This window comes from Pseudomonas sp. IC_126, from assembly GCF_004331835.1.
Lineage (GTDB): Bacteria > Pseudomonadota > Gammaproteobacteria > Pseudomonadales > Pseudomonadaceae > Stutzerimonas.
This window is the reverse complement of record NZ_SJSS01000001.1, coordinates 230,687-288,004: the sequence shown is the minus strand read 5'-3', so window position 1 is coordinate 288,004 and position 57,318 is coordinate 230,687. Positions and strand designations below refer to the sequence as shown.

Annotated in this window: 51 protein-coding genes and 4 pseudogenes (1 of these 55 running past the window's edge); 32 read left to right on the top strand and 23 right to left on the bottom strand. The window is 60.1% G+C overall.

Going from position 1 to position 57,318, the window contains the following annotated elements:
* From urtC to pdeM, 5 genes are all read left to right on the top strand, one after another.
* Positions 1-947, top strand: partial view of an urea ABC transporter permease subunit UrtC gene (urtC, locus tag E0D86_RS01295; protein ID WP_131648172.1) — the 3' portion only. It extends 133 nt beyond the left edge of the window; the window shows 947 of its 1,080 coding nt (coding positions 134-1,080); its start codon lies beyond the left edge, outside the window; its stop codon occupies positions 945-947.
* Positions 944-1,789: an urea ABC transporter ATP-binding protein UrtD gene (gene urtD / locus E0D86_RS01290; protein WP_131648171.1), complete on the top strand. Its 846-nt coding sequence runs from the start codon at positions 944-946 to the stop codon at positions 1,787-1,789. The genes urtC and urtD overlap by 4 nt, the downstream gene beginning before the upstream one ends.
* A 63-nt stretch (positions 1,790-1,852) precedes the next feature.
* Positions 1,853-2,551, top strand: a complete 699-nt coding sequence (gene urtE / locus E0D86_RS01285) for an urea ABC transporter ATP-binding subunit UrtE (protein WP_131648170.1) — start codon at positions 1,853-1,855, stop codon at positions 2,549-2,551.
* 265 nt (positions 2,552-2,816) lie between these two features.
* Complete coding sequence (locus E0D86_RS01280) at positions 2,817-5,441, top strand: ligase-associated DNA damage response DEXH box helicase (RefSeq protein WP_131648169.1); 2,625 nt, start codon at positions 2,817-2,819, stop codon at positions 5,439-5,441.
* 208 nt (positions 5,442-5,649) lie between these two features.
* On the top strand, positions 5,650-6,306 hold the full coding sequence (pdeM, locus tag E0D86_RS01275; protein ID WP_131648168.1) for a ligase-associated DNA damage response endonuclease PdeM: 657 nt from the start codon (positions 5,650-5,652) through the stop codon (positions 6,304-6,306).
* Between the two features lie 9 nt (positions 6,307-6,315).
* Here the strand turns inward: pdeM and E0D86_RS01270 are convergent, their stop codons facing one another.
* On the bottom strand, positions 6,316-6,549 hold the full coding sequence (locus E0D86_RS01270) for a hypothetical protein (protein ID WP_131648167.1): 234 nt from the start codon (positions 6,547-6,549) through the stop codon (positions 6,316-6,318).
* Positions 6,550-6,726: 177 nt separating this feature from the next.
* Here E0D86_RS01270 and E0D86_RS01265 point away from each other — a divergent pair, with 177 nt between their 5' ends.
* A complete protein-coding gene (locus tag E0D86_RS01265) occupies positions 6,727-8,058 on the top strand; it encodes an erythromycin esterase family protein (protein WP_131648166.1) in 1,332 nt (443 codons plus the stop codon).
* Positions 8,059-8,061: 3 nt separating this feature from the next.
* Positions 8,062-8,742 (top strand): phosphoribosyltransferase, encoded by a 681-nt coding sequence (locus tag E0D86_RS01260; RefSeq protein ID WP_131648165.1) that lies wholly within the window; start codon positions 8,062-8,064, stop codon positions 8,740-8,742.
* A gap of 15 nt (positions 8,743-8,757) precedes the next feature.
* Here E0D86_RS01260 and E0D86_RS21315 read toward each other — a convergent pair whose 3' ends face one another.
* The 6 genes from E0D86_RS21315 to cysM all read right to left on the bottom strand — a co-directional run bounded on the left by E0D86_RS21315 (position 8,758) and on the right by cysM (position 15,325).
* The gene (locus E0D86_RS21315) at positions 8,758-8,907 is read right to left on the bottom strand and encodes a hypothetical protein (RefSeq protein WP_165914190.1); all 150 of its coding nucleotides are present in this window, start codon (positions 8,905-8,907) and stop codon (positions 8,758-8,760) included.
* 129 nt (positions 8,908-9,036) lie between these two features.
* Positions 9,037-9,576, bottom strand: coding sequence for a DUF2058 domain-containing protein (locus E0D86_RS01255; RefSeq protein WP_131648164.1), 540 nt, complete (start codon positions 9,574-9,576; stop codon positions 9,037-9,039).
* A 110-nt stretch (positions 9,577-9,686) separates the two neighbouring features.
* Positions 9,687-10,517 carry a nucleoside triphosphate pyrophosphohydrolase gene (gene mazG / locus E0D86_RS01250; RefSeq protein WP_131648163.1) on the bottom strand — a complete coding sequence of 277 codons (831 nt, stop codon included), beginning with the start codon at positions 10,515-10,517 and terminating at the stop codon, positions 9,687-9,689.
* Positions 10,518-10,686: 169 nt separating this feature from the next.
* Positions 10,687-12,933 carry a GTP diphosphokinase gene (gene relA / locus E0D86_RS01245; protein ID WP_131648162.1) on the bottom strand — a complete coding sequence of 749 codons (2,247 nt, stop codon included), beginning with the start codon at positions 12,931-12,933 and terminating at the stop codon, positions 10,687-10,689.
* Between the two features lie 100 nt (positions 12,934-13,033).
* Entirely contained in the window at positions 13,034-14,389 is a 1,356-nt protein-coding gene (gene rlmD, locus E0D86_RS01240; RefSeq protein WP_131648161.1) for a 23S rRNA (uracil(1939)-C(5))-methyltransferase RlmD, read from the bottom strand.
* Positions 14,390-14,422: 33 nt separating this feature from the next.
* Positions 14,423-15,325, bottom strand: a complete 903-nt coding sequence (gene cysM / locus E0D86_RS01235) for a cysteine synthase CysM (protein WP_131648160.1) — start codon at positions 15,323-15,325, stop codon at positions 14,423-14,425.
* Between the two features lie 181 nt (positions 15,326-15,506).
* On the opposite strand from cysM, the gene ggt reads away from it, so the two are divergent.
* Positions 15,507-17,300, top strand: a complete 1,794-nt coding sequence (gene ggt / locus E0D86_RS01230) for a gamma-glutamyltransferase (protein ID WP_131648159.1) — start codon at positions 15,507-15,509, stop codon at positions 17,298-17,300.
* A 450-nt stretch (positions 17,301-17,750) separates the two neighbouring features.
* On the opposite strand, the gene E0D86_RS01225 is transcribed toward ggt, so the two are convergent.
* The gene (locus tag E0D86_RS01225; protein ID WP_177493018.1) at positions 17,751-20,504 is read right to left on the bottom strand and encodes a response regulator; all 2,754 of its coding nucleotides are present in this window, start codon (positions 20,502-20,504) and stop codon (positions 17,751-17,753) included.
* 113 nt (positions 20,505-20,617) lie between these two features.
* The gene (locus tag E0D86_RS01220; RefSeq protein ID WP_131648158.1) at positions 20,618-21,244 is read right to left on the bottom strand and encodes a trimeric intracellular cation channel family protein; all 627 of its coding nucleotides are present in this window, start codon (positions 21,242-21,244) and stop codon (positions 20,618-20,620) included.
* Between the two features lie 123 nt (positions 21,245-21,367).
* Here E0D86_RS01220 and E0D86_RS01215 point away from each other — a divergent pair, with 123 nt between their 5' ends.
* Together E0D86_RS01215 and E0D86_RS01210 are read left to right on the top strand one after the other, a co-directional pair.
* On the top strand, positions 21,368-22,276 hold the full coding sequence (locus E0D86_RS01215; protein WP_131648157.1) for an HTH-type transcriptional regulator ArgP: 909 nt from the start codon (positions 21,368-21,370) through the stop codon (positions 22,274-22,276).
* A 47-nt stretch (positions 22,277-22,323) separates the two neighbouring features.
* A complete protein-coding gene (locus tag E0D86_RS01210) occupies positions 22,324-23,040 on the top strand; it encodes a 4'-phosphopantetheinyl transferase (protein WP_131648156.1) in 717 nt (238 codons plus the stop codon).
* Between the two features lie 198 nt (positions 23,041-23,238).
* Here the strand turns inward: E0D86_RS01210 and E0D86_RS01205 are convergent, their stop codons facing one another.
* Complete coding sequence (locus E0D86_RS01205; RefSeq protein ID WP_131648155.1) at positions 23,239-24,840, bottom strand: ATP-binding protein; 1,602 nt, start codon at positions 24,838-24,840, stop codon at positions 23,239-23,241.
* Positions 24,837-25,559: a winged helix-turn-helix domain-containing protein gene (locus E0D86_RS01200; RefSeq protein ID WP_131648154.1), complete on the bottom strand. Its 723-nt coding sequence runs from the start codon at positions 25,557-25,559 to the stop codon at positions 24,837-24,839. The genes E0D86_RS01205 and E0D86_RS01200 overlap by 4 nt, the downstream gene beginning before the upstream one ends.
* Positions 25,560-26,490: 931 nt before the next feature.
* Here E0D86_RS01200 and E0D86_RS01195 point away from each other — a divergent pair.
* The 6 genes and pseudogenes from E0D86_RS01195 to E0D86_RS01170 all read left to right on the top strand — a co-directional run bounded on the left by E0D86_RS01195 (position 26,491) and on the right by E0D86_RS01170 (position 34,903).
* Complete coding sequence (locus E0D86_RS01195; RefSeq protein WP_131648153.1) at positions 26,491-29,382, top strand: ribonucleoside-diphosphate reductase subunit alpha; 2,892 nt, start codon at positions 26,491-26,493, stop codon at positions 29,380-29,382.
* A gap of 516 nt (positions 29,383-29,898) precedes the next feature.
* Positions 29,899-31,152, top strand: a complete 1,254-nt coding sequence (locus tag E0D86_RS01190; protein ID WP_131648152.1) for a ribonucleotide-diphosphate reductase subunit beta — start codon at positions 29,899-29,901, stop codon at positions 31,150-31,152.
* A 110-nt stretch (positions 31,153-31,262) separates the two neighbouring features.
* On the top strand, positions 31,263-32,006 hold the full coding sequence (locus E0D86_RS01185; RefSeq protein WP_131648151.1) for a Bro-N domain-containing protein: 744 nt from the start codon (positions 31,263-31,265) through the stop codon (positions 32,004-32,006).
* Positions 32,007-32,080: 74 nt separating this feature from the next.
* A pseudogene (locus tag E0D86_RS01180) lies at positions 32,081-32,359 on the top strand (ribonucleotide-diphosphate reductase subunit beta); the annotation flags it as partial.
* Between the two features lie 66 nt (positions 32,360-32,425).
* The gene (locus tag E0D86_RS01175; protein ID WP_131648150.1) at positions 32,426-33,742 is read left to right on the top strand and encodes a hypothetical protein; all 1,317 of its coding nucleotides are present in this window, start codon (positions 32,426-32,428) and stop codon (positions 33,740-33,742) included.
* A gap of 750 nt (positions 33,743-34,492) precedes the next feature.
* Positions 34,493-34,903, top strand: coding sequence for a hypothetical protein (locus E0D86_RS01170; protein WP_131648149.1), 411 nt, complete (start codon positions 34,493-34,495; stop codon positions 34,901-34,903).
* 410 nt (positions 34,904-35,313) lie between these two features.
* Here E0D86_RS01170 and E0D86_RS01165 read toward each other — a convergent pair whose 3' ends face one another.
* A complete protein-coding gene (locus E0D86_RS01165; protein ID WP_131648148.1) occupies positions 35,314-36,213 on the bottom strand; it encodes a LysR substrate-binding domain-containing protein in 900 nt (299 codons plus the stop codon).
* 117 nt (positions 36,214-36,330) lie between these two features.
* On the opposite strand from E0D86_RS01165, the gene E0D86_RS01160 reads away from it, so the two are divergent.
* The 5 genes from E0D86_RS01160 to E0D86_RS01135 all read left to right on the top strand — a co-directional run bounded on the left by E0D86_RS01160 (position 36,331) and on the right by E0D86_RS01135 (position 41,025).
* Positions 36,331-37,068 (top strand): FMN-dependent NADH-azoreductase, encoded by a 738-nt coding sequence (locus E0D86_RS01160; protein WP_131648147.1) that lies wholly within the window; start codon positions 36,331-36,333, stop codon positions 37,066-37,068.
* Between the two features lie 71 nt (positions 37,069-37,139).
* Positions 37,140-38,402, top strand: coding sequence for a hypothetical protein (locus tag E0D86_RS01155; RefSeq protein WP_131648146.1), 1,263 nt, complete (start codon positions 37,140-37,142; stop codon positions 38,400-38,402).
* A 337-nt stretch (positions 38,403-38,739) separates the two neighbouring features.
* Positions 38,740-39,369, top strand: coding sequence for an ABZJ_00895 family protein (locus E0D86_RS01145; RefSeq protein ID WP_256681135.1), 630 nt, complete (start codon positions 38,740-38,742; stop codon positions 39,367-39,369).
* A 422-nt stretch (positions 39,370-39,791) separates the two neighbouring features.
* Positions 39,792-40,208 carry a DUF2141 domain-containing protein gene (locus tag E0D86_RS01140; RefSeq protein ID WP_131648144.1) on the top strand — a complete coding sequence of 139 codons (417 nt, stop codon included), beginning with the start codon at positions 39,792-39,794 and terminating at the stop codon, positions 40,206-40,208.
* Positions 40,209-40,329: 121 nt separating this feature from the next.
* Positions 40,330-41,025, top strand: a complete 696-nt coding sequence (locus E0D86_RS01135) for a GNAT family N-acetyltransferase (RefSeq protein WP_131648143.1) — start codon at positions 40,330-40,332, stop codon at positions 41,023-41,025.
* Between the two features lie 219 nt (positions 41,026-41,244).
* Here the strand turns inward: E0D86_RS01135 and E0D86_RS01130 are convergent, their stop codons facing one another.
* Complete coding sequence (locus E0D86_RS01130) at positions 41,245-41,982, bottom strand: class I SAM-dependent methyltransferase (protein WP_131648142.1); 738 nt, start codon at positions 41,980-41,982, stop codon at positions 41,245-41,247.
* 203 nt (positions 41,983-42,185) lie between these two features.
* Here E0D86_RS01130 and E0D86_RS01125 point away from each other — a divergent pair, with 203 nt between their 5' ends.
* Positions 42,186-43,283, top strand: a complete 1,098-nt coding sequence (locus E0D86_RS01125) for a hypothetical protein (RefSeq protein WP_131648141.1) — start codon at positions 42,186-42,188, stop codon at positions 43,281-43,283.
* Positions 43,284-43,563: 280 nt separating this feature from the next.
* The gene (locus E0D86_RS01120; protein WP_131648140.1) at positions 43,564-44,055 is read left to right on the top strand and encodes an RNA methyltransferase; all 492 of its coding nucleotides are present in this window, start codon (positions 43,564-43,566) and stop codon (positions 44,053-44,055) included.
* Between the two features lie 33 nt (positions 44,056-44,088).
* Here the strand turns inward: E0D86_RS01120 and E0D86_RS01115 are convergent, their stop codons facing one another.
* A complete protein-coding gene (locus E0D86_RS01115) occupies positions 44,089-44,721 on the bottom strand; it encodes a TetR/AcrR family transcriptional regulator (protein WP_165914188.1) in 633 nt (210 codons plus the stop codon).
* A gap of 73 nt (positions 44,722-44,794) precedes the next feature.
* Here E0D86_RS01115 and E0D86_RS01110 point away from each other — a divergent pair, with 73 nt between their 5' ends.
* Positions 44,795-45,898: a DUF2855 family protein gene (locus E0D86_RS01110; protein ID WP_131648139.1), complete on the top strand. Its 1,104-nt coding sequence runs from the start codon at positions 44,795-44,797 to the stop codon at positions 45,896-45,898.
* A gap of 39 nt (positions 45,899-45,937) precedes the next feature.
* Here E0D86_RS01110 and E0D86_RS01105 read toward each other — a convergent pair whose 3' ends face one another.
* Positions 45,938-46,363 (bottom strand): helix-turn-helix domain-containing protein, encoded by a 426-nt coding sequence (locus E0D86_RS01105; RefSeq protein ID WP_131648138.1) that lies wholly within the window; start codon positions 46,361-46,363, stop codon positions 45,938-45,940.
* An 88-nt stretch (positions 46,364-46,451) separates the two neighbouring features.
* Between E0D86_RS01105 and E0D86_RS01100 the strand changes: the two genes are divergently transcribed.
* From E0D86_RS01100 to E0D86_RS01090, 3 genes are all read left to right on the top strand, one after another.
* Entirely contained in the window at positions 46,452-47,513 is a 1,062-nt protein-coding gene (locus E0D86_RS01100) for an SDR family oxidoreductase (protein ID WP_131648137.1), read from the top strand.
* Positions 47,514-48,040: 527 nt separating this feature from the next.
* Complete coding sequence (locus E0D86_RS01095) at positions 48,041-48,433, top strand: MAPEG family protein (RefSeq protein WP_131648136.1); 393 nt, start codon at positions 48,041-48,043, stop codon at positions 48,431-48,433.
* Between the two features lie 231 nt (positions 48,434-48,664).
* Entirely contained in the window at positions 48,665-49,318 is a 654-nt protein-coding gene (locus E0D86_RS01090) for an ion channel (protein WP_131648135.1), read from the top strand.
* 67 nt (positions 49,319-49,385) lie between these two features.
* Here E0D86_RS01090 and E0D86_RS01085 read toward each other — a convergent pair whose 3' ends face one another.
* The 5 genes and pseudogenes from E0D86_RS01085 to E0D86_RS01070 form a co-directional block, all read right to left on the bottom strand.
* Positions 49,386-50,027: a DMT family transporter gene (locus tag E0D86_RS01085; RefSeq protein ID WP_256681134.1), complete on the bottom strand. Its 642-nt coding sequence runs from the start codon at positions 50,025-50,027 to the stop codon at positions 49,386-49,388.
* On the bottom strand, positions 50,012-50,278 hold the full coding sequence (locus E0D86_RS21525; RefSeq protein WP_256681111.1) for a hypothetical protein: 267 nt from the start codon (positions 50,276-50,278) through the stop codon (positions 50,012-50,014). Before E0D86_RS21525 ends, E0D86_RS01085 begins: the two co-directional genes overlap by 16 nt.
* 85 nt (positions 50,279-50,363) lie before the next feature.
* Positions 50,364-50,462: pseudogene (locus tag E0D86_RS01080) on the bottom strand (CAP domain-containing protein); the annotation flags it as partial.
* Positions 50,463-50,719: 257 nt separating this feature from the next.
* Positions 50,720-51,125, bottom strand: a pseudogene (locus tag E0D86_RS01075) (TerC family protein); the annotation flags it as partial.
* Positions 51,122-51,799: a glutathione S-transferase family protein gene (locus tag E0D86_RS01070; protein ID WP_131648134.1), complete on the bottom strand. Its 678-nt coding sequence runs from the start codon at positions 51,797-51,799 to the stop codon at positions 51,122-51,124. The gene E0D86_RS01070 and the pseudogene E0D86_RS01075, both read right to left, overlap by 4 nt.
* Positions 51,800-52,427: 628 nt before the next feature.
* On the opposite strand from E0D86_RS01070, the gene E0D86_RS01065 reads away from it, so the two are divergent.
* Complete coding sequence (locus E0D86_RS01065; protein WP_131648133.1) at positions 52,428-52,709, top strand: hypothetical protein; 282 nt, start codon at positions 52,428-52,430, stop codon at positions 52,707-52,709.
* Positions 52,710-52,785: 76 nt separating this feature from the next.
* Here the strand turns inward: E0D86_RS01065 and E0D86_RS21520 are convergent, their stop codons facing one another.
* Positions 52,786-52,914, bottom strand: coding sequence for a hypothetical protein (locus tag E0D86_RS21520; RefSeq protein WP_256681110.1), 129 nt, complete (start codon positions 52,912-52,914; stop codon positions 52,786-52,788).
* 133 nt (positions 52,915-53,047) lie between these two features.
* The gene (locus E0D86_RS21310; RefSeq protein ID WP_165914187.1) at positions 53,048-53,200 is read right to left on the bottom strand and encodes a hypothetical protein; all 153 of its coding nucleotides are present in this window, start codon (positions 53,198-53,200) and stop codon (positions 53,048-53,050) included.
* A 347-nt stretch (positions 53,201-53,547) separates the two neighbouring features.
* On the opposite strand from E0D86_RS21310, the gene E0D86_RS01060 reads away from it, so the two are divergent.
* A complete protein-coding gene (locus E0D86_RS01060; protein WP_131648132.1) occupies positions 53,548-54,153 on the top strand; it encodes a hypothetical protein in 606 nt (201 codons plus the stop codon).
* A 13-nt stretch (positions 54,154-54,166) separates the two neighbouring features.
* Positions 54,167-54,745: a hypothetical protein gene (locus tag E0D86_RS01055; protein WP_131648131.1), complete on the top strand. Its 579-nt coding sequence runs from the start codon at positions 54,167-54,169 to the stop codon at positions 54,743-54,745.
* A 117-nt stretch (positions 54,746-54,862) separates the two neighbouring features.
* Here the strand turns inward: E0D86_RS01055 and E0D86_RS21515 are convergent.
* Positions 54,863-55,144: pseudogene (locus E0D86_RS21515) on the bottom strand (CAP domain-containing protein); the annotation flags it as partial.
* 105 nt (positions 55,145-55,249) lie between these two features.
* On the opposite strand from E0D86_RS21515, the gene E0D86_RS01045 reads away from it, so the two are divergent.
* Both E0D86_RS01045 and E0D86_RS01040 read left to right on the top strand, forming a co-directional pair.
* Positions 55,250-55,951 (top strand): response regulator transcription factor, encoded by a 702-nt coding sequence (locus E0D86_RS01045; RefSeq protein ID WP_131648130.1) that lies wholly within the window; start codon positions 55,250-55,252, stop codon positions 55,949-55,951.
* Positions 55,951-57,282, top strand: a complete 1,332-nt coding sequence (locus E0D86_RS01040) for a sensor histidine kinase (protein ID WP_131648129.1) — start codon at positions 55,951-55,953, stop codon at positions 57,280-57,282. The genes E0D86_RS01045 and E0D86_RS01040 overlap by 1 nt, the downstream gene beginning before the upstream one ends.
* Positions 57,283-57,318 lie beyond the last annotated feature (36 nt).

Here is a 57,318-nt window from a genome sequence, read left to right as displayed (position 1 = left end):
ATGTCTCGGCCTACACCCTGACGCTGGTCGGCAAGATCCTCTGCTACGCCATCGTCGCCCTAGCGTTGGACCTGGTCTGGGGCTATGCGGGCCTGTTGTCGCTCGGCCACGGCCTGTTCTTCGCCCTCGGCGGCTACGCCATGGGCATGTACCTGATGCGCGAAAGCGCCGGCGACGGGCTGCCCGCATTCATGAGCTTCCTCGCCTGGACCGAGCTGCCCTGGTATTGGTACGGCACCTCAAGCTTCCTCTGGTCGATGTGCCTGGTGGTGTTGGCACCGGGGCTGCTGGCCTTCGTGTTCGGCTTCTTCGCCTTTCGGTCGCGGATCAAGGGCGTGTATTTCTCGATCATGACCCAGGCGCTGACCTTCGCCGGCATGCTGCTGTTCTTCCGCAACGAAACCGGCTTTGGCGGTAACAACGGTTTCACCGACTTCAAGACCATTCTCGGTTTCTCGATCTCAGCCCCCGCCACCCGCGCCACGCTGTTCTTCGCCACCGTCGCCCTGCTCGCTGGCAGCCTGCTGCTCGGCTGGCAACTGGCGCGCAGCAAGTTCGGCCGGGTGCTGACGGCGCTGCGCGACGCGGAAAACCGCCTGATGTTCTGCGGCTACGATCCGCGCGGCTACAAGCTGTTCATCTGGACGCTGTCCGCCGTGCTTTGCGGCTTGGCCGGCGCGCTCTACGTGCCGCAGGTGGGCATCATCAATCCCAGCGAAATGGCCCCAACCCAATCCATCGAGGCGGCCGTGTGGGTGGCGCTCGGCGGACGCGGCACGCTGATCGGGCCGCTGCTCGGCGCCGGCATCGTCAACGGCATGAAGAGCTGGTTCACCGTGGCATTCCCCGAGTATTGGCTGTTCGCCCTGGGCGCGCTGTTCATCATCGTCACGCTGTATCTACCCAAGGGCGTGATTGGGTTACTCCGTAGGAGAGGCGAACAATGAAAACGGTAGCCGTACCCGAACTCATCGATCCACTCGACGCCAGCGGCAGCGGCCGCGACGCCATCGGCCTCGGCCGCGTGAAGGGCGACGGGCTGGATGTCCGCCACGGGACCATCCTCAGCCTGGAAGACATCAACGTCAGCTTCGACGGCTTCAAGGCGCTGACCAACCTCAGCCTGTACATCGGCGTCGGCGAACTGCGCTGCATCATAGGCCCCAACGGCGCCGGCAAGACCACGATGATGGACGTGATCACCGGTAAGACGCGCCCGGACAGCGGCACCGCCTACTTCGGCGACACCCTCGATCTGACCCGCATGAGCGAAGTGGAAATCGCCCAGTCGGGCATCGGTCGTAAGTTCCAGAAGCCGACGGTGTTCGAAGCGCTCAGCGTCTTCGAGAACCTGGAGCTGGCGCAGAAAACCGACAAATCCGTATGGGCCAGCCTGAAGGCAAAGCTCAACGGCGAGCAAAAGGACCGAATCGACGAGGTGCTCGCGACCATCCGCCTGAACAACTCGCGCTATCGCCCGGCCGGCCTGCTGTCCCACGGTCAGAAGCAGTTCCTGGAAATCGGCATGCTGCTGATGCAAGACCCGCAACTGCTCTTGCTCGACGAGCCGGTCGCCGGCATGACCGACGCCGAAACCGAGTTCACCGCTGAGCTGTTCAAGAGCCTGGCGCGCAAACACTCGCTGATGGTGGTCGAGCACGACATGGGCTTCGTCGACACCATCGCCGATCACGTCACCGTGCTGCACCAAGGCCAGGTGTTGGCTGAAGGCTCGCTGCAACAGGTGCAGAACGATGAACGAGTGATCGAGGTGTATCTCGGACGTTAACCCCGCTTCGCAAGCAAGCTCGCGAACACGGCCCACCATTCCTAAAACATCGAGTGTCTGAAAATGCTGCAAGTCCAGCAACTGCATCAGTACTACGGCGGCAGCCATATCCTGCGCGGCCTGTCGTTCGACGCGAAGATCGGCGAAGTCACCTGCCTGCTCGGGCGCAACGGGGTCGGCAAGACCACGCTGCTCAAATGCCTGATGGGTCTGATCCCGGCCAAGGAAGGCGCGGTGAACTGGGAAGGCAAGCCGATCACCGGCTTCAAGCCGCACCAGCGGGTGCACGCGGGCATCGCCTATGTGCCCCAAGGCCGTGAGATCTTTGGCCGGCTAACAGTCGAGGAAAATCTGCTGATGGGCCTGTCGCGTTTCAGCGCGAAGGAGGCGAAGGAAGTGCCGGAATTAATCTACGAGTTGTTCCCGGTACTGAAGGAAATGAAGCACCGTCGCGGTGGCGACCTCTCCGGCGGCCAGCAGCAACAGCTGGCCATCGGCCGTGCCCTGGCGAGCAAGCCGCGCCTGCTGATCCTCGACGAGCCTACCGAAGGCATCCAGCCCTCGGTGATCAAGGAGATCGGTGCAGTAATCAAGAAGCTGGCCGCTCGCGGCGACATGGCGATTCTGCTAGTCGAGCAGTTCTACGACTTCGCAGCTGAACTGGCCGACCAGTATCTGGTGATGAGCCGCGGCGAAATCATCCAGCAGGGCCGGGGCGAGACGATGGAGGCCGAAGGGGTGCGCGGGCTGGTGGCGATCTGAAGGACGCGGTATCGATTGGCGTTCTGCCAAAACCAAGCCCGCTTCGGCGAGCCGGATGCCGCTGCGTTCCACCGGCACACCTCGCCTCCAAGATAGAGTGAGCTCATACGCTGTCAGAGCAATTGGTGCTTTCGAACAGGGTCAGTGCAGCGAACGGCGAATGCAACGCGGTGCTGACCTGAGCGGCCGCGACACATCTGGTCGCTGACCCAATCGCAAGCAGCAATCGCGCCTACGGGCACCGTTTCACCCAACGGTATGGCACATGAGCAAGGCTCCACCATCGCAAACCGGCAATCTCGCCGAGATCTGGTTCGCCAGCCGTGGCTGGCAGCCCTTCCCATTCCAGCAGGACGTCTGGCAAGCCGTGCAGAACGGCGAATCCGGTCTGCTCCACGCCACCACCGGTTCGGGCAAGACCTACGCCGTCTGGCTAGGCGCACTGAACCGCTTTGCGCCTGTACAAGCCCTGCCGGCGAGCGAATCACACGCCCAGCCCAGACCATCCGATAAACCCGCCCCGCTCACCGTCCTCTGGATTACCCCCATGCGCGCGCTGGCGGCCGATACCGCACGGGCCCTACAGGCTCCGCTCGACGAGCTCGGCATCAATTGGATCATTGGCCTGCGCACCGGCGATACTGCCGGCGCCGAGCGCGCTCGGCAGAATCGTCGGCTGCCCAGTGCGCTGGTTACCACGCCGGAAAGCCTGACACTGCTGCTGACCCGCGCTGACGCGCGGCAGGCTTTCGCCCATCTGCGCATGGTGATCGTGGACGAATGGCACGAGCTGCTGGGCAACAAGCGCGGCGTCCAGCTGCAACTGGCGTTGGCCCGGCTCCGCAGCTGGATGCCAGAGCTGATGGTCTGGGGCCTTTCGGCCACGCTGGGGAATCAACCGCATGCGCTGGAGGTGCTGCTGCATCCGGGCACGGGTCGGTTGGTGCAAGGCAGGATCGACAAGCAACTGCGCGTCGACACGCTGTTGCCGCCGAGCATCGAGCGCTTTCCCTGGGCCGGCCATCTGGGCCTGCGCATGCTGCCGCAGGTGGTCGAGGAGATCGAATCGGCGGCCACTTCGCTGGTCTTTACCAATACCCGGTCGCAATCCGAACTCTGGTATCAGGCCATCCTCGAGGCGCGGCCGGACTGGGCCGGGCTGATCGCCCTTCACCATGGCTCGCTGGCGCGCGAGGTGCGCGACTGGGTGGAACTGGGCCTTAAGCAAGGTGCGCTGAAGGCGGTGGTCTGCACGTCGAGCCTGGACCTCGGCGTCGACTTCCTGCCGGTCGAGCGTGTGCTGCAGATCGGTTCTCCAAAAGGCGTGGCGCGACTGATGCAGCGCGCCGGGCGTTCCGGCCACGCCCCGGGTCGGACGTCCAGGGTCACGCTGGTGCCGACGCACAGCGTGGAAGTGGTCGAAGCCGCCGCCGCTCAGGTCGCCATTGCCGAGCGCCGTATCGAGGCCCGCAGCGCGCCGCATCGGCCTCTCGACGTGCTGGTCCAGCACTTGGTCAGCATGGCCTTGGGCGGCGGTTTTCGACCGGACGAGTTACTCGCCGAAGTCCGCCAGGCCTGGTCGTACCGCAATCTGGACGAAGACCAGTGGCAATGGGCGCTGGCGTTCGTCCGCCACGGCGGGCATTCGCTGACGGCCTACCCGGATTATCAACGCGTCGAGCCGGACGAAACCGGCCTGTGGAAAGTACCGAGCAAACGCGTCGCTCTGCGCCATCGCATGAGCATCGGCACCATCGTCAGCGATGCCAGCCTGACGGTGAAATTCTGGGCCAAGGGTGGCAGCGGGCGCTCGCTGGGCACCATCGAAGAAGGCTTCATTGCCCGTCTGCGACCGGGTGACAACTTTCTGTTCGGCGGTCGCCTGCTGGAGCTGGTACGGGTCGAGAACATGACCGTCTACGTCAGCCGCGCCACGGGCAAGAAAGCCGCGGTGCCGCGCTGGAATGGCGGGCGTATGCCACTGTCCAGCGAACTCGCCGATGCGGTGGTCGAGCAACTCGGTGCCGCCTCGCGCGGCCAGTTCGCTAGTCCGGAGATGCGCCTGGTCGAGCCCCTGCTGCGCGTGCAGCTGGATTGGTCGGCGCTGCCGACCGAAACCACGCTACTGGCGGAGGTAATGAAATCCCGTGAAGGCTGGCACTTATTTCTCTACCCCTTCGCTGGCCGCCACGTGCACCTCGGCCTCGCCAGCCTGTTGGCCTGGCGCATGGGCCAGCGACAGCCGCTGACATTCTCCATCGCCGTCAACGATTACGGCTTGGAACTGCTCTCGGCCACTGAAGTGGATTGGCTGCACTGGCTGACGCCGATCTTGTTCAGTCAACAGAATCTGCTGCATGACGTGCTCGCCAGCCTCAACGCGGGCGAGCTGGCGCGCCGACGGTTTCGCGAAATCGCCCGGATTGCCGGGCTGGTGTTCTCCGGCTACCCCGGTGCGCAAAAGAGCGCCCGCCAGTTGCAGGCGTCCAGCGGCCTGTTCTTCGATGTGTTCCGCCAGTATGACCCGGCCAACTTGCTGCTGACCCAGGCCGAGGAAGAAGTGTTGCGCCAGGAGCTGGAGGTCGAACGGCTGGAACAGACCTTGAGCCGGCTGCAGCAACGCCAGCTGGATGTTCATGTGGTCAAACGCACCACACCATTGGCCTTCCCACTGATGGTCGAACGATTCCGCGAAAGCATGAGCACGGAAAAACTGGCCGATCGTATTCGGCGGATGGTGGCCGAATTGGACAAGGCGGCGGGACCTGGCGGCTATCAGCCCGAGGCGAATGCCAACATCGCCGTCGAACGTGAAACCAGCCCAAAGCGCAAACCGCGCGTGGCTAAGGACGGTACGCCGAGGCTGAAGAAGGCAAAACGCTCCGGTTGAGGATCTTCCACACGGAGCCAGTTCATAGACGCGAGAGCGTCACGGGTGCGTTCCCACGCAAAGCGCCGAACGATCAAACGCTTTGCCTCGAGGGCGGGCATCCAACAAACGCGGCAGGTGCGCCCCGATTCTTTGAGAAGCCTCGCTTGAGATCGCGCCTCCAACTGGGCACTGAGAAGAATCGCACCCCCGCGATACACTACCCCGCATGACCCCGCATCTCTCCATCGAACTGGAACAGACCGAACTCTGGCTGCTTGCCGACAAGGCTATCTACTGGCCGGAACAGCGCGCGCTGCTGATCGCCGATATCCACTTTGGTAAGGCCGCCGCGTATCGACGCCTCGGTCAGCCGGTGCCGCACGGCACAACTCAAGCCAATCTGCAGCGACTGGATGCGCTACTGGCCCGCTATCGGTGCGAGCAGCTGATTTTCCTGGGCGACTTTCTTCACGCACCGGAATCGCAGACGCCAGCCACCCTCGGGCAACTGCACGCATGGCGTACCAAACACCCAGCGCTCGCCATCACCCTGATCCGTGGCAACCATGACCGCCGAGCCGGCGATCCGCCTGCCACCCTCGGCATGACCGTGGTTCCCGAACCCCTGCTACTCGGCCCGTTCGCCCTGCAACACGAACCCGACCCGCACCCCACCCATCACGTGCTGGCCGGCCATCTGCATCCGGCGTTCCGCCTCAACGGGCGCGGACGCCAGTCGTTGCGCCTGCCCTGCTACTGCATCGGCGAGCGGGTGAGTCTGATGCCGGCCTTCGGCAGCTTCACCGGCATGATGGAGGTCGACGCCGACCCGGGCCGGCGTCTGTTCGTGGTTGGGGATGACTGTGTGTGGCGGGTGGCTTGAGCCCGGGATTCAGGCCTCGGAAATACCGGTCACGGTAATACCGAAGCGTTCGGCCAAGCGTGTGGCGGGTGTCTCCTCGATATCCGGATCATGCTCATAGGCGTCTTCCTCACCGGCATAATCCTGTTCCGCCTTGCGGGTAACCAGTTCTACGGCCTCGTCGATGTCCGGCTGATGCTCGGATTCGGTACGGAGGATGGAGGTATTACCGTCTTTGCTGTACGCGATGATCCAGGTCGTCATGAATGCCCCCTTTATTCGTAGCGCCTTCGGCATTGCTCGCCGAAATGGGCGTTGCTTTGTTTAGAGCCTAGCCCTTCGTGTTCAGTTCTGCCGCTCATGCTTGTTCGGACGACCTGCCGAACGGTCTGAACAGGGCCATCGAGCGCCGGTCATCGATAGATAGCCGGAGACGAAACCATGATTCGATCACGCTCAAGAACTACAGAAATGACCGAAGAGCAACTCGTCGAGCTGCTGCGCCAGCACGCGATCCCGCTACCGGCAATCGACGATCAGGCGTTCGCCGACCAATTCGATCAATTCGCCGATGCCCGAGTGGTATTGATCGGCGAGGCCAGTCACGGCACGTCGGAGTTTTACCGTGCCCGAGCGGCCATTACCCGACGGCTGGTAGAGCGTCACGGTTTCACCATCATCTCTGCCGAAGCGGACTGGCCGGATGCGGCGAAAATCGACCGCTACGTGCGCCATCTGCAGCCGCCGACCTGGGTCGAGGAAGGCTTCAAGCGCTTCCCGACCTGGATGTGGCGCAACCAGGAGGTCGCTGATTTCGCTCGTTGGCTGCGCGGCCACAACGAGGCCCTGGCGCCCAAACAACGGGTCGAGTTTCGTGGCCTTGACGTCTACAGCCTCGGCTCTTCGATCCGTGAAGTGCTCGACTACCTCGATCGCGTCGACCCGCAGGCCGCCAGCGCCGCGCGGGATCGCTACGGTTGCCTCAGCCCTTGGCACGAAGAGCCGGCGATCTACGGTCACAACGTCATGCTTGGTCAGCCGTCCTGTGAAGACGCGGTGGTAGAGCAATTGAGCGCGCTGCTCGATCAACGTCTGGAATACCTGGAAAAGGACGGCAGCAGCTTCTTCAATGCCGAGCAGAATGCCCGCGTCGTGCTCGCGGCGGAACAGTACTACCGGGCCATGTATCAAGGTTCGGTGAACTCCTGGAATCTGCGTGACCGGCATATGTTCGACACCCTACGCGCGCTGCTGGACCACCGCGGCGATGACGCCAAGGCCATCGTCTGGGCGCACAACTCGCATATCGGCAACGCCGCAGCGACCTCGATGGGCTGGGGCGGTGAGTTCAATATCGGCGAGCTGTGCCGTACTGCTTTCGGTAGCGATGCGGTATTGATCGGCATGGCCACGGACCGTGGCGAGGTGGCGGCGGCGGACAACTGGGACGAGCCGATGCAGATCAAGCAGGTTCGCCCGTCTCGTCCGGACAGCTGGGAGCAATTGTTTCTGCGTACCGGCATCGCTGCGTCGCTGACCAACTGGCGCGACAACGCGCAACTGCGCGAGACGTTGGCCAAACCGCGTCTGGAACGGGCTATCGGCGTCATCTACCGCCCGGCTACCGAACGGCAGAGTCATTATTTCCAGGCCATACTGTCGGAACAGTTCGACGCTTTGATCTGGCTGGAACAGACCCGTGCGGTGACGCCGATAGGCCCGCAACAGATCGACGACGAAATCGTTCCGGATACCTACCCGTTCGGAGAGTGAGTCATGCGTGCGTTCATTCCTGATTCCTATCTGTTTCGCGACCGTGCCCATGCCGGCCAGGAGCTGGCCGAGGCCCTGCAACACCTGGCCGACGCGAACCCGGTGGTACTTGCGTTGCCGCGTGGCGGCGTGCCCGTTGCTTTCGAAGTGGCACGCCGCCTCAAGGCGCGTCTCGACCTGGTGCTGGTGCGCAAGATCGGCGCACCGGGCAACGAAGAGCTGGCGCTCGGCGCGGTGATCGATGGCGCCGAGCCGAAATGGGTCATCAATCAGGAGTTGTTCAACCAGATCGCACCGCCACCGAACTGGTTCGATGACGAAATGGAACGTCAGCTGGCCGAGCTGGAACGGCGTCGGCAACGCTATTGCGGTGGACGGCCCGCCCCGCTATTGGGCGGTCGTTGCGTCATCGTGATCGATGACGGCGTCGCAACGGGTGCGACTGTGAGAGCCGCATTGAAGGGATTGAAACAGGCGAATCCCAGCCGGATCGTGCTCGCAATTCCGGTGGGTCCGCGCGAGGAAGTCGAAATGCTGAAAACGGAGGTCGACGAGCTGGTGTGCCTGGCCATGCCCGAGCCGTTCGTTGGTGTAGGACGTCACTATGGTGATTTCACGCAGACCAGTGACGAGCAGGTCATCGACCTGCTCGCCCAAGCTCAGGATTTTGCGGATGCACCCTAGCCGGCGCTGACCACCTCAGGCCACTGGCGCGGGGGGCGGCTGGTCTGGAATGGTTGGCTCACCGGGTTCGCTCGGCAGATCCGGCACGCCGGGCTCTTCCGGATCACCCGGTACACCGTTGGCCTGCCAGCTGAGCGTGTCGTCCAATTCGAAGATGTTTTCCATGTCGCTGTCCTCCTGCTGTAACCGGAACGTCCGGATGCTTCTACAGCAGTAGAGGCTTTGCGGCTGGCAGAAATCCATCCTTCTGTCGGGCTGGCAATAACCGGTCGCGGTACGTCATTCAGCAGCGCGTTACCACATCAAATCGTCGGGGATCTGGTAGGCGGCGTACGGATCGTCCGCATCCGGCGCTTCAGTCTGGGTGTTGAGCTGAACGATACGGCGCGGATCGCGCTCCTGAATCTTTAGCGCCGCCTCGCGCGGGATCACCTCGTAACCGCCGCCATGGCGGACGATGGCCAGCGAACCGCTGGACAACTTGTCACGCATCAGCTTGTTCACCGACAGGCGCTTGACCTTCTTGTCGTCGACGAAGTTGTAGTAATCCTCGGTCGTCAGCTTGGGCAGGCGGCTGGTTTCGATCAGCTGCTTGATCTGCGCGGTACGCGCCTTCTGCTCGGCCTTTTGCTGCTGCTGACGGTTCAGTTCCTGGTCGCGCGCCTGTTTCTCGGCTTGAGCCTTGAGTGCCGCCTCACGCTGGGAATTGTCCTGTTCGGCCTGGCCTTTCTTTACCAGGCGCTGCTGTTTCTGCTGTTGCTTGCCGGCCTGCTTGGCCTGTTTCTCATTGACCAGCCCTGCTTTGAGCAGCTGGTCGCGAAGGGAAAGACTCATGTGTCGGCTCGTTTAGTCGTGAAGTTCAAATTAGACGTAAAGGTGGATTTACTGGATCCACCGAGCGGAGGTTCGTGGCGTAGACAACATCCGTGATTACGCTCCGGCTATCAACCGCAGCTTGATGCCTGCTCGGCTTTTTTGGCCTCGCCCCAAAGCGCATCCAGCTCTTGCAGGTCGCAATTCTCGATGGGCCGACCGGTATCCCGCAAGGCTTGCTCGATGAACCGAAAGCGCCGTTCGAATTTGCGATTGGCGGCGCGCAAGGCGTTTTCCGGATCTACCTTCAGATGACGCGCCAGATTGACCGTGACGAACAGCAGGTCGCCAATTTCCTCGGCGACGGCTTCTGGATCGTTCTCGCTCATGGCTTCGAGCATTTCGTCCAATTCCTCACGCACCTTGTCCACCACCGGCAAGGCATCGGGCCAGTCGAAACCAACCTGAGCAGCACGCTTTTGCAGCTTGGCGGCACGGCTCAAGGCGGGTAGCGCGCTGGGCACGTCATCGAGCAGTGAAAGCTGCTCCGGCGCGGCCGCTTTCTCGGCGCGCTCCTCGGCCTTGATTTCTTCCCAGCGCTGCTTGATCGCCGTCTCATCGAGCCGTGGCAACTCGGGGGAGCCATAGAGGTCACCGTCGGGAAACACATGAGGATGGCGGCGGATCAGCTTGCGGGTAATGGCATCGACCACCGTGGCGAACTCGAACCGCTCCTCCTCCTTCCCCAACTGGCTGTAGTAGACGACCTGAAACAGCAGATCGCCCAGTTCGCCGGGCAGATGATCGAAATCGCCGCTCTCGATGGCATCGGCCACCTCATAAGCTTCTTCGAGCGTGTGCGGCACGATGCTGGCGTAATCCTGCTGCAGGTCCCAGGGGCAACCGTGTTGCGGATCACGCAGGCGGGCCATCAGATGCAGGAGATCGGGGAGTTGGTACATGGTGTCCTCAAAAAGACTTGGCTTTTCACCGGTTGCTCAGCACCGAGCGTCGCGAGCGAAGAGCTGGCTAGGCGAAGGCCTACCGAAAAAGCGGAGTTGGCGTCTGCCAATGAGCATTTTTCGGTAGGCCTTCAACAACGCCAGATCGAGCGCAGCAGCTCGGAACGGATCAGGAGGCTCTTTGGCGCTTCGCCTCGATAATATTCGGCAGTTGCGATACCCGTCCCAGCAACCGCCCCAGCGCACCCAGCCCTGGAATTTCTATGGTCAGCGTCATCAGCGCCGTGCTGTCTTCCTTGTTCGAGCGGGTGTTGACGGCCAGTACGTTGATTCGCTCGTTCAGCAGCACCTGCGAGACATCGCGCAGCAGGCCGGCGCGGTCGTAGGCGCGAATGATGATGTCCACCGGGTAGGTTTTCTCCGGGATCGGACCCCAGCTGACCTGGATGATCCGCTCCGGCTCGCGCCCGGACAGTTGCAGCACCGAGGCGCAATCCTGACGGTGAATGCTGACTCCACGACCGACCGTGATGTAGCCGACGATGGGGTCGCCCGGCAGCGGCTGGCAGCAGCCGGCCATCTGCGTCAGCAAGTTGCCGACGCCCTGGATCTGCACGTCGCCGCGCTTACCGGGCTTGGTGCTGGCGGGACGGCGCGGGATGAGTTCGAGCTGATCGGCGGCGTGGCCATCCGGCTCCACCAGTTGCTGCGCGTGATTGACCAACTGAGCCAGGCGCAGGTCGCCGGCGCCGAGCGCAGCGAACATGTCTTCGGCGCTCTTCAGATTGGCCTTCTCTGCCACCTTGTCGAAATCCACCGGCGGCAGGTCGAGGCGGCCCAGTTCACGCTCCAGCAGCGCCTTGCCGGCGGCCACGTTCTGATCGCGGGCCTGCAGTTTGAACCAGTGGACGATCTTCGCCCGCGAGCGCGAGGTGGTGATGTAGCCCAGGTTGGGGTTCAGCCAGTCGCGGCTTGGCGAGCCGTGCTTGCTGGTAATGATTTCCACCTGCTCGCCGGTCTGCAGGCTGTAGTTGAGCGGCACGATGCGCCCGTTGATCTTGGCGCCGCGGCAGTTGTGGCCGATCTCGGTGTGTACGCGATAAGCGAAATCCAGCGGCGTGGCACCCTTGGGCAGGTCGATGGCATGACCGTCCGGCGTGAAGACATAGACCCGATCCGGCTCGATATCCACCCGCAACTGATCGGCCAGACCGCCGATATCGCCCAGTTCCTCATGCCATTCGAGTACCTGCCGCAGCCAGGCGATTTTTTCTTCGTAGTGGTTGGAGCTGGAGTTGACGTCGGTGCCCTTGTAGCGCCAGTGGGCGCAAACCCCCAATTCCGCCTCCTCATGCATGGCCACGGTACGGATCTGCACTTCCAGCACCTTGCCCTCCGGACCGAGTACCGCGGTGTGCAGTGAGCGGTAGCCGTTCTCCTTAGGGTTGGCGATGTAGTCGTCGAACTCCTTGGGAATATGCCGCCACAGGGTATGCACGATACCGAGCGCGGTGTAGCAGTCACGAATTTCTGGCACCAGCACCCGCACGGCACGAACGTCGTAGATCTGGCTGAATTGCAGGCCCTTCTTCTGCATCTTCCGCCAGATGGAATAGATGTGTTTGGCGCGGCCATCGATTTCCGGATTGATACCGGCGGCGTTCAGTTCGTCTTGCAACTGCTGAACCACGTTGTCGATGTACTGCTCGCGATCCAGGCGGCGCTCATGCAGCAACTGGGCGATCTGCTTGTACTGCTCAGGCTCGAGATAGCGGAAGGACAGGTCCTCCAGCTCCCATTTGATATGTCCGATGCCCAGACGATGCGCCAGCGGAGCATAGATGTCGAAGACTTCGCGGGCGACACGATGGCGCTTGTCATCGTCGGCATTCTTCACCGCGCGGATGGCGCAGGTCCGCTCGGCCAGTTTGATCAGCGCGACGCGCACGTCGTCGACCATGGCCACCAGCATCTTGCGCAGGTTTTCCACCTGAGTCTGAGTGCCAAGTACCAGCGACTCGCGCGGGTTGAGGCTGGCGCTGATAGCGGCCATACGCAGCACGCCCTCGATCAGCTTGGCCACCACCGGGCCGAACTGCTGATGCACCTCCGCCAGCTGAATCTTGCCTTCACGCACGCCGCGGTAGATCACCGCGGCCACCAGGCTGTCCTGATCGAGCTTGAGATCGGCAAGTATCTCTGCGATTTCCAGACCGGTCAGGTAACTGGAGGTGCCTTCGCTCCACAGATTCTGTGCCGCATTGGCCTGCTGCTCCGCCGCTCGAGCGAATTCGCAGGCCTGCTTGAGTGCGTCGCGGTCGAGTGCCGGGTCCAACCCGAGCACATGATCGAGCCAGCCTTCGAGGTTGATGCTGCCGTCGGTATTGATCGGCTGAAGCGCTCTGACCTGGACCATCTATTTACCTTCCCTCTACGCAGTATTTGCGTCGAATACGCCGACTTTCTGGGAGTCGGTCGGTTGAACCACAGGCCGTTTGCCTGTCAAAAGTCTGCTGCTATGTCGAACGCTCGAAGAGCGCCATGGCCTCGACGTGCGCCGTTTGCGGAAACATGTCCAGCACGCCGGCTCGCTTGAGCTGATAGCCTTGGCGAACCAGCTCGGCGGCATCGCGTGCCAGCGTCGCTGGGTTGCACGAAACATAAACCACGCGCCGCGCGCCTAAAGTCGTCATTTGCCGAACGATCTCGAACGCGCCGTCACGCGGCGGGTCCAGCAACACGGCCGCGAAACCTTCTTTGGCCCACTGCGCTTCGACAAGCGGCTTCGACAGGTCCGCCTGATAAAAGTGCGCATTGACCAGACCGTTGTGCGCCGCATTGGTGCGAGCGCGCTCGACCATCTCTTCGACGCCTTCCACCGCCACCACCTGCGCGCCCTCACGTGCCAGCGGCAAGGCGAAGTTGCCCAGTCCGCAGAACAGATCCAGCACCCGCTCACCCGCTTCCGGCGCCAGCCATTCCAACGCCTGCGCCACCATCGCCTCGTTCACCGGCGCGTTGACCTGAACGAAATCGCCCGGCCGCCAGGCCAACTCCAGATCCCAGGCCGGCAATCGGTAGCCCAACGCATACGTATGTTCCAGCGGCTGCGGCTGGCCTTCGCCCTGCAACCAGAGCTGCACGCCATGTGCTTTGGCAAAAGCCGACAGCCGCTGCAGATCGGTCTCGACCAACGCTACGGTATGACGCACCAGCACCGCTTCGGCGGTACCGCTAAACAACTCCACGTGACCGATGGCCTGCGGTTTATCCAGCTCATGTAACACCGCCAGCAACGCCGGCAGCATTGACTGCAAAGGCTGTACCAGCACGTGGCATTCACGAATGGAAACGATGTCCTGACTGGCGCTGGCGCGAAAGCCAACGTCCAGTCGTCTAGCCTTGTTGTCCCAGCGCACCGCCAGCCGGGCGCGGCGACGATAGCTGAATTCGGGCCCGCTCAGCGGTGTCGCCCAGACCTGAGGTTCGATGCCGGCCAGCCGCGATAGCTGCTCGGCGAGACTGCGCTGCTTGAGTTCGAGCTGATCAGTCGCGCCCAGGTGTTGCAGGTTGCAGCCACCGCAAACCCGTGCATGAGGGCACGGTTCTAAGCGACGGCGGGAGCTGGCGCTCAGCACCCGCTCGGTACGGGCTTCGACTATCTGACTGCGCGCCGCCAACACACGCCCCTCGACCTCTTCGTCGGGCAAGGCGCCTTCGACGAACCAGGTGCGGCCGTCAACGAAGCCAATACCGCGGCCGTCGTTGGCCAGGCGCTGAATATTCAGCCGCTGCTTCTTGCCGGTCGGGATCTGTGGCTTCTTCTCGCCACCACTGGGCTGGAAGCGCAAGCCTCCGCTGCGTTTGGCCATCAGCGAATACCGCTCCGAGCGCGCACGAACCGATCAGTTGGGCTGGTCATAAACACCCGTCGACAGGTAGCGGTCGCCACGGTCACAGATGATCGCGACAATTACCGCGTTCTCAACTTCCTGCGACAGACGCAGCGCAGCCGCCACCGCACCGCCTGAGGAAACGCCGCAGAAGATGCCCTCTTCGCGGGCCAGGCGCCGCATGACGTCTTCAGCCTCCGCCTGGGACATGTCGACGACACGGTCGACGCGCTCGGCCTGATAAATCTTCGGCAGGTACTCTTGCGGCCAGCGTCGAATCCCGGGGATCGCCGCGCCTTCCATGGGCTGCAGTCCGATGATCTGGACGGCCTGGTTCTGCTCCTTGAGGTAGCGCGACACGCCCATGATGGTGCCGGTCGTGCCCATGGAACTGACGAAATGGGTGATGCCGCCGCCGGTCTGCTGCCAGAGTTCGGGGCCGGTGCTGCTGTAGTGCGCTTCGGGGTTGTCGCCATTGGCGAACTGATCGAGCACCTTGCCACGGCCTTCGGCGGCCATCTTCACTGCCAGGTCGCGGGCACCTTCCATGCCCTGTTCTTTGCTCACCAGAATAAGCTCGGCGCCGTAGGCCGTCATCGCCGCCTTGCGCTCGGCGCTGGAGTTGTCCGGCATGATCAGGATGAACTTGTAACCCTTGATCGCTGCCGCCATGGCTAAGGCGATGCCGGTATTGCCGGAGGTGGCTTCGATCAGGGTATCGCCGGGTTTGATATCACCGCGCGCTTCGGCGCGCGCAATCATCGACAATGCGGGGCGATCTTTCACCGAGCCCGCCGGGTTGTTGCCTTCGAGCTTGACCAGGATGGTGTTGGTGGTTTCGCCGGGCAGCCGCTGCAGGCGAACCAGGGGGGTGTTGCCGACGCAATCGGCAATGGTCGGGTACTGAATTGTCATGGCGTCGATGAACCGAGCGGCATTTGGAAGGCGCACATGATACCGACAACCACCGGACACGGGCAGACCGCCCGGCTTGGCCAGCGCATACCGCAATGCGCGAAACGCAGCGATCAAGCTTGGCAGATAGTTGTCAGTGGTCTAGCTCTATACCTATCGCCCTTCCTTAAGGAACTCACTCATGCCCGTCGGACCTGCCGCACTGGTCTTCACCTTTTTACTCGCCAGCCTGACTGCCTGTTCCAGCCCGGACGGCTCATCCAGCCAGACGCCACCTGCACCCGAAGGCGCCAGCGGCTACACCGCCAAACCCGGTTGGGCCACCGAACGCTTTGCCGTGGCCGCTGCCAACCCGCTAGCGACCGAGGCGGGCTACCAGATTCTCAAGGCGGGAGGCAGCGCGATGGATGCTGCAGTGACCGTGCAGATGGTACTGACGCTGGTCGAGCCGCAATCCAGCGGCATCGGTGGCGGCGCCTTTCTGCTGCATTGGGATGGCGAGAACGTGATCGCGCTGGACGGTCGCGAGACCGCACCGGCTGCTGTCGACGAAGCGCTGTTCTTGAAGCCCGATGGCACACCCATGGATTTTCAGCAGGCGGTGGTCGGAGGCCGCTCGGTGGGCGTCCCGGGCATCGTAAAGATGCTCGAACAGGCGCATCAGCAATACGGCAAGCTGCCTTGGCGAGAGCTGCTGCAACCGGCCATCCGGCTCGCCGAGGACGGTTTCGAAATCAGCCCGCGACTGCACCGTTTGCTTGAGAGCGACCCGGCGCTTCGCGACAACCCGCCCGCCGCCGCCTTCTACTACCAGCCGGACGGCTCGCCCTGGCCTGTTGGGCATCGCCTGCGCAACCCGGCGCTCGCCGAGCTGCTGAGCAATATCGCCGAGAACGGCAGCGATGCCTTCTATCGCGGCGCCAACGCCCAGGCGCTGGTGCGCCAGGTGAACGAGCACCAGAACGCCGGAGCAATGACCTTGAGTGACCTGGAGGTCTACGAACCGCGCCAACGCGATCCGCTGTGCAACCTCTGGCAGCAGCGCTATCAGGTGTGTGGCTTTCCACCGCCGTCATCCGGGCATATCACCCAGATGCAGATCCTCGGGATTCTGGAGCAGTTGTCGCCGCTACCAGCGCTGGACCAGGGCGTGCCTTCGGCGGAGTTCCTGCACCGCTACACCGAAGCCGCGCGCCTGGCCTACGCGGATCGCGCCAAATACATCGCCGACCCCGATTTCGCACCGGTACCGGGGCGGACGTGGAACAGCATGCTCGCGCCCAAGTACCTCAAACAGCGCGCCGAACTGATCGGCAAGCGCAGCATGGGGACTGCGCAAGCAGGCGAACCGGGAGCGGTGCCCGTCTCGTTCGCGCCTCAGCCCGAGCAGCCGGAATACGGCACCAGCCACATCAGCATCGTCGACGACCAGGGCAATGCGCTGGCGATGACCACCAGCATCGAGCAGGCCTTCGGCTCACGTCTGCTCAATGACGGCGGCACCGGCCTGCCCGGCGGCTATCTGCTGAACAACGAACTCACCGACTTCGCGTTCGAGCCGCGGGATTCCCAGGGCAAGCCGGTAGCCAACCGGGTCGAGCCGAACAAGCGTCCCCGTTCGAGCATGAGTCCGACGCTGGTGTTCGATGCCGCAGGCGACCGTGTGCTCGCCAGCGTCGGTTCGCCTGGCGGTGCGGCCATCATTCACTTCACGGCGAAAACCCTGCTGGGCATGTACGGCTGGGGGTTGGATGCGCAACGGGCAATCGACCTGCCGAACTTCGGCAGCTTCAACGGCCCGACGGTACTCGAAGCCGGACGCTTCCCGGCCAGCACGGTGGAGTCATTGGAAGCACGCGGCCATGAGGTCAATGAGACAGACATGACCAGCGGCCTGCAGGCCATCCAGCGTACCGACAGCGGCTGGTTCGGCGGCGCCGATCCGCGGCGTGAAGGTGTGGTGATGGGCGAGTGATGGCTGACAACGCGTGCGTCTTGGCTTGGGGCAGGCCTGCGGCCTGCTTCGCCGCGAGGGCGCGCCTCCTACAGAGGGTCAATGCGCGCCTGCCGCTTTTGTGGGAGGGGCGAATGATCCCGAGCGGGCAGCAAGCCTTGGTCTGTAGACGTTGGATTGATCGGGGCACCCGCCGGACCTTCGCGCAGGTCCACGCCCTGCATTCGCCGCGAGGGCGCGCCTCCTACAGCGGCTCGGTGCGCGCGCCTGCCGCTTTTGCGAATGATCTCGAGCGGACGGCAAGCCTTAGTCTGTAGACGTTGGATTGATCGGGCACCCGCCGGTCCTTCGCGCAGACCCACGCCCCGCATTCGCAGGGCGCGCGCCCTACAGCGGCTCGGTGCGCGCACCTGCTGCTTTTTGTGGGAGGCCCGACCTCGGGGCGAATGGGCCTACGTGAACGGCGTTGCGCTAGACAACTCGGGCAGCGTGCTCCAGCCGCTCGATGGCGCTATCCAGTTCATCCAGCGCATGCGCGGCGCTTGGGTGGTTCTGTTTCAGCAGCGTTTCGCTGCGCTCGCAGGCCGCGCGTAATTGGGGCACGCCGCAATAGCGCGTAGCGCCATGCAATCGGTGCACGCGGTCGATCATCGCCTGTCGGTCGTTCACATCACGCGCCGTCCTGATTGCCCGGCGATCGTCTTCCAGCGATGCCAACAGCATGCTCATCATGTCGGCCGCCAGATCGGCCTTGCCGGCTGCCAGACGCAAGCCTTCTTCGGCATCCAGTACCTTCAGGTTGTTATCCGCTACCGCCATATCGGCAGGCGCGGCGAGAAAGCTGCGCGACAGCGGCAAGCCGGTCCACTTCAATATCACCTGAGCCAGCTGGCGTTCGCTGATGGGCTTGGTCAGGTAATCGTCCAGGCCGCTCTGCAGAAGCGAGCGCTTTTCATTGGATAGCGCGTGGGCGGTCAGCGCGATGATCGGGATCGGTGGCTGGCCGCTGTCCTCCTCCCACCGTCGAATCGCCTCGGTGGTCTGGCGCCCATCCATGCCGGGCATCTGCACGTCCATGAACACCAGATCGAACGGCTGACGCTTGACCACTTCAAGCGCTTCCCGGCCACTGCTGACCGCCTCGGCCTCGCCGCCCATGTCGGTCAGCAGGGTTTCGAGCAGCAGCAGGTTGGCCGGGTTGTCATCGACACAGAGCACGCGCGGCGGACGCGTCTCGGGCATCGCCAGGCTCTCGACCAATGGCTGTTGCGGACGCAGCAGATCGAGCAGGACCCGCTGCAGTTTGCGCGTGCAGGACGGTTTGCTTTGCAGCTGGGTATGCGTATGGGATTCGGGCAGGGCTTCGTGATACTGCGCCTGCTCGCTGGTCGGGCAGAGCACGATGCATTTGCAGCCCAGCCCTTCGAATTCCCACAACCGCTGGCAGAGTTGCTGAGGCGCGATCTCGCGATGAGTCACGCCAAGCACGGCGATTTCGATGGGCGTTTCACTCGTTTGCGCGGCAGCCACCGCCGCTTGCAGCTGGTCCAGGGAATCGAACGGCAACACGTCCAGGCCGCAGCTTTCCAGTTGATGCTGCAAGGCCTGGCGTGCCAGTGGGTGCTGCTCCAGCACGCCGATCTTGCGGCCCAGCAGCGCGGCGCGAGGCAAATCTTCGATGTCGTCGCGGGCCTTGGGCAGGCTCAGGCTGATCCAGAATTCGGAGCCCTCCTCCGGAATGCTGTCGACCCCGATTTCACCACCCATCTGCTCGATCAGACGTTTAGAAATCACCAGCCCGAGGCCCGTGCCGCCCGGTTGGCGCGAGAGCGAGTTATCCGCCTGGCTGAAGGCCTGAAACAGCGCGCGCAGGTCCTGATCGGTCAGGCCGATACCGGTGTCCTGCACGCTGATGCGAAGCTGCGCGCGATCGGAGCGCTCGTCCTCGACCATGGCGCGTACGACCACGGTGCCTTCGTTGGTGAATTTGATGGCGTTGCTGACCAGATTGGTCAGCACCTGCTTGAGCCGCAGCGGATCGCCTACCAGTGATAGCGGCGTGTCGCGATAGACCAGGCTGACCAGCTCCAGCTGCTTGGCATGTGCCGCCGGGCCGAGGATGGTCAGGGTGTCCTCGATCAAATCGCGTAGGTTGAACGGAACACTGTCGAGCACCAGCTTGCCGGCCTCGATCTTCGAGAAATCGAGGATCTCGTTGATGATGCCCAGCAAGCTGTCGGCGGACTTCTCGATAGTCGACAGGTAGTCCTGCTGACGCGGGGTAAGGTCGCTTTTCTGCAGCAGATGAGTGAAGCCGAGGATGCCGTTGAGCGGCGTGCGGATCTCGTGGCTCATGTTGGCCAGGAATTCGGACTTGATCCGGCTGGCCTCCAACGCCTCTTTGCGCGCCAGATCCAGTTCGATGTTCTGGATTTCGATGGTTTCGAGGTTCTGCTGCACGTCCTCGGTGGCCTGGTCGATGCTCTGCTGCAACTCTTCGCGGGCGCTGAGCAGCGCCTCGGCCATGCGATTGATGCCCGCCGCGACCTCGTCCATTTCGTGACTGCCGAGCGCTGGCAGCCGAGTCTCCAGATAACCGTCCTTGAGCTGCGCCACGGCCACCTTGACCTTGTGCAGCGGCTTACTGATCGCGGTGCTCATGCGCAGCGCCAGCAGCGCGGTGACGATCAGCCCCGCCCCAATCAGCAGCAGGCTGGTAAAGAGGCTGCGATAACCGCGTAGCAAGGTGCCTTGGTGCGACAGTTCGAGCTCCAGCCAGCCGATCTGACGGAGGTCGTTGCTGGGATTGTCTTCAGCGAGATTCAGATGTTTACCGAGGACCGGCAGGAGAATGCGCGTGGTGTCGATGCTGCTGACCTGGGTCAGGGCCTCGGGGTCGGTCGGTGGTGATGGGGTGACCATGTTCGGCCCGGCGTGGGCCAGCAGGTTGCGCTCGGTATCGAGGATCGATACGGCGCGGACGTCGGGCTGGTCCAGGACCTGATTGAGGATCCGCTGCAGCCGCTTGCCATATCCCTGCGCCATGGCCGGCGCTGCCAGTGGCGCCAGCTGCCGGGCGATGAGCTGCCCGCGCTCGTCGAGCTGGTGGCGCATTTCCGACAGCTGCATCAAGGTGAAGTAGACGCCAAGCGCAACGGCTAGCACCGTGCTAGGCAGCAGTATCAGCGCCAGCACACGACTCTTGATTCCCAGGTCTCTCAGCACGGTTCCATCCCCTCTATCGCAAGGCCGCTAGTGTAGCGGCTCGCCGTAAGGGAATCTGCCTACCAGAGCCGTCTGGCGACGGAGCGTGCGGCGTTCACCGGATCAGCCCGCCATCAATCCAGACCGCGGATGTCGCGGCCCTGGAAATCGGGAAGTTTCCACTGGAAGGTCATCGCCATGACGCGGAACAGGAAGCCGGCACAGAGCGCGGCAACCGAGGAGATGGAGTTGCTGATACCCAGCCACAGCAGGCCGACGTAGAGCACACCCGTGAACAACGCCACCGTGGCGTACAGCTCGCGCTGCAGCACCATCGGCACTTCGTTGCAGAGGATGTCGCGCAACAGCCCGCCGAATACGCCAGTGATCACACCAGCCAGCACGACAATCGACACATGCACATCCATTTCCATCGCCACACCGCAACCGATCACCGTGAAAGCCACCAGACCCAGGCCGTCGACCAACAGGAATACCTGCCGCAGGTGATGCATGTGCCGTGCAACCATCGCCGTGACGATGGCCGCGCCGACCGTGAAGCCGAGGTATTCGGGATTGGCGATCCAGCCGATCGGATAGTGCCCGAGCAGTACGTCGCGCGCCGTGCCGCCGCCCAGCGCCGTCACCGTGCCCAGCACGCAAATACCGAACAGGTCCATGCCGCGACGCATGCCCATGATCGCACCGGACATGGCTTCAGCAGTGATGGCGACCAGATAGATGATATGCAACAGCGTCACGGGGCAACTCCAACAGGGCGGGACAGGCAGAAGATGCGCAATTATGGGGCAGACGCGAACTTAATTGGCATGGCTAAGTAAAAGTAGGCTATACAAATATTTACTTAATCAGAGAGCCACAACTTGAATCTTGATCCGAAGCAGACCGAAGCCTTCCGAGCGGTCATCAAGACCGGCAGTTTCGAACAGGCTGCGCTGCGCCTACACCTGACACCACCGGCGATTTCACAGCGGGTTCGCGCTCTGGAAAGCGCACTGGGCAATGCATTGGTGGTGCGCAGCCGACCGTGCCGCCCCACCGAGACCGGCCAGCGATTGCTGCAGTACCTCAAGCGCGCCAGCATGCTCGAAGCCGACCTGCTTGCGGACCTGGACGAGCGCAGCGACGCGCCGCTAATGGTGGTCGCCGCGCTCAATTCCGACAGCCTCGGAACCTGGTTCTTCCCGGCGCTGGCCGAGGTGCTGATCCGCGAGCGCGTGCTGCTGGACCTGACCATCGAAGATCAGGATCACACCTACAATCTGTTGGAAACCGGCCTGGCGATCGGCTGCATCAGCACCGAACCCAAACCGATGCGCGGCTGCACGGCTAGCCCGCTGGGCAGCATGCGCTATCGCCTGGTGGCGTCCCGCGAGTTTTGCCTGCGGTACTTTCCCAACGGGCTGAATCGCAACGCCGCGCGCAAGGCACCCGTGGTCGCCTATACGCGCAAGGACCGCCTTTCTTCATCTTTCCTGCTGCGCCAACTGGGCTTGCCGGAACGCGCCTATCCCTGCCATTACGTGCCCGGCGCCGAGCCCCACTTCAGCGCGATCCGCTACGGCCTGGGCTACGGTATGGTTCCGGAACTGCTGCTGCACGATGCGCTGGCGCAAAGTGAAGTAGTCGATCTGGCTGCGGAGGCGCCGCTGGATATTCCGCTGTACTGGCACACTTGGAAGGTGCAGTCGCCACGGATGGAAAACCTGTCGCGGCAGATCATCGAAGCGGCGCCTATGATCCTCGCGCGACCGACCGAGCCACGAGCATGACGCGTCGGCACTGCGCTCGTATCGACGCTTGAGGCACACTAACGCCCATGAACTGCCCGCCCCAACATCCCGCCTGCTGCTCCCCGCTGAGCGAACATTGGCCACTCCCGCACCCCCTCCCCGGCGTGCACCTGCTCAGCACCCGCTTCGACCCCGAGCTGCTCGATCCCGAGGACTTCAACCGCTGGGGCCTCCCGGCGATGGCCGCGGTGAGCAAACGCCGGACCGAATTTCTCGCCGGCCGCATCTGTGCCTACGAGGCCTTGCGCAGGGTCACCGGCGTGCCGGGCATTCCCGCTGTCGGCGAAGATCGATCGCCTTGCTGGCCGACCGGCGTGGTGGGCTCCATAACCCATGGCGCCGGCTGGGCCGCAGTGGTCGCAGCGCGAAGCGATCACTGGCGGGGGCTCGGGCTTGATGTGGAAAAACTGCTGCCGGTCACCCGCGCCGACCGTTTGGCCGGAGAGATCCTTACGCCGCGTGAACTGGAAGGCTACGCAGCGCTGGACGACTCACAGCGGGCGCTACGCGTGACGCTGACCTTTTCCCTTAAAGAGAGCCTGTTCAAGGCGCTCTATCCGCTGGTTAAAACGCGCTTCTACTTTCAGGAAGCCGAGCTCATCCGCCACGACGCCGACGGTCACGCCCGCCTGCGCCTGCTAAGCGATCTCTCGGATGAATGGAAGGCCGGCGCCGAGCTTGAAGGCCAGTTCGTGCAGTTCGAAGACTACCTGCTGAGCCTGGTCAGCATCCCGGCCTCGTAGGATGGCATCGAGCGCAGCGAGACCCTTCCTATCGAGCTTGATCGAATAAATTCGACCCTACAAAAACCAACGATGCGCATGATCCAACTGTAGGGACGAACGTGTTCGTCCAGCGGCGTGAAATACCCGGCCCGAGTGAAATTAAGCGGAGCGATGCCCGTCCCGCGAACGCATTGATCACCTCAGCGCAGCGCTCTGCTAATCCGGCCGCCTGCGCGGCCAGACCAGGCTGAAGCGCGCGCCGCCCAATTCGCTATGCCCGATCTGCGAGCGGCCGCCGTGCCAGTATGAAATTCGCCGGACGATGGATAACCCCAACCCATGCCCGCCGGAAGCACGTGTGCGGCTGTCGTCCAGACGCATGAACGGCGCGAATATCTTCTCCCAGGCCTCTTCCGGCACGCCCGGACCGTCGTCGTCAACCACCAGATGTGCGCGCTGGGCGTCAATGATGAAGCTCACCTGAACCCGCGTTGCCGCGTGGCGCATGGCGTTGGTGATCAGGTTGCTCAAGGCGCGACGCAGATAATGAAACTCGGCCTCGGCGACACTGCTGCCATCCTCAGCCGTCACACACGGTCCGCGCTCGACCAGAACGTCAGGCCGAAGCGGCGCCAGCTCTCCGATCACTTGATCGACCAGAGCGCTCAGATCGACCGATTGGAAGGTGAGATCAGGCGACCCGCGCTCGAGACGCGTATAGACCAGCATTTCGTCCACCAGACGATCGAGGTCGTCGATATCGCCGTCCATGTCCGCGAGATACCGCGCCCGAGCATCCGCGGTCGGTGCCGAACCGGCCATCTCCAAGCCGAAACGCAGCCGCGCGACCGGCGTGCGCAGCTCATGGGCCACCGCGCTGACCATTTCCCGCTGCACGGCCAAGAGGCGCTGCAGATGGCTGGCCATGCCGTTGAACGCCTTCGCCAGTCGCCCGACCGAATCCGTCCCGGCACCCGGCACACGTGCCTCCAGATTCCCTCCAGCGATGCGCGAGGCGGCGCTTTCCACTTCACGCAGTCGCCGTTCCAGTTGGCGCACCAGCAAATAGACCGTCAGCCCGATCAGCGACAGCCCCAGCACGCCGATCAGCACCAGCAATTGCGGCGGGTAAGGGTTCATCGGGTGCAACGGCCCCAACGCCATGATCCAGGGCGTTCCGGAAATGGCGGCGAAGACCCGAACGGCCTCGCCGCCACGGACCAAGGCCATTACGGTGTCGCCTTCGTCCAGCCGGCGGCGTTGATCGTCATCGAGGCTGGCATTGTCACGGGTCAGCAGCCGCAACTCGTAGCCGAAGCCGCGCGCCTTCTTCAGTTCGGCGAGACGCTGAGGTTGTTCAGCTTCGGGGTAGCGGATCAGCTCGTCGATCAGCAGATAAATGGTCGCGCGAGCGAGCTGCTCGCTGAGCTGCTCCACCTCACCGGTCAGCACCAGGCGATCCTCGGCGCTGACCAGCGAATAGACCGTCACGCTGTGCGGGCGCATTTGCTCCACCAGCACCTGTCCGCGCAGGAGCCGGGCTTCCAGGCGGCTCTCCAGGCTGACGTCTTCCAAGGTACGAACTCGCAGCGGAATTCCCAGCAGGCGCCCCCAGAGATTGGCTGCCTGGCGCCGTTCGATGGGCGTCATGCCGCTCATGTTGTGCGCCATCAGGCGAAAGGTCCCGCTGGCGAGCATCTCGCGGTGCCGGTCGGCGCGCGCCTCGTTGAGCAGACTTACGCCACCGACGCCCAGCAGCCCGACGAGCACCAGCACGGCGAGAACGCCGCCGTAGATGCGCAGGAAAATCGAGTTCACTGCAGCGCTTCAGCCGCTTCGGATACGAACAGATAGCCCTTGCCGCGAACCGTTTTGATTAGACGTGGGTGATCGGGGTCATCGCCGATCTTCGGACGAATGCGCGAAATACGCACGTCTATGGAACGATCCTGCCCGTCGTATTCGATGCCACGCAATTCGGCGAAGATCTGTTCGCGGGACATGATCCGCCCGGGATTGGAGGTCAGCAGCCAGAGCAGATCGAACTCGGCACCGGTCAGTTCGATGCCCTCGCCTCGCAACCAGGCCTCGCGCAGCGCGCTGTCCACGACCAGAGGGCCATATTGCAGCCGTTTGCTGCTGGCCGCCGCAGCTACTTCCACGCCTTCGCGTCGGCGCAGCAATGCACGAATCCGGGCCAGCAACAGCCGCGGACGCACCGGCTTGCAGACGTAATCATCCGCACCGATCTCCAGACCGAGCACCTGATCGAGATCATCGGCACGGGCGGTGAGCATCAGGATCGGGCCGTCATAGCGATGGCGCACTTTGCGGCAAATGGAAAAGCCGTCTTCGCCGGGCAGCATCAGGTCGAGTACCACCAGGTCGGGGCGTTCATCGATGATGCGTCCGGCCGCCAGGGCGCCATCCCCTTCGATGGAAACCCGCAAGCCGTTACCCTCAAGATAGTCGCGGGTCAGCTCGGCCAACCGCTGGTCATCTTCGACAATCAGGATGTTCCAAGACTCTTGATCCACCAACGCGCCCTCCCCAGACACCGGCCGGCATTGTAGCGTCAGGGCACTTGCAGATGGCAGCCGCAGACGTGCTCCGCTTGACTGCCTGATCCGCGCATAGCCACTCCCATGAAAACGCCCTCGTTTGGCCGGGCTCCGATCAGCGATGAACGCTACACGTGTGGTAGCGGCTACTTCGCAGCAGTCTTCTGCCCACAGAGCCCAAGGCAAAAGGCCAGTATTCACGCCCGCTCCGTCAAATTACCCGCCTCGCAGGCCGCTAAACGCAATAAGTCCGCCTTTGACAAAACACCACATATAGTGTTTGCGCTCAGCAGCGCCAGGCATCTGAAAAGACCGCTTGAGCACGCATTTCATCCGAACCTTGCGTAGCCCCGAAACGGCGCGGGCTGCGCCTCGATCGCGCACAGCTCACCCACATCTTATCCACAGGTTGTTCATTTTGGGCGCCTTGCGCTGTGCCTGAACCCCCACTATCGTGTCGCACCAGGCGCTCTTAACCCCATATATTGGGTGTTAAAAGACAAACAAACACAAACGCCGAAAAAAGCAAGCTAAATAATTCGCTCTGTTTTGTACCCGGCTCGCGCCCGCACCTGGCGCGATAGATCGCCGCCGCAGATCGCGATGCTGCCGCGTCCAACGTTGATTTTGCTCAAACCCAGCGGTAGCGCATGCGCCAAACGCATCACACTACATGTTGTGTTTTGAGGTTGTGAACTTCACAACGTCTGACTATGCTTCGGCACATTCGATTCGCCACCCCTGGTGCCGGATCGTTTCCAGTTTGAGTCACCCATGGGCCGGTTCGCCGGGGCATGGTTCATGCAATACGAAACATGTAATTCGAGACACTCAGTTCGAGAAAAGGCCGCTCATAAAGCAGGCCTGACACCTAACGCGTTAGAGACAGAGAGAATCCGGAGACCCCATGCAGAACGAGTCCATTCGCGAGAACCCACACGCCGACGGCACGCTGGACCTGGCCGCCACTGCGCCGGGCCAGCTGCGCGTGATCAAGCGCAACGGTACAGTCGTCCCCTACACCGATGACAAGATCACCGTCGCCATCACCAAAGCGTTTCTCGCAGTGGAAGGCGGCAACGCCGCCGCCTCGTCGCGCATCCATGACACCGTGCAGCGCCTGACCGAGCAGGTCACCGCCACCTTCAAGCGCCGCATGCCCTCCGGCGGCACCATCCATATCGAAGAAATCCAGGACCAGGTCGAACTGGCCCTGATGCGTTCCGGCGAGCAGAAAGTCGCCCGCGACTACGTGATCTATCGCGAGTCGCGTAGCCAGGAGCGCAAGCGCGGCGCGGTCGACGCCCCAGTCGAAGCCCACCCGAGCATCCGCATAAAGCGTGCCGATGGCAGCATGGCGCCGCTGGACCTGGGACGCCTGAACACCATCATCACCGAAGCCTGCGAAGGCCTCGAAGAAGTCGATGGCGCGCTGATCCAGAAAGAAACCCTGAAGAACCTCTACGACGGCGTTGAGCAGACCGACGTCAACACCGCCCTGGTGATGACCGCCCGCACCCTGGTCGAGCGTGAGCCGAACTACTCCTACGTCACCGCCCGTCTGCTGATGGACACCCTGCGCGCCGAAGCCCTGAGCTTCCTAGAAGTCGCCGAATCCGCCACGCACCACGAAATGGCTGACCTCTACGCCAAGGCCCTGCCCGCCTACGTCGAAAAAGGCGTGCAGTTCGAACTGCTCGACCCGCGCCTGAAGGAATACGACCTGGCCAAGCTGGGCGCCGCGATCAACCACGAGCAAGACCAGCAGTTCACCTACCTCGGCCTGCAGACCCTCTACGACCGCTACTTCATCCACAAGGATGGCGTGCGTTTCGAGCTGCCGCAGATCTTCTTCATGCGCGTCGCCATGGGCCTGGCCATCGAGGAAGAAAACCGCGAAGCCCGTGCCATCGAGTTCTACAACCTGCTGTCGTCCTTCGACTACATGGCCTCCACGCCGACCCTGTTCAACGCCGGCACCCTGCGTCCGCAGCTGTCCTCCTGCTACCTGACCACCGTGCCGGACGACCTGGGTGGTATCTACGACGCCATCCGCGATAACGCCCTGCTCTCCAAGTTTGCCGGCGGCCTCGGCAACGACTGGACCCCGGTCCGCGCTCTGGGCGCTTACATCAAAGGCACCAACGGCAAATCCCAAGGCGTCGTGCCCTTCCTGAAAGTGGTCAACGACACCGCCGTCGCGGTCAACCAGGGCGGCAAGCGCAAGGGCGCGGTCTGCGCGTATCTCGAAACCTGGCACCTGGACATCGAGGAATTCCTCGAGCTGCGCAAGAACACCGGTGACGATCGTCGCCGCACCCACGACATGAACACCGCCAACTGGATTCCGGACCTGTTCATGAAGCGCGTCTTCGACGACGGCAAGTGGACCCTGTTCTCGCCGAGCGAAGTACCGGACCTGCACGACCTCACCGGCAAAGCCTTCGAGGAGCGCTACGAGTACTACGAAGCCCTGATCGAATACGGCAAGATCAAGAACTACAAGACCCTGCAGGCCAAAGACCTGTGGCGCAAGATGCTCTCCATGCTGTTCGAAACCGGCCACCCATGGCTGACCTTCAAGGACCCGTGCAACCTGCGCAGCCCGCAGCAGCACGTCGGCGTGGTGCACAGCTCCAACCTCTGCACCGAGATCACGCTGAACACCAACAAGGACGAAATCGCCGTCTGCAACCTGGGCTCGATCAACCTGCCGCGCCACATCGTCGACGGCAAGCTCGACACTGCCAAGCTGGAGCGCACCGTGCGCACCGCCGTGCGGATGCTCGATAACGTCATCGACATCAACTACTACTCGGTGCCGCAGGCGAAGAACTCCAACTTCAAGCACCGCCCGGTGGGCCTGGGCATCATGGGCTTCCAGGACGCGCTGTACCTGCAGCACATCCCCTACGGTTCCGACGCCGCCATCGACTTCGCCGACAAATCCATGGAAGCGGTCAGCTACTTCGCCATCCAGGCCTCCTGCGACCTGGCCGACGAGCGCGGCGCCTACGAAACCTTCCAGGGTTCGTTGTGGAGCCAGGGCATCCTGCCGCTGGACTCGCAGCAGATCCTCATCGAGGCGCGTGGCCAGAAGTACATCGACGTCGACCTGACCGAGTCCCTGGACTGGGCCCCGGTCCGTGCCCGCGTCAAGAACGGCATTCGTAACTCGAACATCATGGCCATCGCGCCGACCGCGACCATCGCCAACATCACCGGCGTGTCGCAGTCCATCGAGCCGACCTACCAGAACCTGTACGTGAAATCGAACCTCTCGGGCGAATTCACCGTGATCAACCCCTACCTGGTTCGCGACCTCAAGGCACGCGGTCTGTGGGACGCGGTCATGATCAACGACCTCAAGTACTACGACGGTTCGGTGCAGCAGATCGAGCGCATCCCGCAGGAGTTGAAAGACCTCTACGCGACCGCCTTCGAAGTGGAAACCAAATGGATCGTCGACGCCGCCAGCCGCCGCCAGAAGTGGATCGACCAGGCGCAGTCGCTGAACCTCTACATCGCCGGCGCCTCGGGCAAGAAGCTTGACGTGACCTACCGCATGGCCTGGTACCGTGGCCTGAAAACCACCTACTACCTCCGTGCCCTGGCCGCGACCAGCACCGAGAAGTCCACCGTCAACACCGGCAAGCTCAACGCCGTGTCCAGCGGTGGCAACAGCGGCAACAGCGCCGCCCCGGCCAAGGCCGCGCCAGCCCCGGAAATGTCCGCCGGACCGGCACCGGTACCAAAAGCCTGCGCAATTGATGAGCCGGATTGCGAGGCATGTCAGTAAGGATCGGATTTGCGAGCGGCGCCGACCAGCGCCGCCGTTTCACCCCATCTAGAAGTACTAGGCGACGGCGGCAAAATGTAGACAGAAAAAAGCCCGAGCACAGCTGTAACTGTGTTCGGGCTCGATCTCCCAGGTGCAAGAGCTTCGCTCTATGGGAGGCTAGATCCTTTCAGATCCAAACGCGGGCGCATGATCGCCATCTGAACGGACTAGTGTCAAGAGACGCTCATCCAATAGGAGAACGCCATGGCTAAGAAGTCTAGCGGCCAAAAGATTGGCCGCGACGCTGGCAATGGGCGTTTCACCACAACTGAGAAAGCTCGGAAAAACCCGAAAACTCACGTGGTAGAAACGATCAAGAAGTCTAAATAAGAGGGTCGCGGGAAGAGGTAATTAATCACCTCTTCCCGCGTTTTCTCACGACGAGATCCCTCAGCCAGAGATATGAGCCAAGCGTGCTAACCGCACATCTTTCAACTAATGGTCGGTTTCCCGGCCACTGAAGCAGGAGCCCCCATGCTGAGCTGGGACGAATTCGACGAAGAAGAAACCACCACCGCCGCGCCCGCAGCTGCCCCCCAAGCCGCTGCCGCAGCAACCGAAGCCCCCGCAAAACTCGACCAGGACGCCGCCGGCTCCGTTGAAGAAGCCCGCGCCGTGGCCGCTAACGACTCCGCTGCCATCGCCCGCGCCAAGAAGGCCCTGGACGACCTCGACATCCAGGAAGGCCTGGACGACCTCGAAGGCGCCTCCGCCCGCGTTCACGTCGGCGACAAGCAGATGATCAACGCCCGCGCTGACCTCAACCAGCTCGTCCCCTTCAAGTACGACTGGGCCTGGCAGAAGTATCTGGATGGTTGCGCCAACCACTGGATGCCGCAGGAAGTGAACATGAACGCCGACATCGCTCTGTGGAAGAGCAAGGACGGCCTCAGCGAAGACGAACGCCGCATCGTCATGCGCAACCTCGGCTTCTTCTCCACCGCCGACAGCCTGGTTGCCAACAACCTCGTCCTGGCCGTGTACCGCCTGATCACTAACCCCGAGTGCCGCCAGTACATCCTGCGCCAGGCCTTCGAAGAGGCGATCCACACCCACGCCTACCAGTACTGCATCGAATCACTGGGCATGGATGAAGGCGAGATCTTCAACATGTACCACGAGATCCCAAGCGTCGCGAAGAAAGCCTCCTGGGGCCTCAAGTACACCCGCTCGATCTCCAACCCCGAGTTCACCACCGGCACCGTCGAGACCGACAAAGAGTTCCTGCGCAACCTCATCGCCTACTACTGCGTACTCGAAGGCATCTTCTTCTACTGCGGCTTCACCCAGATCCTGTCCATGGGCCGCCGCAACAAGATGACCGGCACCGCCGAGCAGTTCCAATACATCCTGCGCGACGAGTCCATGCACCTGAACTTCGGCATCGACGTGATCAACCAGATCAAGATCGAAAACCCACACCTGTGGGACGCCGCCATGAAGGACGAAGCGACCCAGATGATCCTTCAGGGTACGCAGCTGGAAATCGAATACGCCCGCGACACCATGCCCCGCGGCGTCCTCGGCATGAACGCCTCGATGATGGAGGACTACCTCAAATTCATCGCCAACCGTCGCCTGACGCAGATTGGTTTGAAGGAAGAGTACCCAGGTACGACGAACCCGTTCCCGTGGATGAGCGAGATCATGGACCTCAAGAAAGAGAAGAACTTCTTTGAGACCCGGGTTATTGAGTATCAGACGGGTGGGGCTTTGAGCTGGGATTGATCAGCTTACTCACCGAGAAACCAAGAGCGCCTTACCTGAAATTAATATTTGGGGTAGCGAGTTGAAGCCCCGCCTAATGCGGGGCTTTTTATTAATAATACGAGGCAGCCATGAACGAAACAAATCTTATCTTGGCGTATCCAGATAGCGGCCGTGAAATCAGGACCTTATACAGAAACAACGAAGTAATGTTCTGCTTATCCGATGTAGTACAAATTCTGGCTGAGCAAAATACTGAACTCGCTAAAGATGGGAAAAAAGTAGGGCTTGGTGGGCTCACAAAAGGACTACTTGATGCACTTGACAGCGACGAGAAGTACTCCTTACCTGATATAGAAGTATCCAACCCACAAGACTCGCAATTCGTAACACAGCCCGGGTTGTTTAGAATCATACTCCGCGACAATAGCCCAGCTTGCAAAAAATTCCAGCGCTGGGTATTCCATGAAGTTCTTCCATCAATACAAAAATTTGGGACATACCCGCCTCCAGCCGTCACCCAAGGCTCTGAGGTCAAAAAGGCAGTAATGCTGTTACTAGAAGAAATTGAGGAGCGCGAACGTCTTGAGCGAGAAACAAAGGCACGTTTCGAGCACACGGAGCGTAGACTTAATGAACTTAGTGAAAAAATATCAACGACCCAAGCGATATCGCATTATGGCCTAGATCATTTGACCGTGTCAGATTACTGCACAAAAAATTGCATTGACTTAAAACACGAGCATCTTATCCGGGGCTGGTGTATAAAGATTTGTGCAGAAGAAGGGCACTCCAGTTATAAAATCAGCAAAGATGGGCAAACTGAAGTCGTATTCCCAGAGTCCGTGCTCCTTCAGTCAGCAAGCAATATTTAACTAACGCTTTAACATAACAGCGACCAGCCAGGATAATGATAGTAAAGGGCTTCGCCGTTTTATTCCTCCGATGCTACTGCGGCACCACTCAAATTCTCTACATGGGTCGCAGCGGTATGATGACCGACACCACCGAGCAGTTCCAATACATCCTGCGACGAGTCCATGCATCTGAACTTCAGCATCGAGGTGATCAACCAGATCAAGATTGAAAACCCACACCTTTGGGATGAATATCCAGGTACGGCTAATCCCTACCCATGGATGGGCGATTATGGATTTGAAGAAGGAGAGGAACTCCTTCGAGGCGCGGATAATTGAGTCAGACCGGGGAGGCGTTGAGCAGGGATTGACGTAACCGATCAAAATGCCCGCCGGAAGGCGAGGTCTATAATCAAACACAGAAAGGAATCAGAAACTTGGGCCAACTAGAAAGTATCGAAGAAGCATTTAAAGACCTTCAGGATGCGCTTCCGGAAGAAGCGACTTGGACAAATAGCTTTTTCAAAGGGAGCGGGAAATTTGGCAAGCTATTAAGCGGTGGCGAACCGTTAAAGCTGGACCGTAAAGCAAAGCGCTATCTCAGCACAACTCCCGTCTGGATCAGATACATCAGCTTCACTACCAGCGACCCGAAGACACTGAAGGCGCAATTAAAGTGCCGCGCCACGACTGTCGCCGGAACCGTTATCGAGAAAAGCCTTACGATCGATCAGAAACAGACGTTCTGTTTCGTTTGGTTCAACTCGCTTTGCACCTCATTTGAAATCCAATCCAGCAGCGGTCTAATAAACAATTCGACGCTGAGCAAAATTAATATTAATGGCTTCGATCTCAATACGTTCGAAAAGGTTGCTGCGTGCGCTAGCGAATCACTTGAGCTTAAGGCAAACATTGATGCGTACGTTGAAAACACTCGTAACGAACTCGCGTCAATCGAGTCAGAATGCGCGCTAGCGACATCAAAAAAAGAGGCGCTAGAAGAGCGGACCGAAGACACCAAACAAGCTTATGCTGAATCCGAAGCTGAACTTACGGCATCCAAGGCAAATGTAGCAAACGCGAAAGCTGAACTTGAATCTTTAGAATCTTCTATCAGACAAGCCAATAGCAACCTTTCGAATATCGAGAACAATGTAACCTTGCTAAAGGCCAGCTCCGCAGCACTAACAAAGAAAATTGCGGAACATAAGCATGACTTAGACCAAATAACAAACGACCGAAGCTTGATTTCAGACGAATACAAAGACTTCGTGAAAGAAGGTAAAAATCAAGTTGCACTGTATTTTTTCCTAAGCCTTCTTCCTCTAACAGCAATCATCCTTTCGGCAGGGCGGCTTTTCTCAAGCGCCGAGTCGATTCTATCCCGTCCTCCGACCTCACTAGGCGATGTGGCAGCAACTCTTATTACACGCCTCCCGTTCACATTAATTCTTATGCTAGCGATAGGAGCATCAGCCAAAATAGCGTTCTTTCTGCTTTCTCGAGCGATAGAAATCCATAGAGATCGACTCACGCTAGCGAGACTACTTGTTATCGCCAAAGATACGGTTTTTTCCTCGACGCAAGGGCTAGATGTCTCGGATGATTCGAAGTTTCGAGAGCGAATCAAGCTAAAAATTGAGCTATTGAAAAGCCATTTATCACGGGACTTAAGCGAAGACTTCACATATAGCGTAGCGAAACAGCCGCCTAATGGCGAAGCGACCGGAGACGATAGCGCAGTAGCGAAATAACCTGAAGTCCAAACGGACTCTCAGGTGCAGTACAAAAAGGGGGACAAATTTATTTTCCTGGCCCCAACCTGCCCACATTTGCGCCGCACTTTCCCTGGCCCACCAACAGGTTTCGCCATGCACGGCGAGCCACTCTCTCTTGTTTGGCCAGAGAAAGTAACCAGAGAGAAGGTCACCCCGACATCCGGGTCTGGCCTGCAGCCAGACTCCCCTCGCTCCGGTGCTGCTCCGGGGACCGTCACGAAGGGACGTCCCTGTCCCTTCGCTCCTCGCTCGGCGTCCATGCCTCGCGTCCCCCTACGCAACACCTCCACTCGGCCTCCTGACGGGGATCGGAGTCCAAGTCGCCTGAAGGTCAAGCTTCGCTTATGTGGGGCTTTTGCAGGAGTTATCAGGCGACACCAACCGCCCCTTTCAGTAGGGTGAGTGGAATCGTCGTGGAAGGGGTTGAGCAGCATGGATGCCGCGAGAGCCGCGATGGGCCATAGATGGCCCTTCGCGGCGGGCCCCTGGAACGGCGATGGAGCGAACGAACCCGGAGCGAAGCGCAGGGCCGTATGCAGGGGCAAGGGCTTTTGGTTCCTTTTGGGGCGGCTGCCAAAGGGACCCGCCCAGTAGGGCGGAACCAATGCAGCAGTCGGCACGTTAAACCGCTGCGGCACTATCGAAAACGAGGCAATGATCTTGAGAACGTTTTTCAATACGTGATTTCGATAGAATGCGGGCGCAATCAACATAAGGTAGGCATTCATGGACGAACAACATCCTGTAGAAAACACCCCGCCACGCACCAGCAAGGTACTTTGGTTCATATTTACACCCGCACTTGGCGCCCTAGCTTATTCGTTTTTGTATTTAACGGGGGCCATATATAGCGACACAATCCTCAACCTCTACGGCGTAGCTAGCAACCTCTTTCCTCAAAGCCCAACCGATTACATGTTCAACGCATATAGCGCGCTACTCCAATCGGGCCTGAACTGGATAAACGTAGCGACGGACCCAGAAATACTAATTTTGACATTTGCGCTCGCAGTTTTGTTCGTTGCCGAGATGGCGCTACTCAACCTTATCCCAAAATCAAAACTTGCGAAGAAGACGAGTACTTTTCTAGAAGAGAGGCGACTAATTAAAGTACCTCTTTCGATAACACTTATCTAGGGATTTACCGTTATAGCAATATTCTCTATACCATTTATAGCAAATCTACTTTTACTAGTGCCAGCTCTTGTTGGGGTAAAATCAGCAGAACTAGCATATAAAAAACAGATCATTTGTATGAGCATGACTGTACTAGCGCGAAAAAACTGAGCGAACGCTGTGTGGCCATATATGACAACGATAAGCAGATCGCCCTGGGCTTTTTGATCATCGCATCCAAAACGCATCTAGCTTTGTATCTGGACGGTACAACAACAATATTTCCAGCTAAAGACTATCGCATCGAAACAGTGCCACCAACCGCCTTAGTTCATGGGAAAAGCAACTTACCCAGCAGGGCAGAACCATTGTCGCGAAGCAGCTCGGACAATGTCAGCGGTACGAATGGAAAGGAATCTTTTCCCGCCAATCTATAGCGCACACAACCCACCCGGCACCGCCATCACCCAATCCCTCACCGCACGAACCGTCGGGTCATCTCGACGGCTCTCCGGATACACGAGGTGAAATGGCTTCCCCTCCATCACCGGCCCAAACGGCTGAACCACCCGCCCTTCCCTCAATTCGTCCTCGATCAACTGACGACTCATCAACGCCACGCCCTGCCCGCCAACGGCGGCTGAAATGGCGTGGGTCTCGTCGGAGAAGACCAGCCCGGCGCTGACGTCCAGCCCCGGCACGTTGGCCATTTTCTGCCATGACGCCCAGTGAATCGGGGCGGATAAGGCGCGCTGGGCTTGGAAGTGGATCAACGAGTGCTTGGGCAGCTCGGCCACATCATGCAAGCCAAGCAGCGGGCTGCAGGCCGGAACGAACGTGTTATCGAACAGCTTCTCTGCCACCAGCCCGGGCCAGCGGCCATCGCCGTAGCGGATGGCGATATCGGCAGTAATGCCATCCAGCGCCACCGGCTCGTGCGAGGTGTGGAAGCGCAGGTCGATATCGGGATGGGAATCGCGCAGCATGCAGACCCAGGGCACCAGCCAGCGCACGGCAATGGCCGGTGTGGTGCTGAGGGTGATCGCCTGCCGACAGGGCCCCGCGCTGAGGCGGTCGACGGTCGTGGCGATGGAGTCGAACGCGGTTTCCAGCACCTGGTGCAGCTCGTGCCCTTGAGCGGTGAGTTCCAGCTTGCGTGGCTTTCGCACAAACAATGCCACGCCGAGCGATTCTTCCAGCGAGCGAATCTGGTGGCTGATCGCCGTAGCGGTAACGTTCAACTCCTCGGCGGCCTGCTTGGCGCTCTCATGGCGGGCGGCCGCTTCGAAGGCCCGCAGGGCGGAAAGCGAAGGCAATCTTCGGTGCGCCATGGCTGAGTTTTCCTCATCTGTAGCCTAAAGAAATGGTCGTTTGTCGCCCGTAGAGGCTAGACCTAGTCTGGGCCTACCGCGAATGACAGATGAATTCAGTCACAGAGGAGACTCACCATGACGCACCTTTTGCACCTCGATGCTAGCGCCCGCCCCGGTCTCGCTGGCAAGGACGAGCACGGTTCCCACAGCCGTAACCTTACCCACCGCTTTGTCAGCCAGTGGCAGTCCCGCCGCGCGCAGGACAGCATTACTTACCGGGACATCGGCCAGAACCCGCCCTCTTTCACCAGTCATGACTGGATCGCCTCATCCTTCACGCCGGAAGAACGTCGTGAGCCCTGGATGAAAGAGACGCTGGCCGAAAGCGACCGGTTGGTCGACGAGTTGATCGCGGCGGATGTGCTGGTCATCGGGACGCCGCTCTACAACTTCGGCATGCCCGCCGCGCTCAAGGCCTGGATCGATCAGATCGTGCGCCCAGGCCGGACGGTTGAGGTCGACGAAACCAAACTACCCGATCCCTACGTACCCCTGCTGGCTGACCGGCCACGGCACGCGGTCATTCTCTCCGCCAGGGGCGGCATTGGCTTTGGTCCCGGCGGGGAAATGGCGCATATGAACCACCTGGAGCCGAACCTGGTGACGGCGCTCAACTTCATCGGGATTACCCGCATCCACCAGATCGCGATTGAAGGTCAGGAAACCGGTGGCGAGGTGTTGGCAGCCTCAGTGGCACAGGCGCAACGAGAGGTCGATGCGCTGGTGGCAAAGCTTCAGGCTGAACTTGAGGCTAGTCCCAAGTCGTTCGTCACCCAACACGCCGCTGGCGTCGTTCAGGCACAGGTTTCGTGAACAAGCGCCAGTGGGTCGAGGCCTTGAGCAGATAGACTGCGGCCCGATTCAACATTACAGGGAAGATTTTCATGGGGATGGACAACCTCAAAGACCCGGCCTACCCGTCCGATCACGGCTGGGACCTTGACACCGGCTGGAAGGCGGACAGCACCGGCAACCGCGACTCCGGTTGGGGGCCTGATAGTGGCTGGGGCCGCCAGGCAGAGATGCCGAAGACCAAACCCGGTAACGGCGGCGCCTCCTTTGCCGCCTGGAAGCAGACAGTTGAAACCGCCCCTGAGCTTTTGGATTGGCCATCGCCTGACATGCTCAAGCTCCCCGAGGCCCAGCCGCCGGGCTTCTACATCGTGCCGCGCAGCATGTCCGGCGAGCAGGTGCTCGCCAAGTTGTTTGCCGATGCGCCCCACAACCACTTGGTCAGCCGCATCAAGGCGCTAAACCCCACCTTCGCGAAGGGCTTCAAGGCCGGCGAAATGTTCGTCTTGGGTAACCTGATCAACCCGACCGCTTGCCTGCGCGAAGAAGCCGACCTGATGGCGGCCGCCGCCAAAGTGCGCACGGCTTTAGAACCGCTGAGCGAGAGCGAGGCGGATTTCATGGCGAAGCATCAGGCCGAAATCGCCTTGATGGTCGGTGGCGCCAGCCAGTCGCTAGGGCTTGGCACCGACATGCTAAGCAAGGGTTTGAAGCAGATCGATGGCACGCTGCGCGATATCGAATTCGTGCACCAGCGCGAGTTCGCCACGCATGGCCACCTGCAAAGTCCGCAGTTCTTCGCTTCGCGCCAACAGCTGTACCGCCAACTCGACAACCAGTTGAAAGCAACCTTCCTCGGCAAGCAGTTGGGCCTGGGCAGCTATCCTACGCTGCGCCAAGACCTCGGCATTTCCACCCGCAGTCTGGTGCACCACTGGAGCAAAGGCGGCGCACCGGGCCAGATTCCCGGCTACGCCACCCATATGGATGCGATTGCCAAGGCGGCCAAGTACCTTAAGAACGGCACCTATGTTGGTATTGCCTTGGGCGGTACGGCCTCCGCTTTGAAAGTCCAAGAGGTGTGCCAAGCAGGCGAAACCCAGGCGTGTCAGAAGATACGACTTACCGAGTCGGGAAGTTTTACTGGGGCGCTGGGTGGTGGAGCCCTAGCCGTGGCTCTAGCTAGTCCTGCCGCAGGCTCGATTTGCGTTGCAATCGGGGTCGCTTCAGGCGGAATAGGCGGCTTTGTCTGTGGGCTGGTTGTGGTCGGCGGGGCTTCGGTTGCTGGGGGTGCTGGCGGTGCGTGGGCTGGCGAACTGGCGGGTGAGAAAATATATGAGAGGAGCCAACCTTGAACTTCAATACGTGGTTTGAAACTTGGCCCCTGGATATCCAAATATCTTTTCTTTTGGCCCCGTTCGTAATCGGCTTCTCAGGCATGCTCATTATTATTGTCATGGCATACCGAAATCTCGACACTATTCTCAACACATTCCCAAACAGCGAATATGTGCTAAGGCAGAGAATGCTTTGGGGTGATAGCGGTCTCTACTCCCGCTTTGTTTTAACTAGCAGCTTGGCAGCTGTAGCCTTGTTCCCGACAGGTCACATAAACCGTGGAGACCTTTTGGAGAGCGAAGTCCGTAGGTTGCCCCGCTTCATTAAGCGCCGAATGATAATAGCCTGGTGGCTATGCTTCGCCGGTATGACTTGGCTACTTTTGGCAGTCGGCCTACTCAAGCTCACGGCAGATTGAATGCGACACGCCAGCATCACCACACTCCAGTTGGTTGCCTCGCAACTGGACTTACAAAAGCTGCATTGCTCGCTTATCAATTCAACAATGAAATACAAGGACGTTCCATGATATTGAAAAACGAAGTATCAGTTATTAACTATGTAGGATTGTTTGCGTTACTTAATGCAGCATTAATGCTATTTTTTAACGTGCTCGCGCACGGCTTCGACATTGACTTCGGCTCCGGAGCAAACATAGCAATGCTTATGGGCGCATCTATGACTACCTCCAATCAATTTGTCTCAATCAACAAAAGAGCCCCAAATAAGTCAGAAAAAAACAAATTGATATTAGGCTGCCTATTATCGTCAGCTGCCATATCGGCCACTGGCGTTGCAATATTGTTTTTCGTTGCATTAGGCCCACAAGGGCTTATCGAAATAACGAGGTTTCTTCCCAGACTTTCTACACTGACGTGGTTAGCCATCATGACAGCAGTAACTTTGTTCTATTATTTAATGCTAAACCTGTCATTTGGATGGCATGCGAATAGATACGCCACGAAGATTCAATTAAAAGCGTAGCGTAACAGTTGCTGGACCCTGCTCATCTGATTCGTCGTGATAGCTTATGCGCGTCCCCACGCTCCGCGCGGGGACGCTTTTGGAAGTTGGGCTACCCAAATTCACCGAAATTGAACACATCGATGCTACCGGGCTGAGCGGGTGAAATGGCGGCTGTGGGGTTGGGTCAGCTGGGCTTGGCTGAGCATGGTGTTTGGCCTGCTAAAACTCACCGGAAACTGAACGCATCTATTTGACGGGTGCTTACACATGCTTCCTCAAGTAAGCGAGATAGTCCTAGAAATGACGCGTGGAAAGGGCTCGGAACCACGATGAACAGCGCTTCGCTAACTACTTGAATATGCGACGATCGACATCCACGCCGCAGGCTGATCAACGCACCCCTGAGCGACTCCGTCACGCTCGATTTTAGGAGTTCAGAAATGAAAGCCCTTCCAATCCTGGCCCTCGTCCTGCTAGCGCCCTTGGCGCACGCTCAAGAGCTAAGCGTCACACTCAATGGCCTTGGGCATGACAATGGCCAGGTTGCCGTGGCGGTGTACGCCGACCCGAAAACCTTCCGCAAGGACGACCAGGCTTTCGCCGCGCAGAAGGCCAAGGCTGAAAAAGGTGCCGTAACGCTGGTATTCAACGATGTGCCGCCCGGACGCTACGCGGTGCTGGCCTACCATGACGAGAACGACAACGGTGAGCTGGATCGACGCTTCGGCATGTTCCCCAGCGAGGGCTACGGGCTGTCCAATAATCCCAAGGTGATGGGCCCGCCGTCTTTCGAAGACAGCGCGTTCGAAGTGACCGTTGACGAGCCCGCCAAGGTCACGCTGGACATGCGTCACTAGGAAAACCACTTTCACGCCACATTGCACGGCTCGACTGCGGCAAAGCCCCCTCCAACCCGCTCGGTGCGCATCGATCGGTACAATGCGTTCTTTGCCATACCGCCCCGGAGCCACCTCGCCCATGTTCACCCTCGCCCACCTGGACACCCCGCCACCGGAATCGATGAAAAGCCAGGTGCTGCAGATGGTGGTGGACTACCTCGGCGACATCAGCCCGGTATCGCTCACGCCCAGTAACCCGCTGTATCAGCTGTATCAATACGTGGTGGGTTTCGAGGTGCATCGCTATCTCGACAGCATGGATGGCGCGCAGGCGGGCAAACCCAAACTGATCGTGGCGCTGGATGCCGACGATCCGGCGCGCCTGCTCGGTTTTGCGCTGTACCTACCCTACGTAGACGACCCCGAAGCTTGTGCGCTGGTCTATCTGGCGGTGCAAGCCAGCCATCGTCGGCAGGGCATCGGTAGGGCCATGGTCGAAGAGATGGTGGCGCGCTATCCCCATGCGGAAGTGGCGTGCGTGGCCGGCAAGGTGCCGTACTTCGAAGCGCTGGGCTTTCTGCCACTGGCGGCGCGCGGCCCGCAGGTGATGATGAATACTCGGAGCCAGGCTTCAAACGGCGTGTTGGCGGTGCAGGACCTGGAGCCAATCTTTCACTCCAAGGAAGTCCGGCAGATTCATAGCTATCTCGTGAAACAACACGGTGAAAAAGCCATGAGCGACGCGGAGAAAGAGCGCGATGGCCTGCTGGATAAGTTGGCCGAACAGGCGCAGCATTTAGTCCAGACATACTCTCCAGCTAAGCGCTTGCATTGATCAACCTGAAGAAATCGTTGCGATCCGCGCTACGTAATGCCGATGCGCCGACAAGACGAGCCAATCCGCGAGGTCAGTAGCGAGTCAGTCACCGATGAATGCCGGATACTGACGTTAGATGTATGTTGGGCGTAGCGCAGTCTGATAGCGCACTTGCATGGGGTACAAGGGGCCGAGACGTCCTAATCACTCCATCCGCGCGCCATGTTGCGCCGTGCATCAAATCTTCACACAGGCAAATATCGCGTTCCCTGAAGTCCCGTTCCAAGGAACGATCTTTTCGTAATCGTGCTCAAGCACATGAACATCGAAGTACGGCTTTAACAGCTCGATCAATTCCCCAAAACTCACGGCCACCATGCGGTGTTCGTCGAGCCATACCTGGCTTTCATGGGCGATCATTTTTTCAATGCGTAGCTTTAGCGACTGCTGCTCGCCAGCGCCGACGTAGTACCAACCGGAACTGAAGTTGAACACGCCGTCTGGGTGACTAGCGGTGTGCGATACGAATGAATCATTGTCGATGGTGTGCTTGTCGACGGCGTTGAAGCAGAAGAGCCCATCGTCGGCCAGTGCGGCATGCACGCTGGCTATACAGGCTTTCAACCGCTCGATTCCTGCGCTGTAGTGGATGGAATACAGAAAACAGGTGATCAGGTCGGCCGGCCTTTCCACCGTGAAGCCACACATGTCCTGTAAGGAGAACTGTGCTTCCGGGCAGCGAATAGACGCTCTGTCCAACATGGGCTGGTTGATATCTAGCCCGCTGCTTTCATAGCCCGCATCGATGAAATGGCGCACATGCGGCCCGGTTCCGCAGGCCAAGTCCAGATGCCTCTTTCCCGCATTACCGAACAATTGCTGGAGCCGTTGGATACAGTGGCTTTGCGCCCGATAGTCGATATCGGCACACATCAGATCGTAGTAACCCGACAGGTCGGTATAAATGGCGAGCATGGTGGCCCTGAGTTTGAGCTGGAACGTTGAGGGGCGCGCATCATATCCGGGCTGTATGGAAATCGCCCTTCATCGCGGGCGGTAAAACAGCCCGAATTCCGACAATCGGTTAATACACCCTTAGATAACCAGTCGTTCAGCCTATTTCCTTCTCTGGTCAATCCTCAAGAATCCGACTTCCCACGACTCAAAGGATTCTGAAAATGTTCATGCGCTCCCTTCTCGCTGCCGCCGTGTCCCTTGTCTTAGCCGGGCAGGCTCAGGCTGTTGATCAAACGGCTTCCATTGAGCAAAACGGAAACAACAACACCGCAGAGGTCACTCAGTTAGGCGGCACCTATCTCTGGACGGAACTGACTCAGAACGGCGATTCAAACGAAGCAACCGTCACTCAAGCCGGCACCAACGTGTCGGTCGAAGCGACACAGCAAGGCGTTGCGAACCATTTGACGACCACCCAGGAAGGATTTGGGACATGGGTTCGGTCTCACCAGGAAGGCGAAGGCAACCTGCAAAGCATCGTTCAGCGGTCCGAAGGCGGGGTAACGGCGTACGTCTATCAATACGGGGTCGATAACGAGGCATATGTTTCACAAATAGACGGCGACTACAACGACGCCAGGATCACTCAATTGGGCCAGGAAAATCTGGTCACGCTGACGCAGACCTACATTCTGGATAGCCTCGAAGCGACGCAGGATGGTATAGGCAACCAAGCGTACGTTAGCCAAACCGGGCATGTAATGGCTCAGATCAACCAAACCGGCCTGGCAAACAGCGTGGAGCTCTTACAAGGCGCGTATTCGGCGGCTAACACCGTCATCAGCCAGACTGGGGAGCATAACGAGGCGAACGTCAGCCAATATGACGGAAGTTACGACTCAAGTAGCGATCTGTACTTGTCTCAGGACGGGATGCGAAACAAGGCTGACATCAGGATAGCCATGGCCGAGGGCTCATTCGACTTTACCCAGACCGGCACGGGCAACGAGCTGAAAGCGCGTCAAGGCGGAAGTAACGGCAGCATTACCGGTACTTCGATTGGAGACTACAACAGCATCGACATCGTCCAGAGTGGCGACGCCAACTCCCTTGACCTGGCGCAAAACGGCTCGGATAACATTATCGAAGCATCCCAAATGAGCGCTGGGGATTCCGGTGACATGGGCATCATCGGTCAGACAGGCATCGGCAACTACGCCTCTTTGACCCAAGGACAGGGGGGCACTGGCAGCGGCACGGACACCGCGACAATCATGCAGAACGGGATGAACAACAGCGCGACGGTAACCCAGCGTTAGTAGGCCTATAGCCGAACGGCTTCTGCGCTGTCAGGCACGTGAAGCGCCCGATGCACGGCATCGGGCGCTTGTGAAACTGCCTGATGAATGCGTGCAAGGCGGCGTTTTTCCAACCCTGAACTGCCTGAGCGTCCCGCCAATAGTGCTTTGACCGCGACGACTCACCTGCTCACATCGAATGGAAAGGGCATCGTTACATCAGCTCATGCCGTAACCCAGGCAGCGAGCCGCGAACGAGACATGCCCGTATACTCGCCGTTTATCGCGAGAGCAGCACACTGTGAGCAACAAACGATATGCCTGCATCGGCCTGAGCAACCCGAAATCGCCGTCCAATGTGGGAGCGATCATGCGCGCGGCGGGCTGCTATGGCGCCGCCTCGGTGTTCTATACCGGCACCCGCTATGACCGCGCGAAGGATTTCATCACCGACACCAAAAAGGTCCATCAGGACATTCCGCTGATCAATATCGATGACTTGCGCAAGATCTTGCCGCTCGGCTGTGTGCCGGTGGCGGTTGAGCTGGTCGAGGGTGCGCGTGCCCTGCCTGAATACACGCATCCTGATCGAGCGCTGTACATTTTCGGCGCCGAAGATGGCTCGCTCAGCAAGGAAATTCGTGACTGGTGCGAGGACGTCGTCTACATCCCCACCAATGGCTGCATGAACCTCGCAGCGACCGTTAACGTGGTGCTTTACGACCGGCTGGCGAAAGGCAACAACACCCGCTCCGGCCCCGAGTTCGGACGCCAACCCCAACAAATCACTTAGCTCACCGAACATGTCGGCGATAGCCGGCTGCGTTCAGGCTTGCCCGTCCGGTCCAGCAAGCGTGCGCAGGCACAGCTGCTCCATGCAGCCGGCCCACTCGTTGATACGCTCCGGCTCGAGCTGCACCAGCATGGCGTAGCGGCGCCCACCCCAGACCGACAGATGCAGCGCCTCCAGGGTGGCTGTATCCGCGCGTACAGGCAGATCGGTCGCCGCGTCGATAACGCGATGCCAGGCGCTCAGTAAGTCTTCATAAACCCGACGCTGATGTTTGGGCTCTGCAACCAGCGCTTCAAGTTCTAGCATGTCCGGATGAAACCAGGGCAGATGCGGTTCGACGCCGACGAGCAATCGCACCAACCGCTGGATTCGCACCGGCCAGCCGATCGCAGCGGGCTTCACTGCATGCTCGTCGATCGCCCCGAGCAACTGCTCAATGCAATACCGCACGTAGCCCGAGTGCAGCGCCTGCTTGCTAGGGAAGTAGTCGTACAAGGTGCCGATGGCAACGCCGGCTTCAAGCGCAACGGCGCGGGTCGTCAGTCGAGACCAGCCATCGCGCTGCCAGATCCGAACATAGCTGTCATAAATCGCCTGAACCGTGAACTTGGCGCGCGCCTGGATAGGCCGTTTGAGCGGCTTGGCGCTCGGCAATCGTGTGCTCATGAAATCCGAACCCGGCGGTAAAACGAAAGGGCTACAGTCGATGCCATCTCAATATGTCCCCAAGGTGCCATCGATGAGCGTCATCCACCAGCTGCAAAACAACAAGCGAAGCATGGAGCAAACCCGCATTCAGACCCAGCCGATGCCGGAACTGAAGGCCGGCGAGGCCCTATTGCAAATCAGCCGACTGGCGCTGACCACGAACAATGTCACCTACGCGGCCTTCGGCGAAACCCCGCACCTGCGCTACTGGGACTTTTTCCCGACCGGCGATGCCGAGTGGTTCCACATGCCCGCGTGGGGGTTTGCCGAGGTCGTCGAAAGTACGGTCGAGGGACTGGCCAAGGGCGAACGCTTCTATGGCTTCTGGCCGATCGCCAGCCACCTCGTCATGCAGCCGGTGCGGGTCAGCGAACGCGGCTTCTACGACGGCGCCGAACATCGTCTCGCGCTGACCTCGGCGTATAACCAGTACCAGCGCATCAGCACCGATGCCGCCTACCGTGCCGAGAGCGAGAATTACCAGATGCTGTTGCGGCCGCTGTTCATCACCTCGTTCATGCTGGCCGATTTCTTGGAGGACAACGGCTTCTTCGGCGCGCGGCAGATCGTGATATCCAGCGCATCGAGCAAGACGGCGTACGGCACGGCGTTCTGCCTGCAGGACAACCCAACGGTGAGGCTGGTTGGACTGACCTCCCCCACCAATTCCGACTTCGTGCAAGGGCTGGGCTGCTATCGCCAGACGCTGGGCTACGACCAGCTCGGCTCGCTGGACCCAAGCGTGCCAACGCTCTACGTGGACTTCTCCGGCAGCACCGGGCTTCGCCAACAGATCCACGCACATTTCAAAGGCACCCTGGTGCATGACTGCTATGCCGGATCGGCCCAGAACCAGGACTATGCCGAGCTCGACCAGACGCTGGCCGGCCCGCCGCCACAGCCTTATTTCGCGCCCTACCAGATCAAGAAACGCAATGCTGACTGGGGCGCTACCGAGGTCACCCGTCGTTTCAACGAGGCGCAGCTGGCCTTTATCGCCCGAGTTGGGGATGCGCGGCAGCCCTGGATGCAGGTGAACGAGCACGCCGGCCTGGAAGCCGCGCAAGCCTTGGCCGAGTCGCTGATAAAAGGCCACATCAACCCGCTCGCGGGGCACGCGGTGGTACTCGACTGAGCCCGCCTTCGGGTTTCACATGCAGCGAAGAATGAATGCTTACAGCCGTGGCGGTGTCAGCTCGCCGCTCACGGCTTGCTCGCTCCCACGCCTGCGCGAGGTCCGCCGCGGCTGCAGCTGATCCAGCGCCGCGGAGTTTTGCCTGGCCCACTCGTAGATCAACTCGATTGGCTGCACCATGAGTTTGCCCAGCGGCGACAGCGCATAGCTCACCGCGGGAGGCACCGAATCGAGGGTGTGCCGCTCGATCAGCCCGCTCTCCTCCAGCTCCCGCAGCGTCTGAATCAGCATCTTTTTCGAAACACCCGGCACGCTCCGATGCAGCGCCCCACTGCGGGCAATGCCGTCATGTCGCGCATGAAGCGTATGCAGAATCATGCTGGTCCATTTGGTCGAGAAGATTTCCAGCACGCGCCGCGGGGCGCAGTCTTCACGCCATTGTTCTTCGTCAGAGCCCGTGTTCATGGGTGATGGTTACCATTTGGTGCCGACTTGGATCGGCATTTTCGAGTGGTTAAGGTGCAGGCCTGTTTCATTGTGTGAGGGACTGAACATGACAAATCAAGCGCTGGTGGTCGGGGCGAGTGGAATCGTCGGCTCGGCGGTTTCGCGCCTGCTGGCCAACGAAGGGTGGGCGGTCGCCGGGCTGGCGCGCCGCCCCAACGCCGAGGCGGGTATCACGCCGATAAGCGCGGACCTGCTGGATATTTCGTCGCTGGGCTCGGCGCTGAGCGGTCTTGCACCCACGCACGTGTTCCTGACGACCTGGGCGCGCCAGGTCAGCGAAGCGGAGAATATCCGCGTCAACGCGCAGATGGTGCGTAATCTACTCGAAGCCTTGCGTCCGGCTGGCTCGGTTCGCCATGTCGCACTGGTGACGGGCCTCAAGCATTACCTGGGTCCGTTCGAAGCCTACGGCAAGGGCTCGCTGCCACAAACACCCTTCCGTGAAGAACAGGGACGGCTGGACGTAGAGAACTTCTACTACGCACAGGAAGACGAGGTGTTCGCCGCGGTAGCCCGCGACGGTTTCAACTGGAGCGTTCACCGGCCCCACACCGTGACCGGTATTGCCGTCGGCAACGCGATGAACATGGCGACCACGCTGGCTGTCCATGCTTCCATCTGCCGTTTTACCGGCCGACCTTTCCGCTTTCCGGGCTCGGAAGTGCAGTGGAACAGCCTGACCGACATGACCGACGCGGGTCAGCTTGCCAGGCATCTGCGCTGGGCCTCGACAACGCCTGCGGCGGCCAACCAAGCCTTCAACATCGTCAACGGCGATGTGTTCCGCTGGAAGTGGATGTGGTCGCGCATCGCCGAGTGGTTCAACATCGAAGCGGCGCCCTTCGACGGCCAACCCGCACCGCTGGAACAGCAGATGGCGAACGACGCCGAGACCTGGGCAGACATGGCGAAACAGTTCAACCTCGCCGAGCCGGATATCGGCAAGCTCATTTCGCCGTGGCACACCGATGCGGACCTCGGTCGTCCGATCGAGGTCGTAACGGACATGTCGAAAAGCCGCAAACTCGGGTTCCTCGATTACCAGGCGAGTGACGAGGCCTTCTTCAAGGTCTTCGCCGATCTGCGTGCGAGCAGACTCATCCCCTGAGTGAAGGCGTCAAAGGAAGCCTTCTCAGGCGAGCCGGATCACGGAGGCGAGCCCTTGTGGCTGTCCTCAGTAGGCTGGCCTTCCTTAATTCAAAGGAACCGGCCAGCCGAAATAGACGCATCGAGCAGTACGGCGATGCTCGCGGTACGGAAACTGAAATTCACTTTGTCGCGTTTAAGTGATATCACGTAGCCATCACAACAAGGATGGCTAGATGAAACCAAGAATCCGCGCGATACCGTTCATAACCGGCGCAGCTCTTGCGCTGGCTCTTTTTGCTCTTGCGCCTTCCGGCACCAGCCAAGTCGCCGAAGCCGCCTCGTGCGGCCCAAGCGGAGCGAACTTGCAGCAGGGGCCACGGGGTGGCTGCTTCTACATAAACCGAAACGGTAATAAAACTTACGTGGATCGCACCTGCTGCTGAAAAAATCTAACGCCTGACAACGCCTGAGCTAGCCTGGATCGACCGGCTCTCCAAGCCGCCGAACGCCCTAGCCACGCTCTTTCCCCTGTTCAGGTGTAACTACATGACCATTGCCGAAGCCTGCATCCTTGTTGCCTGCCTTCTTCCCCTTGCCTGCGCATGGATCGCCAAGTCGAAAGGCCTAGGTAAACCGCGCCGCGACGGTGGCTTCGACAATCACAGTCCACGTCAATGGTTGGCCAGTCTGGAGGGATGGCAGGCTCGAGCAAACGCTGCGCAGTTGAATAGCTTCGAAGCGCTGCCTATTTTCATCGCCGGCGTTCTGGTGGCCGAGCACCAGCAAGCCTCACAGCCGCTGATTGATGGCCTTGCCGTTGCCTTCGTCGCGGCCAGAGTCGGCTATATCGGCGCTTATCTTGCCGATTGGGCTAACGTGAGGTCGGTGCTCTGGGCGCTGGGACTCGCCTGCTGCATCGCCCTATTCTTCATCGGGTAAGCGGTAAGCCCTCTGTCTGGCCGCGGTGGCGCATTGGCCGCGCTACCGACCCCAGCAGCAAGCACGACGCTACGGAATAATCCCTCCAAACAGCTGGTTGCGCACGAACAAGCCCTTGACGCCCGCAAGCGCCTGACGCTCTCGGATATTTTGATGAACAACGGCGCCAGGCAGTGGCCAGGCACGCTACCGGAACAGTACGCTTCAACCCCCTCTCGATGATCGCCTCCAATGAACGCCCAACAATCGTTTCTGCTTCGTTACCCATCTGCCAGCCTGCTGCTCATCCAGTTACTGGGCATCGTGCTGTATCCCTTTCTCGACGAGTTGCCGCGCGGTCGGGCGATCATGGGGACGTTCGGTATCGTAGTGCTGGTGGCGGCGTTGCGTATGGTGCGGCGCAGTCCGCTGATCCAGTGGGTGGCCTTCACGCTGGCGGCGTGCATTCTGGTGCTGACCATCATCGGTGAGGTGCGCGGCGGGCCGGAGTTGAGTCTGACGCTGGCCGCGCTGGAGGCGGCTTTCTATTTCTATGCAGCGGCCAGTCTGATCGCCTACATGATGGAAGATCAGCGCGCCACTACCGATGAGCTGTTCGCGGTTGGAGCCACCTTTACGCTGCTGGCCTGGGCCTTCGCCTACAGTTTCATGGTCTGCCAATTGTTGCTGCCGGGCAGCTTTACCGCGTTGCTTGATCCCGAAGCGCCGCGCACCTGGCTGGAGTTGCTGTTTCTAAGCTTTTCCATCCTCTCGGGCGTCGGCATTGGTGACATTCTGCCGATCACGCCGATGGCGCGGGCGCTGGTGATGCTCGAGCAATTCGCAGGAGTGATGTACATCGCGCTGGTGGTCTCGCGCCTGATCGGGCTGACGATTCGGCGCTAGTGCCTCTGAAAAACGAAGAGCGGACATGGCGTCTGGCACACCGGTACTCAATTGATAGCCCTTTGTTTTAGCCGGGCCGTTTGGCACCCAAGAGTATCGCCATTATCACCATACCCATCCCCACGAGATGTCCGAACGACAATAATTCTCCCAGAACAAGAAAACCAACCAGCGCCGCGCTGAGTGGCATCAAACCCGTGAACAGGCCTGCAATATTAGCGGGCACCTGTGAAACGCCTCTATACCAGAGCAGAAAGGACAATACGCTTGCGGTAAGTGAATAAAAGACAACCCAGCCCCAAAGTTCCCATCCAGGCCCAGCCCAAGCAAAGTTCATAGCTTGCACAACAGCCAAAGGAGCAAACAGAAAGAAGCCTACGATATTTACGCCAAAGGCCATGCTCCACGGATGCACCGTAAGAGATAAGCGCCGCGAGAAGACTGCAAATAACGCCTCGGCTAAAACGGCTCCCAGGACCAATAAATTGCCCAGCACATTGCTCTTTCCAGAAAGATCCGCATCCTGCAGGTTCAGCACGGCTATTCCTACCGCGGCAAAAACAACAGCCACTATTGCATGACGGCTGAGGCGCTCGCGAAGCCATAGCCATGCCAATAACGCAATGAGCGACGGAAGAGCGCTGGTAATGATTCCAGCACTCGTGGCAGTGGTGTAAATGACGCCATAAAGCATCAACAAGCTAAACAGGAAACACCCAAAAAAGGACTGAAGGAATAAACCCCGCCACGCAGGCCTGTCCAGGCCTTGACGAAATGATGGCGGAACATCCCCGGAAGCAGAACGATACTTGCAATCAAGAAGCGCATCGCCGCAAACAGAAACACCGGCAGTTCAGTGACGATCAGTTTTCCTATGCCGATATTGCTGCCCACCATGCACATCGACAAACCGAGACATAAGTACGCGAACAAAGGCACCCTGGATGAATCGTTGTGCATTTCTTGCTTTCTATCCTATGACCTTCTGCGCATCACCGGGAATGAAGACATCGACGGTGCAGAAGGACGCTTCCTTCCCATCACATCAAAGCGCCCTGAACAGGGCCGTCCAGTAGATGCCGCCATCGCGCTGCAGATCGACCGCAAAGGCTGCCCCCAGCTCGCTGAATCGCGGAGTCATTAGACGCACTTCGGCGCGATAGAGGTTGATCGACTCAACGAGCCGGGCCTCCTCGGCAGCACTGGCAGCACCAGCGTATACCAGCCCCAGCACCGACAAGGCGAGACGTACAAGCGATGACTCGATGCGCATGGATAAGCTCCTAGACCTGACCGCCCAATGACGCCTGTACTGTGCACCTGAACCAGGCTGAGTTTGCAATGGTTCACGCATTCTGGAACGGGTAGCGTCCAGGCGAACCCTTGCGTATCAAACCACTATCAGCTGCCCGACCTGGCACGCGTCTTGAGCAGCGACAGCAGTACACCGCCGGCCAGCACCAAAGCGTCACGCTGAGCGGCAACAACGTCGGCACCTTGAAAAAGCCATGCAGGAATATCTTGCCGCCGATGAAGATCAGCACGATTGCGAGTGCGTACTTCAGATACACGAAACGGTGCATCAGGGCCGCGAACGCGAAGTAGAGCGCGCGCAACCCGAGAATGGCGAAGATGTTCGAGGTATAGACGATAAACGGACCCTGGGCAATGGCGAACACGGGCCGGCACGCTGTCCACGGCGAATACCAGATCCGCCGTGCAGGCGCACCAGAAAACGCCCCTCGTAAAGATCGTCGGTCACGCGGATGTGCCGGCGCAGGAATACCAGCAGTCGATTCTGCGTTAGCAACGAATCAATGGCGTGGGCAGCGGGTCGATGCCATGAGAACGTGCATCCCGATTTTCCGCACCCAGCGCACTGACGAAGGCAGCCCTCTCCTGCAATCGCTGCCAAAACGCCTCGGTGAGCGGTTGAAACTGCGGTCTTAGTCCGAGGAAGTCAGCCAACATCAGCGCGTAGCCGACAGCGATGTCGGCGTTACTGAATCTGTTCTGACAGAGGTATTGATTACCTGCCTGCAGGGCGTTTTCAACTCCACGCAAGCGGCCCAGGAACCAACGCGTGTAGTCCTCGACAACCTGGGGTTGCCGTCGCTCGGAGGGTTCGAAGTAGGCGTAACGGAGGATCAGTGTTTGAGGAAAAGTCAGCGTCGCATCGGCCGCGCTTAGCCAGTTCAGGTACTGACCATAATCGGCCTCGCCTTTATTTACCGACAACGCACCACCGCCATACACCTGACTGAGGTACTCGCAGATAGCCGCCGACTCGGTTAACACGCCATTGCCATCAACAAGCGCAGGGACCGTGCCCAGCGGGTTGATATCAAAGAACGCTTTGTCATGCAGACGAGGCGGAAACGCCATCGTTACTAGCCGGTAATCCAGCCCGAGTTCTTCCAGCGCCCACAACACACGAAAAGAGCGGGCGCTAACGCAGTGGTACAGGGTGAGTTCAGTCATCGTCGCCTCGGCTCGTCGTTCGAGTGCATGGCCGAAACAGCCAGAAGGGACCAGTGTGCCGTTTGACAGTCGTCGTCTCGCTGTTCAGCACCACTCAGGGGACTTCTAGTGGGATTATTGGCGACCGACGAGCGCCGGCCAATGTCGAAAGGCTCCAACCGTTGCGAGCGCTTAGGACAACGATCGATGCCGATTCGAACACATGCGGTTGCCCTGGCATCAAACGCCCGGCGCAACCACCGCATCAACCGTTGAATTGATTGATGGCAATGTGGCACTCCGCTACAGTCGCCAGCACACCTGCAGGGACGGACCGATGCTTAGGGTCTGTTCCCGTTTCGTACGCGGCCGCGCCGGAGCCTGTTTTTGCGCGAGGCAAGGCCGAGGAGTGAAGTTTGGTCGTTCCAAATGAGCGACGAGAAACGCCGCATCGCGCAAAAAACAGGCCCGGCCCGAAGGGTTGCGCGGCAAATCTCGCCATGCGGCGTTGCGGGACTTGGCAAGGGAACCACCATTACCTGCGTCCCGCGCCTTGCCTGGCAAGATTTGGCGCGGCACCGCGGCTAGCGACGAAACAGGAACAGACCCTAATGGAAGCCTCGCCGGACAGGGTTTCGGAGGAATCACCATGGCTATCGGACAGCACGTGTCGAACGATGAAGTTGCTACCCAAGCGAGCGAAACCATCAGGCGAGCGGACCCGGCATTTGACCATGGATGGAGCACCGCTCGGATGCGCGTGCAACTGGTGCCGCCGCGAATATGGGTGCTGTTGCTATTGGCTACCGTCATCGCCATTACTGGCAATGCGTTAACGATCGAAGGGTCAGCAGAGCATTCGGCGGCTGCTAAACCCTTGCCTGTGCTGTTGATGATGACCGAGAAGCCGGTACGCCATACCAGCCCATGACGCTGGCGCCTCGCTGACCATCAGCTGACGTCTATGCGTAGTGGTTATGGCCAACAGCGCGAAACCACGCAAGCTGTCACGCTTGCTTCATCATTACCAGCACGAAGCCCACCACGATTCCCGCCAGCGCGATCGCCCAGCCAATCCGGTGCGCATGGTTCTTTTCTGCCTGCCGGACGGGGTCCACGGGCTTTTTCTTTTTCACGATCCACCTGCCTTTCGATCAATCACATGCATGCCTAAAGCGCACGCCTCGCTGCGCGCGCCTTTTTAGGCCGTGGGGATCGAATTGTCCAGCAGCTCGCCTGGAACAGACCGTCGATTTCCGTTGCGGAGGTTCATCCGAGCGGGCTTTCGCCGGGATTCGGTTCGTCCTTCGGATCAGTGCCAGCTTCCGGCTCGGTGTTTTCTCCCGACTCGGGAACGTCGCCATATTCATCAAAGTCCCGCGGAGTCAGGCCATCCTTGAGCGGGTCGTTTGGATCGATCATTTCAGCGGTCCTCATCACGATGAAAAGACCAGAGTGGTCATCCATTGGAGTACGCGAGCTGCACCAATGTTCGCGGCGAGCGCCAACAGAGCTGATAGATGTGCGAGTCCTCTCCATGTACTCGTAACCACGTACCTGGATTCCCCTCCAGCCGCACTAAACCGTATGTCGGCGATGATCCCAACAATGAGAACCAGTACCGCAGACGGAGAACTAGCCAGCATAGGTGATGGCAATATGACGCTAAACTCCGCCGCGCCCAAGGATGGCTAAAGGATCACTCCACAGAGAGCGCCGACGATCATCCACGGCAAGCCAACACTTTCTGCAAATCTCAAGGATGCTTCATGATCAAGTTGAAATACCTGGCCGCTGCGCTGATGGGGCTGGCGCTGACCGGCTGCGTCTCCTTTACCCCATCCGGGCCTATCGGGCTGCCTGCGCAAGTCCTCGAACACTCGGTGCCTGCCGGCGCGATGCTCAAGGACGTGGAGGTTTCCGACACAAGGCTGAACGAAACCCAGCGCCGAAACATCAGCAATACGCTGACCGCGCAGATTACCCAGCACATCGAGCGCGGCGAATACTTCGAACGCATGATCAGCTTCCCCGCTACGCTGGACGAGCAAGACGTCCAGCTGCAATTCAATTTCACCTCGCTCAAGGGCAAGCGCACGCCGCATCCCGGCTACTTTCCGGGAGCGCTGCTGACGCTGACCGTATGGATCTGGGTCAACGGCCCCATCTACGTGGACAAATATGACCTCGCAGCCGAGCTGAAGATCGTCGACGCCGCCGGTAAGCAGGTGGCGCTTTCTCAGAAGACGCTGGCACGCAATCAGAACACCGGTCTGTGGGATTACGACTACTTCAATACATCGTTGGGCTCGCGGCAGCTGACCGAGTTAGTCGAACAGCTGCTGCATGACGCCACTCAGCAACTTGCACACTGACAAGGACGCCCACATGAAAGCGTTGATAGCCCTTCTCGCCATTACCGCATCCCTGACCTTGCAGGGTTGCATGACGTACTCCCACAACACCTTGCCTGACGTTGAACAATGGCCACTCGCCGAATCGGCTCAGACAAAACCGACCGCATATATCAAGGTTCAGACCGAGTACTCGGTGAACGGCACGCCCACGGCGAGCAATCCCGACATTGCCAAGCTGGAAAACCTCGTCAAACAGTCGTTTACCGACAGCGGGCGCTTCTCCCGAGTCAGCACCGTACAGGAGGCCTCGGATCTCTATGTCACGGTGACGCTGCGCAATCAGGAAACCGCCAATCTCGGACTAGCGGTGTTAACCGGCGCCACCTTATTCCTGGTTCCAGGCACCTTCGACAACACCCTGATCATGGACATGATGTTCCGCGATGGTGACGGCAAGAAGCTTGGCCGGGTACAGAAGCAGGAAACGCTGACGACCTGGATGCATTTATTCCTGATCTTCGCTTTGCCATTCAACGAGTCGGCCGATGCGCTATTGACCGAGCTCACGAAGAGCAATCTGGAAGAGGCGGCAAGCAAGGATCTGATCTGATCAGGCAACGCCGCTAATGGACGCTGCCGGGCCAAGGATGGCCCCGCAAGTGGTTCTGAGTTCGACTCAGCGCGACAGGTAGCGCAGGTCGGCTCAGCCCCCGAGTCGCTTTGCACATCACTGCCTGCCAAACACTCCCAATAATCCCGCATCGCTTTGCGGATCGACCGCATAGGCAGCGCCTGGCTCGCTGAGTCGCGAGTTCATCACATCGGCGTAATGCTGAGCTGGCTAGCCAGCCTTCGACCACCTTGCTCTTCGGTCCATCGCTGCAGCGATGTTTTGCCCTATCCGGGTGCCGCTGTGACCCGCCAGCTCCACCCGATCGCCAGGTGTACGGCCATCGTTGTCGAGCAGGTTGAAGAAGTTGCGAAAGTGCGTCTCAAGTCGAGCCGCCAGCGACCGCATACCGGCGCAACCTGTCCTCAGCTGTAGCTGAGCCTATTGCCTCGTCGGCATGCCACCAATCTATAATCATTCTTATTTGCACCGGATTTCTTCGTAATGCTCTCTTCCGCAGCCCGACAGATTCTTGCAATCGAAGACGACCCGGTTCTCGGCACCCACCTGAAAACATCCCTGGAAAGCCGTGGCTTTCAGGTCACGCTCGCCGATGACGGGTTGACCGGCCTGACCTTGGCCAGCGAGTCGGCTTACGACTTGATCCTGCTCGACGTGATGCTGCCGGAACTCAGTGGCATGGAATTACTGACCCGGTTGCGGGCGCAGCGCCGTACACCCGTGCTGATGATGTCCGCGCTGGGCAATGAAGAGCATCGCATCCAGGGCTTCGATAGCGGTGCCGACGACTACCTGCCCAAGCCGTTCAGCATCGAGGAGTTGCAGGTGCGCATCGCCGCGATCCTGCGCCGTGTGGCGTACGAGCGCATCGTGCAGCCGGCGGCGAACGATGAGTCGATGCGCTTCGACGACCAGCGTTGCGACCTGCGTTACGAGGGACGTTGGGTCGGCTTGACCGGCACCGAGTACCGGTTGTTGAAGGTACTTCACGACGCGGCTGGCGAGGTGCTGAGCAAACCCTTCCTGTACCAGCAGACGCTGCGCCGCGGTTACTCGCAGCATGATCGCAGCCTGGACATGCACATCAGCAACATCCGCCGCAAACTGGCGCGCGAGCAGGTCACGGCATTGCGTCTGGAGTCGGTATGGGGCAAGGGTTACGTGCTGGAACTGCAGGCCGACTGATGCCCAACCGTCATTCGCTGTTCTGGCGTCTGGTGATACTGGTCGCCGGGTTTTGCCTGTCGATGATCTGGGTCAGCGGTTATGTCGATCAGAAGGTTGCGTACCACAGCTCCTTCTTGTCAGCGCAAGCACTGGAAACCCTGGACGGCTACGCTAAGCAGGCTCATGTTGCGGCCCGCCGAGGCCCCGCCGCGGTGGATAGCTGGATCGCCGCCTTGCAGCAGGACGAGCCTGGGCTGGCGCTGGTCGTGGATCGTCATCATCAGTCGCTTGGCGACCGTGAACTGGATGAGCGGGAGCGCAGCCTGCTGCGCTTCGCCCGACCATACGATAGTCCCATGAGCCGGCGCGCCGGACCGCGTCCAATGATCGCCATCCCCTTCAACGGAAGCGGCGACCAGTTGGTCATGCAACTGCCCGAACGCCTCAGTCCCTGGCCTCACCAGGCCCTGCTGATCGTCCTTATCGTGTACCTGCCCCCCGTGGTGTTGTCGGTCCTGTTCGGCTGGCTGCTCTACCGGCTCCTCATATCCCCCCTCGACCAGCTGCGCCGGCAAGCCAATACATTGCGCGGCAGCCGCCTGAGCTCACTGCTGCCGCTCGCGCTAACCCGCCGCAACGACGAGCTGGGAGAGCTCGGCCGCTCGCTCGAATATCTGACCCGGCGCTTGCACGACTCGATCCGCCAGCAGCAACAGCTATTGCGCGACCTGTCCCACGAATTGCGAACGCCATTGAGCCGACTTCGGGTCGCCTGCGAAAGCGACCTGCCTCAAGCGGTACTGCGCGAGCGCGTGGAGCGAGAAGTCTCAGGCATGCAGCGCCTCGTCGACGACACGCTGGAGCTGGCCTGGCTCGATAGCGAGCAGCCGCAGCTCGAGCGAGAAGCTGTCGATGTCGAGTCCCTGTGGAACCTGATCTGCGAGGACGCCTGCTTCGAATCCGGATGGCCTAGAGCGCGCCTTCACAGCGATATCCCAGAAGACTGCCAGGTTTTCGGCAACCTCAACGCCTTGGCCCAAGCGATGGAGAATGTCCTGCGCAATGCCATCCGACATTCTCCAGCCGACGGCACCGTACGCTTGACCGCCTGCCGCGAAGAGGCCCACTGGCGTCTTTGCATCGACGATCAAGGCCCCGGCGTACGGCAGGATCAGCTAGACGTGATGTTCCGCCCGTTCTCTCGCCTGAGTGCCGCCCGGCCGGGTGGCGATGGCTTCGGCCTGGGTCTCGCCATCGCGCGCGGCATGGTGACACTGCAAGGCGGCCGCATCTGGGCGGAAAACATCCATCCAGGCCTGCGAGTGAATTTTGTTTTGCAAGATGTATAGATTGTAAATGCGCTTTACTCTCAGTTGAGAATGACT

Bases quoted from the DNA above. Each gene is read 5' to 3' on its own strand.
- urtD (WP_131648171.1), top strand. From the start codon at position 944: ATGAAAACGGTAGCCGTACCCGAACTCATCGATCCACTCGACGCCAGC.
- urtE (WP_131648170.1), top strand. From the start codon at position 1,853: ATGCTGCAAGTCCAGCAACTGCATCAGTACTACGGCGGCAGCCATATC.
- E0D86_RS01280 (WP_131648169.1), top strand. From the start codon at position 2,817: ATGAGCAAGGCTCCACCATCGCAAACCGGCAATCTCGCCGAGATCTGG.
- pdeM (WP_131648168.1), top strand. From the start codon at position 5,650: ATGACCCCGCATCTCTCCATCGAACTGGAACAGACCGAACTCTGGCTG.
- E0D86_RS01270 (WP_131648167.1), bottom strand. From the start codon at position 6,549: ATGACGACCTGGATCATCGCGTACAGCAAAGACGGTAATACCTCCATC.
- E0D86_RS01265 (WP_131648166.1), top strand. From the start codon at position 6,727: ATGATTCGATCACGCTCAAGAACTACAGAAATGACCGAAGAGCAACTC.
- E0D86_RS01260 (WP_131648165.1), top strand. From the start codon at position 8,062: ATGCGTGCGTTCATTCCTGATTCCTATCTGTTTCGCGACCGTGCCCAT.
- E0D86_RS21315 (WP_165914190.1), bottom strand. From the start codon at position 8,907: ATGGAAAACATCTTCGAATTGGACGACACGCTCAGCTGGCAGGCCAAC.
- E0D86_RS01255 (WP_131648164.1), bottom strand. From the start codon at position 9,576: ATGAGTCTTTCCCTTCGCGACCAGCTGCTCAAAGCAGGGCTGGTCAAT.
- mazG (WP_131648163.1), bottom strand. From the start codon at position 10,517: ATGTACCAACTCCCCGATCTCCTGCATCTGATGGCCCGCCTGCGTGAT.
- relA (WP_131648162.1), bottom strand. From the start codon at position 12,933: ATGGTCCAGGTCAGAGCGCTTCAGCCGATCAATACCGACGGCAGCATC.
- rlmD (WP_131648161.1), bottom strand. From the start codon at position 14,389: ATGGCCAAACGCAGCGGAGGCTTGCGCTTCCAGCCCAGTGGTGGCGAG.
- cysM (WP_131648160.1), bottom strand. From the start codon at position 15,325: ATGACAATTCAGTACCCGACCATTGCCGATTGCGTCGGCAACACCCCC.
- ggt (WP_131648159.1), top strand. From the start codon at position 15,507: ATGCCCGTCGGACCTGCCGCACTGGTCTTCACCTTTTTACTCGCCAGC.
- E0D86_RS01210 (WP_131648156.1), top strand. From the start codon at position 22,324: ATGAACTGCCCGCCCCAACATCCCGCCTGCTGCTCCCCGCTGAGCGAA.
- E0D86_RS01195 (WP_131648153.1), top strand. From the start codon at position 26,491: ATGCAGAACGAGTCCATTCGCGAGAACCCACACGCCGACGGCACGCTG.
- E0D86_RS01190 (WP_131648152.1), top strand. From the start codon at position 29,899: ATGCTGAGCTGGGACGAATTCGACGAAGAAGAAACCACCACCGCCGCG.
- E0D86_RS01185 (WP_131648151.1), top strand. From the start codon at position 31,263: ATGAACGAAACAAATCTTATCTTGGCGTATCCAGATAGCGGCCGTGAA.
- E0D86_RS01170 (WP_131648149.1), top strand. From the start codon at position 34,493: ATGGACGAACAACATCCTGTAGAAAACACCCCGCCACGCACCAGCAAG.
- E0D86_RS01165 (WP_131648148.1), bottom strand. From the start codon at position 36,213: ATGGCGCACCGAAGATTGCCTTCGCTTTCCGCCCTGCGGGCCTTCGAA.
- E0D86_RS01160 (WP_131648147.1), top strand. From the start codon at position 36,331: ATGACGCACCTTTTGCACCTCGATGCTAGCGCCCGCCCCGGTCTCGCT.
- E0D86_RS01155 (WP_131648146.1), top strand. From the start codon at position 37,140: ATGGGGATGGACAACCTCAAAGACCCGGCCTACCCGTCCGATCACGGC.
- E0D86_RS01145 (WP_256681135.1), top strand. From the start codon at position 38,740: ATGCTTCGCCGGTATGACTTGGCTACTTTTGGCAGTCGGCCTACTCAA.
- E0D86_RS01140 (WP_131648144.1), top strand. From the start codon at position 39,792: ATGAAAGCCCTTCCAATCCTGGCCCTCGTCCTGCTAGCGCCCTTGGCG.
- E0D86_RS01135 (WP_131648143.1), top strand. From the start codon at position 40,330: ATGTTCACCCTCGCCCACCTGGACACCCCGCCACCGGAATCGATGAAA.
- E0D86_RS01130 (WP_131648142.1), bottom strand. From the start codon at position 41,982: ATGCTCGCCATTTATACCGACCTGTCGGGTTACTACGATCTGATGTGT.
- E0D86_RS01125 (WP_131648141.1), top strand. From the start codon at position 42,186: ATGTTCATGCGCTCCCTTCTCGCTGCCGCCGTGTCCCTTGTCTTAGCC.
- E0D86_RS01115 (WP_165914188.1), bottom strand. From the start codon at position 44,721: ATGAGCACACGATTGCCGAGCGCCAAGCCGCTCAAACGGCCTATCCAG.
- E0D86_RS01110 (WP_131648139.1), top strand. From the start codon at position 44,795: ATGAGCGTCATCCACCAGCTGCAAAACAACAAGCGAAGCATGGAGCAA.
- E0D86_RS01105 (WP_131648138.1), bottom strand. From the start codon at position 46,363: ATGAACACGGGCTCTGACGAAGAACAATGGCGTGAAGACTGCGCCCCG.
- E0D86_RS01100 (WP_131648137.1), top strand. From the start codon at position 46,452: ATGACAAATCAAGCGCTGGTGGTCGGGGCGAGTGGAATCGTCGGCTCG.
- E0D86_RS01095 (WP_131648136.1), top strand. From the start codon at position 48,041: ATGACCATTGCCGAAGCCTGCATCCTTGTTGCCTGCCTTCTTCCCCTT.
- E0D86_RS01090 (WP_131648135.1), top strand. From the start codon at position 48,665: ATGAACGCCCAACAATCGTTTCTGCTTCGTTACCCATCTGCCAGCCTG.
- E0D86_RS21525 (WP_256681111.1), bottom strand. From the start codon at position 50,278: ATGCACAACGATTCATCCAGGGTGCCTTTGTTCGCGTACTTATGTCTC.
- E0D86_RS01070 (WP_131648134.1), bottom strand. From the start codon at position 51,799: ATGACTGAACTCACCCTGTACCACTGCGTTAGCGCCCGCTCTTTTCGT.
- E0D86_RS01065 (WP_131648133.1), top strand. From the start codon at position 52,428: ATGGCTATCGGACAGCACGTGTCGAACGATGAAGTTGCTACCCAAGCG.
- E0D86_RS21310 (WP_165914187.1), bottom strand. From the start codon at position 53,200: ATGATCGATCCAAACGACCCGCTCAAGGATGGCCTGACTCCGCGGGAC.
- E0D86_RS01060 (WP_131648132.1), top strand. From the start codon at position 53,548: ATGATCAAGTTGAAATACCTGGCCGCTGCGCTGATGGGGCTGGCGCTG.
- E0D86_RS01055 (WP_131648131.1), top strand. From the start codon at position 54,167: ATGAAAGCGTTGATAGCCCTTCTCGCCATTACCGCATCCCTGACCTTG.
- E0D86_RS01045 (WP_131648130.1), top strand. From the start codon at position 55,250: ATGCTCTCTTCCGCAGCCCGACAGATTCTTGCAATCGAAGACGACCCG.
- E0D86_RS01040 (WP_131648129.1), top strand. From the start codon at position 55,951: ATGCCCAACCGTCATTCGCTGTTCTGGCGTCTGGTGATACTGGTCGCC.